The organism is Streptomyces sp. NPDC101132 (assembly GCF_044759225.1).
GTDB lineage: Bacteria > Actinomycetota > Actinomycetes > Streptomycetales > Streptomycetaceae > Streptomyces.
In genome coordinates, this window is sequence record NZ_JBIVYX010000001.1 from 532,649 (window position 1) to 589,949 (window position 57,301).

The following is a 57,301-nucleotide window of genomic DNA, read 5'->3' on the forward strand; positions in this document are numbered from 1 at the left end:
GCCGGGTGGAGTCGGTCGCCCTGCCGTACGACGCGTCCCCGTCGGCGAAGCAGGTCACCCGGCTCGTCGGCGACGAGGTCGACGGCGTCGACCTGAGCGGGCACGAGCCGCCGCGGGAGGTGCGGGGCCTGGCGGACACCTGGTGGCGGGGGCCCGACTCGCTGGTGGCCCTGTACACGGGAGAGGCCACGGCGATGGCCTCCTCCCGAGGCCGCGTGGCGCCGGTCCACTCCGGCCTCGACGACCGGCGGCCGCGGGGGAACGGGGACGCCGATGCCTGAGGCCGCGGAGCCGTCGGTCTTCGAGTCGGTCCGCTACTCCGGCGAGTGCCGGGAGTGCGGGGCGGCGGGGCTGGAGTGCTGGGGCGTGCAGGCGCTGGTGGACGGCCGGTTGCGGTGGGACGTCGAGTCCCGGTGTGCGGCCTGCGGGGACGCCGTGGCCGCCTGCGGCGGGGAGGTGCCGGCCGAACGGCGGGAGCAGCTGCTCGCCGAACACGGACCGGCAAGGCTGCGGGTCGACACCCGGGGGGCGGCGGCGCGCGTCACCGTCATGCGGGTCCTGCGCGCTGAACTGGGCCTGGACCTCCCGTCCGCGAAGGCTGCCCTGCACGACGTCCTGGCAGGCGCCCCCACCGGCACCCTCCCGGAAACGGAGCGCCTGGCCCGCGCCCTGAGAACCGCCGGCGTCCCGGCCACCGCCGTCCGCCCCTGAGCTTGTTCTTCATGGTCTGGCCTGGTTGCGTTCGATGATGGTCTCGGGCCGTCTGGAGCGCGGAGGTTCCGAAACCCCCGCCGGACGCGGGCTGAGGCGAGCCGGCCGGGCTCAGCGCACTTCTCCCGCGGACGGCGGAGGCCCTCGGCCAGCGGACGGGCCAGACGAAGCAGGGCGTGCGCGGTGACGATCAATCAGGTTCAGCGGTCCGCTGCGCCGGGGGCGCGGAGCTTCGGACGGGCCCAGCTGAGGGTCTGTGATCATCCGGAAGGTATGTTCCAGATCGAATCTCCTCAGGAATCCTGCCAGACACCTCAGGGCCTTGACTCGTCAAGTCGCCTGGGCGTGGCCCCTGTGTAGCCTGTCGATCTGTTCGAACGAGCAAGGGGGACGCCGGGTGGACACCGACGGCGCGCATGCTGCGATCCAGCTCCCTGAAGGGAACTGGTGGGACTGGGACGTGATCGCCTGGGACGGCGGGCAGCTCAGGCTTGCTGCCGGCTGCGACCTGGCATACCACCATGGCCTGGAACTGGTCTTCGGCGATCCGTTCTTCGTCTGCTGCCCAGCGGCGTTTCACGATCCGATCTTCCGTGCACCGACCACGGACGAGGTCCTCAGAGTCACGCGTCAGGTCGGCGAAAGGCCACCCGTCGTGGTCGCCTTTGAGGCCGACGCGGGCGGGCAGGAGCCGGTCTCTTGCCTGATCGCAGCCGAGCGGTTCGAGGTCGTCCAGGAATCCGTCCTGCGGTACTGGCGCGAGGATGTGGGCCCAGATCAGCGCTTCGCCTCCTGGGTGCGGTCCCCGGACCAGCAAGCTGCCTCTGGCTAGGCGGCCGCTGCCACGCGGCGGACCTGTACGGCGGTGACTTCGGCGACATCGTCCTCGGGCCGAACCGGAGAGCGTCCAACAGTCGGCACCGTGACGTGCGCCCCGACTCAAGCGCGGCAGCGAACAATGGCCGGCCGGGAATCATCAGGAGCTGGTCCCGGCCTCGGACGGCCTTGGTTGTGGTTCGGTGGAGGTCGCACCGAGGCTGTGGATGGGCGGCCATCAGTGGACCGACGCTCTTGGCGGTGCGGTGCGGGCGTACGGTTCTGGTCCGCTGCAACGCCGGCTACAACCGTTCCGACCTGGTGAGAGCGCATACCCTCATCGAGCTGGGTCAGACCGCAATGACGGCGATCCAGCTCATCCGGGCAAAGCGGTCGCCCTGGTCCTTGAATAATCAGATCTTCGTGGAGTACCTGACCACAGGCCTCGATGTTGCCTCTCTCCTGGTCGGCCTGGACACACCACTACCGTGAGATGCCATCTGCTTGGGGCGGGCCGTGCTGGCGTGTGAGGATCCGCCTGTGGAGTGTGATGTGTGCGGACAGGCGTTGTGGCGGTGGCCGGTGCCGCCGACGGCATGGGATGAAGAGATCTGGTCCTGTTCGTGGTGTCATGCGGCCACTCATGTGGGCGGCGAGTGGTTCGAGATCTCGCGGCCGCCCTATCTACCCATGGAGATGCGTTGGGAGAGGGCTGTCGCGGATGGCCTTCCCGCCGGTGTCTCCCACGCGTTCGGCGTCTTCGACAGGACACTGTGCGGGATTCAGGAAACCGGCATGTCGCCGTCCGACCACTGGTGGCTGCCGGAAGGGGAAAACGCCTGTGGAGCCTGCCGGGCAGCGGCGGATGTCATCGATGACCGCTGGCCGCAGGCGATGAGAGGCGAAGACGCGCGGGTCAGTGTGGCCCGCCGGCTATGAGTCCTTCCAGTTCGGAGTCGCCTCTCGGGTGAGCCGGCGGCTCATCAGGTCGATCATCGCAAGGCGGATCATCGCTTCGGAACGGTGCGGATGAGTTTCGTAGTCACGAGCCAGTCGGCGGTGGTTCATCAGCCAGCCGAAGGTCCGCTCGACCACCCAACGCCGCGGGATGACCTTGAATCCCTTCTCACCCGGGTCGCGTCGGGCGATCTCAACATCGATGCCCAGAGCGGCACCGTGGTCGATGACCTTGGTCCGGTAGCCGGTGTCGGCCCAGGCCTGGGTGACGCGGGGGTGAGCCTCACCCCAACGGTCCCACGATTGCAGGGCGCAAACAGGGTGAGCTGGGGCGCCTTGGGATCAGACAGGAACGAAGGGACCCAAACGGACCTGCGTCCGCCGTCCCCCGCCACAGGAGCCGCAGCAGCAGACGGAAAGCCCAGACGCCCCCGCAAGACGGGCATCCGTTCTGCCGCCAAACAACCCCGGTGGGACAGAACGCTCTTCGAGTAGGGGTGTCGATACGTCCCGTCAGGGCGTGGACGGAGTGACCGGGGGGAGGTGGCGTGTGGAGGCGCGCGGTGCGGACCGGGCCCTGCACCGCGCGGTGCCCCTCAGCCCTGGCACCCGGCACGCCACTCGTACGTCATGGCAGCCGTCTCCACGACTTCGCTGGGCCAGGTCTCCCGAACCTGATCGAGTCGCCCTTGGTGCTCACGGATCCAGGTATCCGGCGGATCGATCTCCAGCATGAGGCTCAGGCGGTCGGGGTCCTGGAGCGTGAGCGACAGCGTGCGGTCTTCATGCATGTAGAGGCCGAGACTCAGGCCCCGGTCGCCACCGACGGACGCAGACCCGCCCGGCGCGAGCCGGGTCAAGTCGGCCTGCCAGGTGTCGAGGTCCTGCTGGAACAGGTAGACCTCCAGCCTGGCGTCCACGAAGCTCGCGGAGACCAGGACGTCGGCCTGCAGGATGTCGTGACCGGTCAGCACCCCGGGCTGATACCGGCCGGTCACGCGGACGACGCAGCGATTGCCGGCGGCGTCTGCCAGGTCGATCAGGTGCACCGGGGCCGGATCTGTCACCGCAGGGCTCGCTCTCTCGTCGGGGGCCGGGCCTGCATCCTCTCGCTTCCTCGAGCGGGCTTGCCGGTCGGGGCGGCCTGCTCGCGCATTCCGGCCACGGTGCCTTCCGCGGGCGTTCGTCCGCGGCAGGTCTCAGGGGGTGGGGGTGGTCAGGTCGGAGGGGTCCGTGTTGGCGCCGCAGAGGATGACGGCCGTGGGGGTGGGGGTCGGGGGGAGGGCGGGGAGGGCGGCGTACGCGGTGGCCGCGGCGTGTTCCACGGCCAGGCGGTGGTCCTCCCAGAGCCGGTGCCGGGCGCGGACGATGGCCTCGTCGGTGACCAGTACCGAGTCGACGTCGGGGCTCTGGGCCGCGTGGAGGGCGTCGAGCGAGACCCGCCGGGCACCCAGCGCGTCCGCAGCCACCGAGGCCACCGGCACGTCGACCGGGCGGCCGGCCTCCACGGCGGCGTTCAGGGCGCGGCAGTTCTCGGGCTCGACGACCACCACGCGTACGCCGTGCTCCCGGGCGGCCGTGGCGATGCCGGCGAAGAGGCCGCCGCCGCCCGCGGACACGACGACGGTGCCGAGCCCCGGCAGCGCCTGCCGGATCTCGTCGAGGAGGGTGCCGGCTCCGGCGGCGACCAGCGGGTTGTCGTACGCGTGGCTGACCAGCGCGCCGCTCAGGGCGGCGAACTCCTGGCAGGCGAGGGCGGCTTCGCCGTACTCGGAGCCCTCCAGCCGGACGTCGGCGCCGTAGGAGCGCAGCTTGTCGACCTTGACACGGGGTGCGGTCTTCGGGAGGAAGACCGTGGCGCGTACGCCGGCCCCGCGGGCCGCCCAGGCGCAGGCGAGGCCCGCGTTGCCGCCGGAGGCGATGGTGACGCCCGCGTCGGGGAGGCTGCCGGCCTCGCGGTGGGCGGAGATGAAGTTGTGGGCGCCGCGGGCCTTGAACGAGCCGGTGTGCTGGAGGTGTTCGAGGGCGAACCAGAGGTCCGGGCCGGCGGGGGCCAGGGCGACGGGCCGGACGTGGCCCGCGATGCGGTCGGCGGCGGAGCGGATCTCGGCGTACGACAGGGCGGTCATCGAAGGTCCTCCTGGTCGGGGGCGGCCTCCCGGCCGGGGGCGGCGGGGTCGGGGGCCGGGCCCGTGGGGCGGGCCGCGGCGATGAGCTGGCGCAGGGCGCCGTAGTACACCTCGTGGTCGGTCAGGGCGGGCAGCATCTCGGCCGCGTGACCGGACAGGGCGGGGAACTCGGCGGGGTCGAGGGCGGCCAGGGCCGCGCGGGAGGCGTCGGTGGCGGCCCGGGGGTCGCGGTGGTCGACGAAGGCGGCGCTGCCGAGGGTCAGCAGGTACATCCGGCGGTACGCGGTCATGGCCTCCGGCGCGGTCATGCCGGCGGCGAGGCTGTCGGCGATGGCCGGCTCGACCAGCCGGGCGAGGAGGTTGCGGCCGAGCCAGGGCCGGGCGCCGCGCAGGACCAGGAGTCCCGGGTGGGCGGTGAGGAGGGCGTACAGGCCGGTGAACCGGAGCTCCGCGGCCTCGGCCCAGGGGGTGCCGGGCGGCACGTCGGGGAGGCGGGCGGCCAGGTGGTCGGTGCAGAGGTCGAGGAGGCCGGCGAGGTCGGTGCAGCGGCGCTGCACGGTGGCGTGCGAGACCTCCAGCCGGTCCGCGAGGGAGCGGAAGCTGAGTGCGGCGGGGCCGTCTTCGTCGAGGATCCGCAGGGCGGCCTCGGCGATGGCCCCGGGGGTGGCGCGGTCAAGGGCGTCGGAACGGCGCGGCATGAGATACACCGTAACATACGGCGTATCAGGCGGTCGGTCTCCGTGCGGCGGCCGACGGGCCGGGCGTGGGGGGCCGCGCGCCGGCCGCCGGCCCGGCGGGGGCGGGCGGAGCCGGTCAGTGGGGGCGCCGCGCGCGCCGGGACCGCCCGGGAGGGGCCGGTCCGTGCGCCCCACGCCGGCCCGGTGTGGGGGGGGCCGTGCGCCGGCCGCCGGCCCGGCGCGGGGGCCGGAGCCGGTCAGTGGGGACGCCGCGCGCGCCGGGACCGCCCGGGAGGGGCCGGTCCGTGCGCCGAACGGGCGAAGCCGGGGTCGGCGGAGGTCAGGCGAGGGGCTCGCCGGGGCAGGTAAGTGCACGGTCGGGTGTGGGCCTGAGGGCCGGCCGCCCTCGGCACGGGCCCCGCGGGTGCGGGTCGGCGCCGCGGGCCGGGGCCACGGACCCCCACGGCGAGGGCAGGTGCACGGGCCGACGCGCCGGGGCCCGGGCGACGGCCGTACGCACGGCGAGGGCAGGTGCACGGGCCCACACGCAAACGGCGGGGCCACGAGGTCCCGCCGCCGGACGGATGGGCCGCGCAGGCTGTCCCGGACGGCTGGGCCGCGCAGCGCCGTCCCGGAGGGGCGGGGCACTGGGGTCGGGTCGGAGGGGCGGGGCGGGTGGGGCCGCCGGGACACGAGGCGAGGGGACGAGTGGTGGACTGGCTGCGGGAGCACGTTTTCGCCCCCTACCCCGAGCTGTTGATCTTCCTCACCGTCGCCGTCGGCTTCCTGATCGGCCGCGTCCGCTACAAGACCTTCGCGGTCGGCGCCGTGACGGGCTGTCTGGTCGCCGGCCTGCTGATCGGCTCGCAGGTGCGGGTGCCGATCGAGGGGCCCATCCGGTCGGTCTTCTTCCTGATGTTCCTCTTCGCGCTCGGCTACGACGTCGGGCCCAAGTTCTTCCGCTCGCTGCGCCGCGACGCCCTCCCCCAGGTCCTGCTGACCCTCGTCGTCTGCGTCGGCGGGCTGCTCTGCTGCTGGCTGCTGGCCGAGCTGCTCGGGTACGGGCCCGGGCTCGCCGCCGGCCTGCTCGGCGGTGCCCTCACCCAGTCCTCCGTCATCGGCGTCGCCGCCGACACCCTCGCGAACCTGCCCGGCCTGACCCCGGCCCAGGCCCAGGACGAGGCGCACCTCGTGGCCATCGCGTACGCGGTGACGTACCCCCTCGGCACCGTGCTGCCCGCGATCCTGCTGCCCACCCTGCTGCCCCGGCTGCTCCGTCGGGACCTCGCGGCCGACTGCGCGGTGCTCGCCGCGGACCTCGACGAGGCGGCCGACCCCGACCTCGACGCCGGGCGGGGCTACTACGAGCACGTGCTGCGCGCGTACGACGTGGACGTGGACGGGTTCGCGGGCCGCAGCATCGGCGAGTTCGAGGAGGAGCAGCGGGAGCTGGACCGGCGGATCTACATCACCCGGGTGCGCCGGAAGGGGACCATCATCGACCACGACGCGGACACCCGGCTGCGGCTGGGCGACACCGTGGCCGTCAGCGCCATGCGCGGCGACCTGGTCGCCTTCGACGCCCGCACCCACATCGGCTTCGAGTCCGACGACATGGAGCTGCTCGGCTACCGCACCGCCACCCTGCACATCGTGCTCACCGGGCACGGGCTGGACGGGGTCACCGTGCGGACGCTGCGGCACGAGCCGTTCATGAAGGGGGTGTTCATCGTCAGCCAGCTGCGCGCCGACTCCGAGCTGCCGCTCGGCCGCGACAACGCGCTCCGGCGGGGCGACACCCTGGTGCTCACCGGCCCCGAGCCCCTGGTGGAGTCCGCGGCGGAGCGGCTGGGCAAGGCGGTGCCGACCACCGCCGCGACCGACATGGTGTGGATCGCGACCGGGCTGTTCCTCGGCGGCTGCATCGGCATCCCGGCCCTGCACGCGGCCGGCGCGCCGGTGTCGCTGTCCACCTCCACCGGCGCGCTGCTCGCGGGCCTGGTCTTCGGGTACGTACGCGCCCGGCGCCCCACCTACGGCAACCTCCCCTCGGCCGCCCAGTGGCTGCTGGGCACCCTGGGGCTGTGCATGTTCGTCACCGTCGTGGGGCTCAACGCCGGGCCGACGTTCGCCTCCGGCCTGTCCGAGGCCGGCTGGCCGCTGCTGCTGGCGGGCGCGGTCGGGGCCACGCTGCCGCTGTTCCTCGGCTTCCTCTTCGGGCACTACGTGCAGCGGATGCCGCTGCCGATCCTGCTGGGGGCGCTGTCCGGGGCGCAGACCACCACGGCCGCGATCGGCGCCCTGAGCGAGCGCGCCCGCAGCCAGATCCCCGGCCTGGGCTGCACCGTCCCGTACGCCCTGGGCAACGTGCTGCTGACCCTGTGGGGCTCGGCGATCGTCCTCCTCACGGGGTGACCGAGGGGACATCCACCCGTTGGGACCCTTTCCCCAGCTCATAGGGTTGTATTTCATGATGAAAGTTGACACTTCATTACATGCGCCGCTGGACTGAGGGCACGACGGAACGTCAGCACGCCCCCACTCCAAGGAGTCATCCGTGCCGCACCGCCTGCGCGCGCTGTCCGGCGGCCTCACCGCCGCGGCCCTGCTCACCCTTCCCCTCGCCGCCACCCCCGCCACGGCGGACGCCCCGGCCCCGGCCGACGCCCCGGCGCCCGTCACCACGATGGCCGGGAAACCCCCCATGGGCTGGAACAACTGGGCGCACTACATGTGCGACATCGACGAGGCGAAGGTCGTCGCGAACGCCGACGCGCTGGTCGCCTCAGGGCTGGCGGACAAGGGCTACGACACGGTCACCGTGGACGACTGCTGGATGGAGAAGTCCCGGGGCCCGGCCGGCGAGCTGGTGGCCGACCCGGTCAAGTTCCCCCACGGCATGGCCTGGCTGGGCGAGTACCTGCACGCCAAGGGGCTGAAGTTCGGCATCTACGAGGACACCGGCTCCCTCACCTGCGAGCGCTACCCCGGCTCCGGCCGGCCCGCGGGCGGCGGCCCGGACCACTTCACCCAGGACATGGCGCTGTTCGCCTCCTGGAAGGTGGACTACATCAAGATGGACGGCTGCAACGTGTGGGTGGCCCCCGGCCAGACCAAGGAGGCCGCCTACCGCGAGGCGTACGAGGCGGTGGCCGAGGCCATCCGCGCCACCGGCCGGCCGATGGTCCTGTCGGCCTCGGCGCCGGCGTACTTCCAGAACGGCGAATGGGGCAGCCCGGCCTGGTTCTCGGTGCTCGGCTGGGTCGGCGGCACCGGCCAGCTGTGGCGCGAGGGCCGCGACATCCAGGTGTACAAGCCGAGCGCACCGGCCACCTCGCGCTGGAAGTCCGTGCTCGGCAACTACGGCTACAACCGCTGGCTGGCCCGCTACGCGGAGCCCGGCAACTGGAACGACCCCGACTTCCTGATCGCGGGCGCCCCCGGCCTCACCGACGAGGAGGGGCGCAGCCAGGTCGCCCTGTGGGCCATGATGGCCGCGCCGTTCATCCTCTCCTCCGAGGTCTCCCAGCTGACCCCGGCCGGCCTCGCGGCCCTGGGCAACGAGGACCTGATCGACCTGGACCAGGACCCGCTGGGCCGGCAGGCGGGCATCGTCTCCACCGACGGCGCCACGGACGTGCTCGCCCGGCCGCTGGCGGGCGGCGCCCGTGCCGTGGCCGTCCTCAACCGCACCGAGTCGGCCCGCCCGGTCACGGTGAACCTCGCCGACATCGGCCTCCCGTCCTGCCGGGTCACCGCCCGTGACCTGTGGACCGGCGCCACCTCCACCGCCCGCACCCGGCTGACCGCCACCGTGCCCGCCCACGGCACCGCCGTCTGGCGGCTCACCCCCCGCGGCTGCGACCCCGCCGTCCCGACCGGCCAGATCACCGGCAACGCCATGGCCTGCGCCGACGGCGACCACACCACGGGCGCCGGCACCGTCGCCCTCGTCCCCTGTACGGGCGGTGCCGACCAGCGCTGGGCCGTGCACCCCGACGGCACCCTGCGCCTCGGCGACCGCTGCCTGACCGCCGCCGACGGCACCACCGTGGCCCTGGCCGCCTGCGCCCCCGGCTCCACCCCGGGCCAGCGGTGGCAGGCGCGCCCCGACGGCACCGTCACGGACGGCGCCTCCGGCGCCTGCCTGGACGCCCCCACCGGCACCGAGACCGGCCCGCTGCGCCTGCGCCCCTGCGGCCACCACCTCGTCAACCAGGCATGGGCCCTGCCCGTCTGACCCGGAGGAAGCCCCATGAGGCTGACGCGCACCACCCTGGCCGCGGCCCTGCTCTGCCTGCTCGGCAGCGCCGCGGCACCCGCGACGGGCGCCCCCGCCGCCCCCGCCGCCCCAGCACCCCTCCCGGCCGCGCTGCCCGCCGTACCGGGCGCCGCGCCGCGGGCCGTAGCGGACGCCGCGCGGCACGGCCCACCGGACGCCGTACGGCCCGCCGCACCCGGCGCCGCCGCGGCCGCCGCCCGGGCCCGGGCGGCCTTCTTCGACGACACCGCGGCCGAGGAGGCCCTGCTGCGGCTGCTCCCCGAACACGCGGGCCAGATCACCCTGTTCCCGGCCGCCCGCAGCGCCGACGGCAAGGACAGCTTCACCGTGTCCGGCAAGGCCGGCCGCATCACGGTCCGGGCCACCAGCCCGGCCACCATGCTCACCGGCGTCGGCTGGTACCTCCAGCACGTCGCCAAGGTGGACATCGGCTGGCCGGGCGACAGCCTCGGCCGGCTCCCGAAGCGGCTGCCGGCCGTCCCGGCCGCCGTCACCCGGACCGCCCTGGTGCCGCACCGCTACGCCCTCAACGACACCGACGACGGGTACTCGGGCGCGTACCGCACCTTCGCCGACCACGAGCGCCAGATCGACCTGCTCGCCCTGCACGGCATCAACGAGGTCTTCGTGCAGGCCGGCGCCGAGTACCCGTACTACAAGGCGCTCCAGCGGTACGGGTACACCGCCGAGGAGCTGCGCGCCTGGATCCCCGGGCCCGCGCACCAGGGGTGGTGGCTGCTGCAGAACCTGAGCGCCTTCGGCGGCCCGGTCACCGAGCGGCTGCTGGCCGAGCGGGCCGAACTCGGCCGCCGGATCACCGACCGGCTCCGCTCCCTGGGCATGACCCCGGTGCTGCCGGGCTACTTCGGGACGGTCCCGCCCGGCTTCGCCGCCCGCAACCCCGGCGCCAAGGTGGTCCCGCAGGGCGACTGGTCCGGCTTCGACCGGCCGGACTGGCTCGACCCGGCCGGCCCGGTCTTCGCCGAACTGGCCACCGACTACTACGCCGAGCAGCGTGCCGCGTTCGGTGACTCCACGATGTACCGGATGAGCCCCCTGCACGAGGGCGGCTCCGTCGGCGGCTCCGTCGGCGGCGTCGACGTCAAGGCCGGCGCCGCGGCCGTGCAGGCCGCCCTGCACGCCGCGCACCCGGGCGCCCTCTGGGCGGTGCTGGGCTGGCAGGACGACCCCACCAAGGACCTGCTGTCCGGGGTCGACACGTCCCGGCTGCTGATCATCGACGGGCTGTCCGACCGCTACAACAAGCTGGACCGCGAGACCCGCTGGGAGAACACCCCCTACGCGTTCGGCACGATCCCGAACTTCGGCGGGCACACCACCGTCGGCGCCAACACCGGCGTCTGGCTGACCCGTTTCCAGGAGTGGCGGGAGAAGGCGGGGAGCCGGCTGAGCGGCATCGCCTACCTCCCCGAGGCCACCGGAACCGACCCGGCGGCGTACGACCTCTTCACCGACCTGGCCTGGGAGCCCGGGCCGCTGGACCACGCGCGGTGGTTCGCGGACTACGCCCGGCGCCGGTACGGCGGGGAGGACGCGCAGGCCGCGGCCGCCTGGGAGGCCCTGCGCAAGGGCCCGTACGACATGGCCTCGGGCTACTGGTCGGAGCCCCAGGACAGCCTGTTCACCGCCCGGCCGAGCCTGACGGTGAGCAGTTCCGGCTGGGGCAGCCCGCGGGCCATGCGCTATCCCGCCGCCTCCGTTGAGACCGCGCTCAGGGCGCTGCTGGCGGTGGACCCGAAGCTGCGCGGCTCCTCCGCGTACCACTACGACCTGGTGGACGTGGCGCGGCAGGCGCTGGCCAACCGGTCCCGCGTGCTGCTGCCGCGGATCAAGGCGGCGTACGAGGCGAAGGACCCGGCCCGGTTCCGCGAACTGGTCGGCCAGTGGCAGGAGCACGAGCGGATGCTGGCCGCGGTGACCGGCTCCGACCGCAACTTCCTGCTGGGCCCGCGGCTGGCGGCGGCCCGCTCGTGGGGGACGGACCAGGCCGAGAAGGACCGGTACGAGTACGACGTCCGCTCCCTGCTCACCACCTGGGGCACCCACGCGACCAGCGAGTCGGGCTTCCTGCACGACTACGCGAACCGCGAGTGGGCGGGCATGCTGGAGGAGTTCTACGCGGCCCGCTGGAAGGCGTACTTCGCGTCGCTGGAGGAGGCACTGGTGTCGGGAGAAGCGCCGAAGGCCATCGACTGGTTCGCCTTCGAGGACGCGTGGGCGCGCCGGACGACGACGCACCCCACCGAGCCGAGCGGTGACGCGCACGCCCTGGCCACCGCGGTCGCGGAAGCGCTGAACTGAGCCGTGACGGAACACGGAACCGGGGGTGCCGGGGCGGGCGGCGGACGCGGCCGGCCCGGCCTCCCTGCGTCGGCCGGGCTGCTGGGCGCGGCGGCCGGGCTGGTCGCCGGGGTGTCGGCGCTGGCCGCGGCGGAACTGGTCTCGGCGTGGGTGCGCCCGCAGTCGGGGCCGGTGACGGCGGTCGGCGGCGCGGTGGTCGACCTGGTGCCCCCGCCCGTCAGGGAGTGGGCCATCCAGGTCTTCGGGACCTCGGACAAGCTGGTGCTGCGGCTCGGCATCCTGCTCCTGCTCGCGCTGTTCGCCGCCGGGGCGGGCGTGGTGGGGGTCCGCGCCGGGCCGCTCTACGGTGCCGTGCTGGCGCTGGCCTTCGGGCTGGTGGGCGCGATCGCCGCGGCGGGCCGGCCGGACGCCTCGGCACCGGACGCGCTGCCCTCGGCGGTGGCGGGGGTCGTCGCGGCCGCGGTGCTGTACCTGCTGGCGTCCGCGGTGCGCCGGCCGGGGCCGCCGGGCGGGCGCGGGTACGACCGGCGCCGTTTCCTGACGGTGGTCCTGGCGTCCGCGGGCGGTTCCGCGGTCGCGTACGTCGCGGGGCGCCTGTCCGGTGCCTCGGGTGCCGCGGACGCCGCCGCGGACCGTGCGGCCCTGGAGCTGCCGGCGCCGGCCTCCCCCGCGCGGCCGCTGCCGCCCGGTGCCGGGCTGCCGGTGCCGGGGCTCGGCCCCTTCCTCACGCCGAACGCCTCCTTCTACCGGATCGACACGGCACTGGTGGTGCCCCGGCTCAGCGCGGAGCGCTGGACGCTGCGCATCCACGGCGAGGGGGTGACGCGTCCGCTCACCCTGCGGTACGCCGACCTGCTCGCCCGGGAGCTGGTCGAGCGGGACGTCACCCTGGCGTGCGTGTCCAACGAGGTGGGCGGCGACCTGGTGGGCAACGCCCGCTGGCTCGGCGTGCGGCTGGCGGACGTGCTGCGGGAGGCCGGGGTGCGGGCGCCGTCGCGGGGCGGCCCGGCGGACCAGCTGGTGGCCCGCTCGGTGGACGGCATGACCATCGGGACGCCGGTCGAGACGGTGCTGGACGGCCGGGACGCACTGCTGGCGATCGGCATGAACGGCGAACCGCTGCCGTTCGCCCACGGGTTCCCGGTGCGGATGGTCGTACCGGGGCTCTACGGGTACGTGTCGGCCTGCAAGTGGCTGGCGGAGCTGCGGCTGACCACCTTCGCCGCGTACGACGCCTACTGGGTGCGCCGTGCCTGGGCCGCGCAGGCGCCCGTGAAGACCCAGTCCCGGATCGACGTGCCCCGCGGGAACGCCGCGCTGCGCGCCGGCACCGTGGCGGTGGCCGGGGTGGCCTGGGCCCAGCACCGGGGCATCTCGGCCGTACAGGTGCGGGTGGACGGCGGTCCCTGGCAGCAGGCGGTGCTGGCCGCCGAGGACACCGTGGACACCTGGCGGCAGTGGGTGTGGCGGTGGCCCGCCACGCCGGGCCGGCACGTGCTGGAGGTGCGGGCCGTGGACGGCACCGGAGCGGTGCAGACCGGCGAGCAGCGGGGCGTACTGCCGGACGGGGCCACCGGGTGGCACCGGGTGCGGGTGGAGGTGGCGGGGCAGGCGCCCGGGTAGGGGGCGGGGGCGGGATGAGCGGGGTCGGGATGAGCGGGGGAAGCGGCGGGGCGTGGGCCGGGCGGGGAACGGGGCGGCGGGGGCCGGCCGGGCGGCCTGCGCATCACCCGGCCGATCCGGGGTAGGCGCGGTGCCTTGTCGAGAATCGAAGGATTCCCATGACCAGGACCACGACCAGGACCAGGACGCCCACCGGGACCGCACGGCGCACCGGGGCCGCCCCGCGCACGGGTACCGCGCCGGGGACCGGCACCGCACCGGGGACCGGCAGCGCTGCGCCCGCCGGGACCGCCCCGCGCTCCGGCGCCGCCCCGCGGGCCTCGGCCGCGGGTCCGCCCGCCGGTCCGCCCGAGCTGCCGCCGCTGCCGGAGATGCCCGATCCGCGGACCGTCGGCTGCGCCGAGGCGCGGACCCTGTCCGCGCTGCTCTTCGCCCGCATGCGGCGGGCCGAGGAGGGGACCGCCGAGTACTCCCGGCTCCGCAACACCCTGGTGGAGCTGAACCTCAGCCTCGTCAAGCACGCCGCGCAGCGCTTCCGCAACGCCCGCGAGCCGCTGGACGACATCATCCAGGTGGGCACCATCGGCCTGATCAAGGCCATCAACCGCTTCGACCCGGACCGGGGCGTGGAGTTCGCCTCGTTCGCCATGCCGACGATCATCGGTGAGATAAAACGGTTCTTCCGGGACACCAGTTGGTCCGTACGGGTCCCCCGGCGCCTCCAGGAGCTGCGCCTCGACCTCGCGAAGACGGGCGACGACCTGGTGCAGGAGCTGGACCGCGAGCCGACCGTGACGGACCTGGCCGGGGCGCTCGGGATCAGCGAGGAGGAGGTCGTGGAGGGGCAGGGCGCCTCGAACGGCTTCACCGCCCGCTCGCTCGACATCGCCTTCGACGACGCCGAGAACGGCAACCAGCTCACCCGCGCCCTGGGCGGCGACGACCCGCGGTTCGAGCGCATCGAGCTGCTGGAGGCGCTCAAGCCGCTGGTCGGCGAGCTGTCCGAGCGGGACCGGCTGATCCTCTCCCTGCGGTACGTTGAGGAGCTGACCCAGTCCGAGATCGGCGAGCGCGTGGGCGTGTCCCAGATGCAGGTGTCCCGGCTGCTGAGCCGGATCCTGCGGACCCTGCGCGCCGGCCTGCTGCCCGAGGCCCCGCCCCTGCGGCGCGGCGTGCGCCGCCCGGCGGCCTAGTCCCGTGGCGGCCCGGTCGCGCGGGCCCGGTCCCGTGGCGGCCCGGTCGCGCGGCTGCCCGGTCGCGGCGTGAGCCGGCCGTGGCACGTGCCGTCCCCGGCGCACCTGCCGTCCGCGGCAGGTGCGCCGGTGAGCCGTCCGTGGCAGGTGCCGCCGCCCGGGGTGCCTCAGCCGGCGACGTCCTGGTCCGCGGCCGTCAGCCGCACCGTGCTGTCCAGGAGCAGGGCGTGGACCAGGGCGCCCGGGAGGTTGCCGCGCAGTTCGCGGCGCTCGACGTCGTACTCCTGAGCGAAGAGGCCCGGGGGGCCGTACGCGGAGCGGGTGCGCTCGAACCAGCGGGCGGCAGCGGCGGGCCGGTCCTCGGCCAAACAGGCGGCGGTCATCAGGAACCCGCAGGCCAGGGAGGCTCCTTCGGGCCGTCCGGGCACGACGCCGTCGGGCCGGAAGCGGTGCACGAAGCCGTCGCGCGCCAGGTCGTGCTGGACCGCCTGCCGGGTCACCGAGAGGGCCGGCTCGGCGGGCGGCAGGCCGCCGCGGGCCAGCGGCCGCAGCAGGGCGGCGTCGACGCCCGGGTCCTGGCGGCTGCGCTGCCAGCGGCCCGACCAGTGCAGGCAGGTGCGTTCCGTCTCGTGCAGGATCGTGTCGGCCAGTTCTGACCAGGCGAAGGCCACGTTGCGGGGGGCGATGTCCCGGACCGCGGCCCGGAGTCCGCTGACGGCGGCCAGCCGGGAGTGGGTCCACCAGGCGGGGTACAGGTCCCACAGGCCGCCGTCGGGCCGCTGCCAGTTGCCCTCCAGGGCACTGACGGCGACCTCGGCGGCCCGCTCGCCGTCGTCGTCGAGGCGGTCGCGGCGGGCGGCGGCGGCGAGGAGTTCGAGGACCTCGCCGAAGGTGTCGAGCTGGAAACCGCCGTCGGACCGGCCGCCGGCCGGGGTGCCGGCCGGTCCTGTCGCGGCGTCTTCCGCGAGGGGCAGTTCGTGCTCCCGGGGCACGGGGCGGCCGTCGACGCGGTAGGCCGCGTGGAGGTCGGGACCGTACTCCAGCACCCGTGCGGTGACGACGCGGACGGCGTCGTCCAGCAGGCGGTGCGGGCCGTGGGCGGCGACGGCGGTGCCGGCGAAGCACTGGTCGCGGACCCATGCGTAGCGGTGGTCGTGGCCGCCTCCGGCGGCGGCCTGTTCGGGCAGGGGGTTGGCCGCGGCGGCCACCATCGCGCCGGTGCGCGCGGTCAGGCCGGTGAGCACGGCGTACGCGTGCCGGGCGTCGCTGCGGGCGGTGAGGTCGGTGCAGTCGGGCACGGCGGCGGCCCAGTACCGTTCCGTCTCCCGCCACAGCCGCGCGGCCTCGTCGCCCCGTCCGCTGAGCACGCTGCCGCCGCGCGCGTCGGCGATCTCCAGCACGAGGTCGCGCGTGCCCCCGGCGGGCAGGGCGATCAGCGCGGTGACGGTGTCGGGGACCCCGGGCCGGGTGGCGTCCGCGTTCTCGGGCACGCCGCGGAGCCGGAAGCTCAGGGGGCCGCTGCGGCCCACCCAGTAGCCGCGGTCCCGGTGCAGGCCGGTCATCGGGTGGGCGCCGAAGCGGGCCCGGATCGACAGCTCGACGCGGACCAGGGCCGGGCCCTGCACGGCGCGGATACGGCGCAGCAGCACCGCCCGGTGCGGGTCGCCCGGCGCGGCGAGCGCGTCCCGGCACTCGACGACGCCGGCCGCGCCGGTCCAGCGGGTGGTGCGGATCAGGGTGCCCTCCTCGTACCAGCCGCACGGCAGGGACCGCTTGCCCTCCGGCGCCACGGCGAAGTGGCCGCTGCCGCCGGTGAGCTCGGAGAAGACGGCGCCGCTGTGCCAGCGGGGCGCGCACATCCAGACGATGTCGCCGGCGGGGTCGGCCAGGGCGCCGCGCTCGCCGTCGGCGAGCAGGGCGTAGTCGCGCAGGGGGCGCGGGGTGTGGCCGTACACGGACGCACTCATGACCTGCGGCTACCCGGTGGCGGGGGGCGGAACCGGTGCGCGGGCGTTTACCTGGGGCGTCCGCGGACAGGCGCGGGAGGGTACGGGCGGTGTCGGTCCGGAGGTGAGCCATGGCGGAGGAACGGCCTGAGAAGAACGGCGGGCCGGAGCGTGACGAGACCCCGGACGAGCGGGCGGACCGGCGCTGGAACGAGACGCTCCAGGAGGTCCGGGTGGCGCAGACCGGTGCCCAGATCCTGTTCGGCTTCCTGCTGAGCGTGGTGTTCACGCCGCGCTACGCCGAGCTGGGGACCTTCGACAAGACGCTGTACGTGATCACGGTCGCCCTGGGCGCGCTGGCCACGGGCACGATGATCGCGCCGGTGGCCTACCACCGGATGCTGGCCGGCCGTCACCTCAAGCCCCATCTGGTGCGGGACGCGGGGCGGCTGGTGTCGGTGGGGATCGTGCTGCTGGCGCTGACGGTCAACCTGTCGGTGCTGCTGCTCCTGCACGTGGCGACCTCGCACTGGATCGCCTGGGTGATCACGGGGGTGGTCACGGCCTGGTTCGTCATCTGCTGGCTGCTGATGCCGGGCCTGCTGCTGGTCCGCAAGGACGGGGAGCGCACCGCGCGCCGGCGCGGGAACGGCGGGGACGGCGGGGAGAGCCGGTAGTACCGCCCGCCGGGGGGCGACGGTGCGGTTTTCCATCTATGCATGACCTGTCACATGTGAAATATTACCTGCGCTCGGGTCGGCCCACGGGCCGGCCCGTTCCCCGTCTCCGGGACCAACTCCCGAAAGGACCCCTTACGTTGCGCAGACTGATCGCGGCAGGGGCGGCGATATCCCTGGCGCTGCTCGCCACACCCGCGCTCGCCGCACCCGCGTCGACCGCCCCGCCGCCGGCCGCCCCGCTCCCGGCCACCGGCACTCCCCCGGCCGAGGGCCCGGGCCGCGCCGACGCCCCGCCGCCCGCCCCGCTGGAGCTCCAGCGGCAGGCCCTGCGCCGGCAGGCGCTGGAGCGGGTGGCGGCCGGGTCCCTGAAGGCCGGCACCGACGGACGCCTCCCCCAGACGGTCAAGGTCGGCAAGCGCTACGTCGAACTGGCGCAGCAGCGCAAGGACAAGGTCTTCGTGATCCTGGCCGAGTTCGGCGACCAGGTGGACACCACCACCGAGTTCGAGGGCAAGCCGCGGTTCGGCGGCGAGCCCGGCCCCCGGCACAACACGATCGAGAAGCCGTCGAAGGCCGACAACCACACCGTGTGGCGCAAGGACTTCGACCGGGCCTACTACCAGCGGCAGTTCTTCTCGGCCGAGCCGGGCGCGGTGAGCCTGCGCAGCTTCTACCGGCTCCAGTCCTCCGGCCGCTACGACATGGACGGCCACGTCACCGACTGGGTCCGGCTGCCGTGGAACGAGGCCCGCTACGGCACCGACAACTGCTCCGAGCCCGGCCAGTGCCGCACCAACTGGGACATGATCCGGGACGCGACGAACGCCTGGTACCACTCCGAGCGGGCCAAGGGCCGCACCCCCGCCGAGATCAAGGCCGAACTGGCCCCGTACGACGTGTGGGACCGCTACGACGCCGACCGGGACGGGAACTTCGACGAGCCCGACGGCTACCTCGACCACCTGGTCGTCGTCCACGCGGGCAAGGACCAGACCTGGGGCGGCGGCCGGCAGGGCAAGGACGCCGTGTGGGCGCACCGCTGGTTCGCGTACTGGAACCAGGCCGGCCAGGCCGGGCCCGAGGGCAACAAGGCCGGCGGCACGCCGGTCGGCGACTCGGGGCTCTGGGCGGGCGACTACCTCACCGGCGGCGAGAACAGCGGAGTGGGCCTGTTCGCCCACGAGTTCGGCCACGACCTGGGCCTGCCGGACCTGTACAGCTCCGACGGCGACAACAGCGTGAACTACTGGTCGCTGATGTCCGCGGGCTCCTACCTCGGGCGCGGGCGCAACACCACCGGTGACGTCCCGGGCGACCTGGACGCCTGGAGCAAGCTCCAGCTGGGCTGGCTGGACTACACGGAGGCCGACGCCGGCCGCCGGACGCGCGCCGTGCTCGGCGTCTCGGGCTACAACACCGAGGACCCGCAGGCCCTGCTGGTGCACCTTCCGCCGTCGGTGACCAGGACCGACCTGACCGACCCGTTCGAGGGCGGCAGCGCGTGGTGGAGCGGCACCGGCGACTTCATGGACAACACCCTCACCCGGGGCCTCGCCGTCCCCGCCGAGGGCGCCCGGCTCGACGCCCGGGTCTGGTACGACATCGAGCAGGACTTCGACTTCCTGACCGTCGAGGCCTCCACGGACGGCGGCGGCACCTGGTCCGCGCTGCCCGGCACGGTCGGCGGCGCGCCCGTACCGGCCCGCGGGATCTCCGGCACCTCCGGCGGCTGGGCCGAACTGTCCGTACCGCTCGACCGGTTCGCGGGAACGGCCGTGCAGCTGCGGCTGCGGGTGACCTCCGACAGCAACACCCACGGCAAGGGCGTCGCCCTCGACGCGGTCACCGTCACCTCCGCCGGCCGCGAGCTGCTGCGCGACGGGGCCGAGCAGGGCGCGAACGGCTGGACCGCGGTCAAGTGGTCGCGTACGCAGGGCCGTACGGGCATCGCCGAGCACCCGCGCGCGTACGTCGTGGAGAACCGCCGGTACACCGGGTACGGCGCGTACCTGAAGACCGGCCCGTACAACTTCGGCTGGGGCTCCGACCCGGTCCGCAAGGACACGGTGGAGTTCTACCCGTACCAGCCGGGCGTGCTGATCTGGCTGTGGGACACCGCGTACAGCGACAACACCACGAAGGCGCACCCGGGTTCGGGCCTGATCCTGCCGGTCGACGCCCGGCCGGAGGCACTGCGGTACACGGACGGCACGCCGCTGAACGCGCGGGCGCAGACCTTCGACGCGCCGTTCTCGCTGCGGCCCAGCGCGGAGCTGGTGCTGCACCGCAACGGCGTGCCGGTGATCGTCCCCGAGCGTGCGGGCGTCCCGGTCTTCGACGACCGGACGGGCGTGTACTGGAGCCCGGACCTGCCGCAGGTCGGCGTGAAGGTCCCGGACACCGGCACCCGCATCACGGTCCTCAAGGAGGCGCAGAACGGCTTCCGGACCACGGTCCAGGTCAGCCCGTCCCCTTGATCCGGACCCCCCGGGCCCGTCCGTCCTCCTGACGGGACGGACGGACCCCGCCCGGCTCCGAGGAGGGGGCCGGGCGGGGTTTCCGGGGCTCGGGCTCAGGTGCGCAGCAGCCGGTCGAAGAAGGACCGGTACTGCCGCAGGGCCAGCCGGAGGTCTTCGGTGGCGACCTCGTCGCCGGCCTGCCACTGGCCTTCGAGCTGCTGCTTGCGGTCGGCGAAGGTGCCGGCGAGGCCCTGCATCACCGTGGCGACGAGGGTGTCCGCCTCGCGCACGGAGGCGCGGGGGTCGTCGACGAAGCCGCCCTGGATCCTGGTCCACTCCGCGCGCCACCGGACGGCCTGGCCCGCCTCCAGCAGCGGCTCGCCGTCGGGCTCCCGGCCCGCCGCGCCGTCCGCGCCCTGGTCCGCCGCGCCGTCTCCGGAGCTCTGGCCCGCCGCGCTGCCGCTGCCGGCCCCCGAGACGTGATCCGCCGCGGTGCCGCTGCCGGCTCCGGCCGCGGTGTCGCCCTCGCCCTCGGCCCCCGTGGCTCCCGCAGATCCCTCGGAGCCGCCGAGCGCGGAGTCGCCGAGCGCGGAGTCGCCGGGGTCCGCCAGGTCGTTCTCCTGCCGTTCGGCGAGGCTCCGGCCGCCGGGGGGTCCGGCGCCCTCGGTGGCCTCGCCCGGGTAGAGGGGCTGCCGCCCGCCGCCGCCGGGGTCCTGCGCCGCGTCCCGCCCCTCCCCCGCGTCCCGCTGCCGGTCCCGGCCCGGGCCGAGGAGGTCCTCCGTGGCCGGGGTCCGGCCCGTCTCTTCCTGTGCCATGTCATTCACCTCGCCGTGCACCGCCGCCCGCGGTGCCGCTGTCCAGCAGGTCGTCGAAGAGGGCCCGGTAGTGGACCATCGCGCCGCGCAGTTCCTCGGTGGTGACGCGGCCGTCACCGTTGCGTTCGTTCACCTCGTGGGCGCGCCGGTAGTGCTCCAGGGTGCTGCCGTGTTCGACCGACAGGTCCTGGAGCTGCTGCCGGTAGCCGTCGGTGGGGTAGCCGCGTTCGGTCATCAGACGGATCACCAGCGTGTCGGCCTGGGCCACCGCGCTCTCGGGGTGGTCGACGAAGCGCTGCTGCACGCCGCTCCACTCGTCGGCGTACCTGCGCCGCACCTCGGTGGGGAGTTCGCGCAGCTCCAGGTCGTCATGGCGCTTCTCGCGCCCGCGCAGTTCCTTCTCGGCGGCGATCCTGCCGCCCTGCTCCTCGACGGCGCGGTCGTACTCCGGGCCGAAGTCGCGCCGGAGCCGGCGCCGGCGGGAGAACATCCAGACCGCGACCAGCACGATGACCAGGACGACGGCGCAGGCGACGATGATGGCGATGAGTGAGCCGGTCGACATCGGTGCCTCCAGGGGCGTCGGGTCCGCTGTGCAGGCGCTGCTGCCCGGCGGCCCGGCCCCCAAACCCGTGCGTCACGTGCCCGGGCGCAGCCGCACCGGCAGGGCCCGGACGCTGTTGCCGACGAAGCTGGCGTGGCGCGTCAGCCGCTCCTCGGGGACGGCGAGGTCGAGGTCGGGGAAGCGGGTGAACAGCGCCCTCAGGGCGGTCACGGCCTCCATCCGGGCCAGGGGCGCGCCCAGGCAGTAGTGCGGGCCGTGGCCGAGCGAGAGGTGCCGGGCTTCGGTGGTGCGGGTGACGTCGAAGCGGTCGGCGTCGGGGCCGTGGGCGGACCGGTCGCGTCCGGCGGCCGAGTACCCGGCCAGGACGGGGGTGCCGCGGGGGATCACGGTGCCGCCGACGGCGAGGTCCCGTACCGGGTAGCGGAAGGGGAAGTAGCTGACCGGGCTGTCCCAGCGCAGCGTCTCCTCGACGACGTCGGCCCAGCCGGCCTTGCCCTCCTGGACGAGGGCGAGCTGGTCGCGGTGGGCGCAGAGGGCGCGGACGGCGTTGGTGATCAGGTTGAGGGTGGTCTCGTGCCCGGCGATGATCATCAGCAGCAGGGTGCCGATCAGTTCGTGGGCGCCGAGCCGGTCCCCGTCCTCCTCCCGGGCCAGGATCAGGGCGCTGGTGAGGTCCTCGCCGGGGTCCTCGGTACGCGCCTGGGCGACGGCGCCGAGGAGCGCGACCAGCTCCCGGTTGGCGGCGAGGACGTCGGCGGGGGCGATGTCGGTCGAGACGATCCGGTCGGAGAGGTGGTGCAGCCGGTCGTGGTGCTCGGCGTCGACGCCGAGCAGGTCGCCGATGACGCCCATGGGCAGCGGCATGGCGAAGTGGCGGCGCAGGTCGGCGGTGCCGTCGGCGTCGGCCGCGGCGCGGTCGAGTCCGTCGAGCAGCCGGCCGGTGAGCTCCTCGACGCGGGGGCGCAGCTCCTCGACGCGGCGGGCGGTGAAGGCCTTGCTGACCAGGGAGCGCAGCCGCCGGTGGTCGGCGTCGTCGGCGGTGGTCATGCCCTGCACGGTGGCGAAGGTCTTCAGCGGCCAGCCGTCGGGGATCTCCCCGGCCTGGAGGGCGGCGAAGTGCCGGGCGTTCTTCGCGACGTCGGGGTGGGCCAGGAACTCCTTGAGCGCCTCGTGCCCGAGCACCGCCATCCCCTCGACACCGCCGGGCAGCAGGACGGGGGCGACCGGCCCGGCGGCGAGCAGCCGCGCGTTGTCCGCGTGCGGACAGCCGCCGGCGGGATCCATGCGATGCGGAGTGCTCAACGGGGCTCCTCGGGTGCGGGGTTCCGGCCGGGCGGGGAGGCTCAACTGTCTTCGGGGACAGGCTAATTGATCCGGGGCCTGCCGGCCGGTCGCCGGACGGCGCCGGACGCGGGTGGCGGCGGGTCGCGCACGCCCCCTTGAGGCATCCGCACCGTGTCGATCACAATCACGCGGCATGCCGCACAGCCAGTGGATGCGTTACTTCTCGCCTACGGTTCAGCACCGGCGGCTCGGGCTGGTGTGTCTCGGGGTGGGGTTGCAGAGCGGGGAGCTGCCGACCGTGGGGCCGCGGCGGCTGGACCATCACGTGGCCGTGGTCGTCACGCGGGGGCGGGGGTGGTTCAGTCATGGCGGGCGGCCTCCGCAGGCCGTCAGCGCGCCGGTGCTGCTGTGGCTGGTGCCGGGGGTGGAGCACCACTACGCGCCGGACCCCGGTACCGGGTGGGACGAGTGCTTCGTGGACTTCACGGGGCCCGGCGTGGAGGCGTACGCGGACCTGGGGTACGTCACACCGCAGTGTCCCGTGGTACCGCTCCGCGAGACCGCCGAGGTGCAGCACATCGTGGACGGCATCGTGCGGGCCGCCCGCCGGGACAGCCCCCTGCTGCACGTGGAGGCCGCGGCCGCGGTGCACGCGCTGCTGGTGGCGCTGCGGTACGCACGGCTGGAGGTGACCCGGCAGGGCGAGGCGGTGATGGAGGCCCTCGCGCGGGACGCGCTGCTGCCGATCTCCGTGGCCGAGCACGCGGCCCGGCTCGGCATGCCGCTGGCCGAACTGCGGGGCGCGGTGCGGCGGATCACCGGGGAGGGCGTGAAGGAGTACCTCCTCGGGATACGGCTGGACCGGGCCAAGGAGCTGCTGGTCCGTACCGACCTGCCGGTCGCCGGGGTCGCCCGGCGGGTCGGGTACGAGGACGCCTCCTACTTCAGCCGGCTGTTCAGCCGACGGGTGGGGGTGGCGCCGGTCCGGTTCCGGGACCAGCGCCAGGGCCGCTAGCGGTCACGGGCGGTGGCCGACGTTGAGTTCGGCGACCGAGGTCCACGGGTTGCCGCCGACCTCCCGGGTGGCCCTGAGCCGTACGTAGCGGGCCGTGCGCGGCGTGAGGGTGACGGTCTGCTGCGCGGTGGTGTCCGGGAAGGTGCCGGCGGCGGCCGCGGCGCCCCAGGTGACGCCGTCCGTGGAGGTGAAGACCTGGTAGTCGGCGATCCGGCCGTTGCTCTGGCTCTGCCGGGGCAGGCAGTACAGGGCCGTGACGTCGTAGGCGGCGCCGAGGTCGAGGGTGATCTCGTGCGGCATCGGCGCGGTGGACTGGTACCACTGGGTGTGCCAGATGGTGGCCGGGTCGCCGTCCAGGACGTTCGCGGCGCGGCCGTTCTCGCCGGCGGTCTCCTCGCTGTCCACGGCCGTGACCCTCATCTGCGCCTGCGGGACGAGGCGTTCGCCGCCCCCGCCGGTGCCGAGGTCGTCCACGGTGAGGTCGTCGAGGATCAGGTCGGCCTCGTTGTGGGAGCCCTCGCCGGTGACCTTTCGTACGCCGATCCAGGCGCCGGCCCCCGCGGTGAACGTGGTGCTGAACGCCGTCGGCGTGCGGGCCTGGCCGAGTGCGGTGGCGGTCTCGGTGCTCCCCGCGCCGGTGATGAACTGGTAGTCGCCGGCGAAGCCGTTCTCGTACAGGAAGTTCACCCGGTACGTGTGGCCCTCGGTGAGCGGCAGGGTCTGCGGGAGGGTGCGGTAGACGAGGCCCTGGCGCTCCTCGTGGGACTTGAGGGAGTTCTGCCCGTTGATGACGTCGTCGACGAGCTTGCCGCTCCATCCGGCCTGCGTGTACGGCGCGTTGCGCTGGGCGATGTGGGTGCGGGGGTCGGTGGCGGTGCCGCCGGCGCCGCCGAAGACGAAGGGGCCCCAGCCGGCGTCGGTGTTCTCGAAGTCCTCGGCGTAGGTGTGGCCGCCGAGCGGGGTGCGGGCGGAGGGGACCACCCGTACGTCGTCCAGGTACACGGTGCCGGTGGCGGCGGTGGCGGTGAGCTGGAGGGTGGCGGTGGACTGGCCGGCCGGCACGTCGAAGAGGACCTTCATGCGCTGCATCTTCGTGCCGTTCTTCTCGCTGCCGCCGAGGGTGTTCGTCAGCGGGGAGGAGTCGGCGGAGACGGCGGCGGGGGTGCCGCCGGCCGGGGTGACGGTGAGGGTGGTGGTGCGCCCGGCGGGGGTGGAGACCCAGACGGAGGCGGCGTGGGTGCCGGGGGTGAGGCCGGTCAGGGTCTGGGAGACCTTGGGCGAGGTGCCGGGGGCGAGGACGAGTTCGTGCTGGCCGAGGGCGTTGCGGGCCACGGAGGCGCCGGTGCCGGTGACGGTCCAGGCGGTGAGGTCGCCGGCGTGGAAGCCGGGGTCCTTGAGGGGGGTGCCCTCGCCCCACCGGGGGTCGGCCGGGGCGGGGGCGGCCCCGTCGTAGAGGACGTACGCGGTCTTCGCGGTGGCGTTGAGGGTGATCTGGCCCTGGCTGACGGGCGGGTCGGAGACGTACTGCCGGCCGGTGTCGGTGAGCCGGTAGAGCCTGGGTGCGGTCCAGCCGGCGGGGAGGGTCCAGGTGGTGGTGCCGCCCTTGGCGTTCCAGTGGTAGAGCTTGCCGTCGCGCGGCAGCAGGTAGCTGTCGCCGTTGAGGACGAGCCGGCCGCCGGTGGTGATCCTGCGGGTGTTGCCCGAGGTGGTGACCTTGGTGCCGTCGGCGAGGGTGACCGTGCCGCCCGACCATCCGGTGACCGGGGAGCCCTGGAGGTACTTGGTGGGGAGGTTGACGCCGAAGGTGGTGTTGAGGAAGGCGGTGAAGTCCTTCTTGCCCTGCCAGCCCTCGTACGCGGTGACCTCGGCGCCGCCGAGGAGCGGGTGGCCGGCGATCCAGTCGTCCTTGACGTGGTTGCCGATGAAGCGGGCGATCGTGGAGTTGATGCCCTTGAGGTCGGTGCCGCCGTAGCCCACGTCGGCGGCCCAGTGGTGCCAGAGGGACTGCTCGGTCAGGGTGTTGGGGAACTCGGTGGCCAGCTGGAGGCCCAGGCCGCCGATCTCGCGCTGGAGCCTGCGGGAGACGTAGCCGTCGCCGTACCAGACGTCGACGTAGAGGAAGTCGAGGCCGGGCACGGCGTTCTTGAGGTCGGCGAGCCGTTGGAGGCGCTGTCCGGACTGGCCGTCGCGGCGGGTGTCGACGTAGTAGGACTGGTCGAGCCAGTCCCAGCCGAGTCCGCCGGAGTGGCGGGCGGGGTCGAAGGTGGCGGAGACCGGGTACTCCTCGGTGGCGTTGACGTGCACGCCGAAGTCCGCGTTCCAGGCGTGTCCGGCGGTGGTCAGGGCCCGCAGTCCGGCGGCTCCGCCGAGCTTGGCGCCGACGTTCTTGTAGTCCATGTGGGCGGAGTCGTGGCCCTCGGAGGCGTAGCCCTTGAGCAGGACGAACTGGCCGAGGCCGTCGGTGGCGAGGGCGACCCGTTTGGTCTCGTCGAGGGTCTGGGCGAAGGGGTGGGTGGCCTGGGAGGCGAAGTTGAAGGGGATGCGCTGCACGACGCGGTCGGCGGTGTGCTGCCAGCCGGTGGGCGGGGTCCAGATGTCGCGGTGGGCGACGGCCGCGTCCTGCCAGTCGACGGCGGAGTCGCCGTTGCGGTCCGCGGTGATGGCGACCCGGGCGTACGGGAGAGGCTCGGTGTCGGTGTCGGCGGCGCCTTCGGCGCGGTAGAGCCAGTCGCCGCTCCAGAGGCCGGCCCGCCGGTGGGTGCCCTTGTCGACGACGCGTTTGGCGATCCGGCCGTTGTCGCGGGCGGTGCCGCCGGAGGGCTTGTCGTAGAGGGAGTTGGAGTCGATCGCCGCGGCCAGTCCCGCGGTGTTGAGCAGCCCGTACATGACGGTGGTGGGGGCGGCGTCGACGGGGGTGTTGGCGGTGACGGAGGTGAAGGTGTCGCCGCTGCCGGTGGTGGCGGTGTGCATCCGGGCGGTGGCCAGGGCGGCGCCGGGCTGGTCGCTGCGGACGCTGACGAGGGTGTGGTCGGGGACGGCGAAGGTGCGGACCCGCAGGGCGGGGGTGTCCTCGATGGCGGTGACCTTGAACTCGACGACGGAGCCGGTCACCTGGATGCGGGAGCGGATGGTGACGCCGGAGAAGGTCATCGTGTAGTCGACGGCGGCGGCGGACACGGCGGAGGTCACGGCGGGGGTGTGGGCGGTGCCGTTGACCTGGATGGTGGTGAGGGGGTCCGGGTTGCCGTCGAGGGTCTGGCCGGTGGCGCGGTGGGTGTAGCCGATGACGCGGGGGAAGTCGGCGTCGACGCGGACCGTGAGGTCCGCGGAGCCGATCGTCACGGGGGTGGCGGCCTGGGCGGGGAGGACCGCGAGCAGGGCGGCCACCAGGCCGCCCGCGGCGGCGGCCGCCGCGGTGCGCAGGGGGGTTCGCATCGGTCCAGCTTGCGGACGGCGGGGCGGGGGGCCCATGGACAAACCCGGGGGTGATGTTGGACTTCCGGAGGCGGGGCGGGGGGCGGTGCGGGCCCCGTACTGGCCCTCCGCGGCTACTTCGTGGCGCGGGTCAGGCCCTGGGCGGCCGCGCCGCGGGAGAGGACGGCTTCGGTGACCCCGGCGTCGACGCGTGCGTACTCGGCGCGCTTGCGCGCGGCGCGGGAGCCGGGCGCGGGGTCGCAGGAGGCGCACTCCACCCGGAAGGGCGGCTCCGTGTCGGAGAACTGGGTGAGGTATTCGGCCCTGGTGACGTCGAAGCGGCCGGGGTGGGCGGCGGAGGGGGTGAAGGTGAAGCGGGGTACGGAGGACCAGTTGCCGCGCTTCATCTCCGGCGGGGCGAAGCTGGCGACCTGGTCGCCCATGCCGTAGACCACCCAGGTTCCGTTGACCTTCTCGTAGGGCTGCGGCACGTGGTTGTGCGTGCCGAGGACCAGGTCGACGTCGGGGAGGCCGCCGGTGCGGGCGGCGGTCAGGGCGCGGGCGAGGTCGCGCTGCTGCGCGTCGGGGGCGGTCTGCCATTCGGTGCCCCAGTGGACGCTGAGGACGACCACGGCGGCGCCGGCCCGCCGGGCGGCGCGGGCGTCGGCGATGATCCGGTCGCGGTCGAGGAGGTTCACGGCCCAGGGCCGGCCCTCGGGGAGCGGTATGCCGTTGGTGCCGTACGTGTACGAGAGGTGGGCCACGGTCGCGCCGCCGGCGGTGAGCAGGGCCGGGGTGCGGGACTCGGCCTCGGTGCGGGCGGAGCCGGTGTGCCGGATGCCGGCCCGGTCGAGGTGGTCGAGGGTGCGGGCGAGGCCGGCGTACCCGGCGTCCAGGGTGTGGTTGGAGGCGGTGGAGCAGCCGTCGTACCCGGTGTCCCGGAGGGCGTCGGCGAGCTGGTGGGGCGCCTTGAAGAGCGGGTAGCCGGTGTAGGGGCCGCCGGGCTCTCCGTACGGTATCTCGTGGTGGCAGAGGGCGAGGTCGGCGGCGGAGACCACCGGTTTGATGCCGGCGAGTATCGCGCGGAAGTCGTGGCCGTCGCCGCGGGCGTCCGCCCGCGCCCGCTGGATGATCGAGGGGTACGGGATGATGTCGCCGGTGGCGACGAGGGTGAAGGGGCGGTGCCCGGCGCCGGGGGCGGGCGCGGGGGCGTCGGTGGCGCTGGGCGACGCGGGCGCGCCGGGTCCCAGGCGCTGGCCGGTGGGGTCGGGTGCGGCGGGCAGTCCGCCGAGCAGGCGGGTCGCGAGGAACGTACCGCCGGCGGCGAGCGCGAGCCCGGCCACCACCCCCGCGAGCAGCCGCGGCCGTCCGCCGCGCCCGCGCTCCGGCCCCTCTGTCATCCGTCGGCCCCTTCCCGCTCCCCCGTGGTCGTGCGGACCACTGTCGCACGGGCGTTCGCCGCGCGCCGTGGGTTACGGGCGGCCGGCGGGTCAGCCGGGCATCTCGGGGAGCAGGCCGAGCTGGTCGAGGAACTCCAACTGGTCGAAGTAGAGGCGGTAGTTGACGATCCTCCCGTCGGCGGCGGTGGCGAAGTCGGCGCCCCTGATGCGTACCTCCTTGTGGGTGGCGGGCAGCAGCTCGCCGGAGGGCAGTTCCAGCGGCCCGGTGTTCCGGCCGCGGTAGAAGCCCTCGTCGGCGGCGGTGTCGCCGGCCTCGTGCGAATACAGGTACTCGAAGGTCCCGTCCGGCATGGCGTCCATCATCTGCCGGAAGTACTCGACGATCTCGTCGCGGCCGCGCAGCTCCCCCATGTCAGGGGTGACGGCGACCGCGTCCTCCGCGAAGCATTCGGCGAGGGCCTTGATGTCCCGCGTCGTCGTGAACGCCTCGGTGAGCCGGTCCATGAGTTCCCGCGCCTCTCCCATGATCCACCTCCTGCGAGCACCACGGGTGACCTCCTCATTTTCCCACCGTCCGGTCCGCCGCGCGGGTCGGCCGGCGGCGGGGGATCCTGGAGCTGCGGGGGTTCCTGCCGACGCCCCCCGGGAGGCGCCCATGGATCCGGTGGCCGCGCTGCGGCGGATCGCGTTCCTGCTGGAGCGCGCCCAGGCGCCCACGTACCGGGTACGGGCCTTCCGCACCGCCGCCGACCAGGTGGCCGCCCTGCCCGCGGGCGAGGCGGAGCGGCGGGCCGCGGACGGCACGCTGGAGCAGGTGAAGGGCATCGGCCCGAAGACGGCCGGGGTGGTCCGCGAGGCGCTGGGCGGCGAGGTGCCGGCGTACCTGCGGAAGCTGGAGGCGGAGACCGAGGAGCGGCTGGCCGGCGAGGCCGCCGGGCGGGGGCTGGGGAACGGCGGCGAGGGGGCGCTGGCGCTGCGCCGGGCCCTGCGCGGCGACTGCCACCTGCACTCGGACTGGTCGGACGGCGGGTCCCCGATCGAGGAGATGGGGCGTACGGCCGCGGCGCTCGGGCACGAGTGGGCGGTGCTGACGGACCACTCGCCGCGCCTGACGGTGGCGCGCGGGCTGTCGCCGGAGCGGCTGCGGGAGCAACTGGACGTGGTGGCCGGGCTGAACGCGCAGTGGGCGCCGTTCCGGCTGCTGACCGGCATCGAGTGCGACATCCTCGACGACGGGTCCCTGGACCAGGAGCCCGAGCTGTTGGAACGGCTCGACGTGGTGGTGGTGTCGGTGCACTCGAAGCTGCGGATGGAGAAGCGGGCGATGACACGGCGGATGGTGGCGGCGGTGCGGAACCCGCACGCGGACGTGCTGGGGCACTGCACCGGGCGGCTGGTCACGGGCCGGGGGCGGCCCGAGTCGGAGTTCGACGCGGCCGAGGTGTTCGCCGCCTGCGCCGCGGCCGGTACGGCGGTGGAGGTCAACTCCCGGCCGGAGCGCCTGGACCCGCCGCGGCGGCTGCTGCGGCAGGCCGTGGACGCGGGGGTGCTGTTCGCGGTCGACACCGACGCGCACGCGCCCGGGCAGCTGGACTGGCAGATCTACGGGTGCGAGCGGGCCGTGGAGTGCGGGGTGCCGGAGGAGCGGGTGGTCAACACCTGGCCGGCGGACCGGCTGCTGGCGTGGACGCGGGGGGAGGAGTCGTGAAGGACGTGCCGGTGGGAGCACAGGGTGCGGGCCGGGGTGGCGGGCGGGAGCCCGGGGGGCCGCCGGCGGGGTCCGGGGAGGGCATCGACTGGTCGGGCACCCGGGGTGCCCGGGCCTTCGCCGCAGTGGAGGCGGCCACGGACTGGCTGCTGGGATACCCCTTCGTCTTCCGGGCGCTGGCCCCGCGGGTGGGCGGGGAGCGGCTGCTCGTCGACTACGGCTGCGGTCCCGGCCGGGTGGCCGACCTCGCGGCCCGCGCCCTGGGGGCCCGGGTCGTGGGCGTGGACACCTCCCCGGAGATGCTGGCGCTGGCCAGGGAAGGGGCGCCGGCCGTGGCGGAGTTCCTGCCGGTCGAGGACGGGCGGGTGACGGGGCTGCCGGACGGCTGCGCCGAGGCGGTGATGTGCAACCACGTCCTGGCCTCGCTGCCCACCGAGGAGGCGGTGCTGGCGGTGTTCCGGGAGATCCGGCGGCTGCTGCGGCGGGGCGCGCCGCTGGTGCTGCTGTCGACGGACCCGGCGTGCGCGGGGATCGAGTACGCCTCGTTGCAGGTCGGCCGGCCGGGTGCCGCGTACGGGCCGGGCGACCCGATGCCCCTGTGGCTGCGGCTCGGCGACGGGTCCTGGCAGGAGGTGCGCAACCACGCCTGGCCGCCGGGGGCCGTGGCCGGGCTGCTGGAACGGGCCGGGTTCGCGGCGGTGGCGCAGCACCGCCCGACGGTGGCGGAGGCCCTGACGGTGGCGGACCCCGCGCACGTGCGGAGCCGCGACTGGGCGGCCGAGCGCTCCCGCCCGCCGCTGGTGGTCACCACGGCCCCGGCAGTCTGAGACCGGGCGGCCGCGCGGGCCGTCGGGGCGGTCCGGGCCGGGTGGGGGGGTGGTCAACCCCCCTCTTCAGGCGGGGCGTCGGGCGCTGGTGCGCGCTCCCGGCGGGTTCCTATGCTGCCGGGGCGCCGCCGATCCGGCGCCCCGAGAGCTCCTTCCGTGCCCGTCACCCCGGAGGTTCCGTTGGCCGTCCCGTCCCGCCGTGTCCCGCGCACGGCCGCCCTGATCGTCGCCCTGGCCGCCGCGTCGGCCGTGGTCACCGGTCCCGCCGCGGTCGCCGCCCCGGCCGCCGGCCCCGCCGCGGCGGTCACGGCCGCCACGGCCGTCGTCGTCGGCAACCCCGGCACCCAGACGACCCTCCAGTACGACTACGTCAGCCTGCAGATGACGGTGGGCGGCGGCACCCCCGGCTACCGCTGGTCGGCCACGAGCCTGCCCACGGGCCTGACCATCAACGCGTCGACCGGGCTCATCACGGGCGTGGCCCGCGGCGCCGGCACGCGGACGGTCACGGTCACCGCCACCGACGCGGCCGGCGCGACCGGCAGCGCGACCTTCACCTGGCGGGTCATCAGGGACGCCTGCCCGCGCTGCTGAGCGGGGGCGGGACGACGGCAGGGGCGGGGCCGCGCGCAGGGGCGCGGTCCCGCCCCTCCGGCGTTCCCGGGGCACCGGGACGGCCGCTCCGCCGTCCGCCCCCGGCCCGCGCCGTCATCCGTGGCCGTCCTGCCCCTCCTCGTCGGGAGAGGGCAGGAATCCGATGCACTCGACGTCGATCTGGTCGGCGATCTCGCACAGGGCACCGGCCAAGGCCAGGACCGTACCCGGTTCGAGGTCCGTCTCGTCCTCCCCGACCGTCTCCACCCAGCCGGCGCCGAGGCGGCGGAGCAGGGCGGTGACCTCGCCGGCGGGGATGAGGAGTCCCCCGTCGGGCTCGGAGACCAGCGGCACGGATGCGTTGTCCATACGCACCGGCTACCCGGCCCGGCCGTACGTACACGCACCCCCCGGCCCGCCGGCCGGGCTGCCGCGCCCCGCCCGCCGGGGCTATGATCACCGCGCCCGGCGGGCCGGGCGATCGCGGACCGGGGGGAACCATGGGGCGGACGAGCGGGGAGCCGGCGCGGGGCGGGCGGCGCGGGCCCGGGCGGCGCGCGTTCCTCGGGCTGGCCGGCGGGCTGGTGGCGGCGGGGCTGCCGGGGCCGGCCGGCTGCGCGGCGGAGCCGACCGCGGACCACCTCCGGGTGCGCACCGACACCGGGCCGCTGCGGGAGCGCTTCGCGCTGCTGGGCGAGCTGTCCGACGCGCACTGGCTGGGGTACGACGTCGACGCCGCCGGCCGGCGGGAGACCGTACCCGGTCCCGACGCGCGGATCCGGATGGTCGGGGTGGCCCGGCCGGCCGCGGACACGCTGCGGGCCGCCCTGGATTCGCGGCCGGACGGCGAGCGGTTCCGGGAGGCGCCCCCGCTCGGCGCCGTCCCGGCCCCGCTGGCCCCGTACCTGCCCGAGCGGACCGGCTGGCGGCAGAACACGGGGTACGACCTGCTGGTCCTCGGCGGGGGCGAGGGCGGGGCGGTCAACGACCGGGCCGACGGGCGGTTCCTGCTGCACGAGGGGCGCGGCCTGGTGTGGTTCGACGCGGTGTTCCTGCACGCCTGACGCCCTCCGGGCCGGCCCAGGACGGTGAGGGCTGCTCCGATGACCCCGCTGCTCCGGTGCCGCGGCCCGGGCGTGCCCGGTAAAGACACGGCCTAGAGCCGCTGGTACGTGCCCACGAGGGTGCCGGACGCCAGGGTCTGGTCGCGGACGGCGGCCAGTACGTCGGCCACGCCGGGCCGGCCGGGCAGCCGCACCGGCTGCGCGAGGGCGTAGAGGCGGAAGAAGTAGCGGTGCGGGCCGTGTCCCGCGGGCGGCATGGGGCCGCCCCAGCCCTCCCGGCCGAAGCCGTTGGGCCAGGGCCGGCCGCCGTGCGGCCCGGCGCCCTCCTCCACCCCGCCGGTCCACGGGTCGATGCCCGTGACCAGCCAGTGCAGGAAGGAGCCGCCCGGGGCGTCCGGGTCCTCGCAGAGCAGGAGCAGCTCCGCGGTGCCCTTGGGGGCCGCCGTCCAGGTCAGGGGCGGTGAGACGTCCTCGCCCTCGCCGGTGTACCGGCGGGGGATCTCCGCGTGGTCGGCGAAGACGGGACTGGTCAGCTGGATTCCGGTCACGGCCGCCGCCCTACCCGCCCGCGCCCCTCCCCGTACCGCTCCCGGCCCGCGATCCACCCGGCCGGCCGCCGAACCACCCGGCCGGCCGCGGAGGCCTCGCGGCGGACGGCCCGACGCCCGGGCCCGGCCTCCGTGCCCGCGGCCTCCGTGCGCCCCCGCGGCCGGCGACGGGCAGGGCTCGGCGCGGCGGGGCATCCTGGACTGGAGTGGTGCGCGGCGGCCGCCGCGCCCCTCGCGCCTTCCTGAACCCCCTGGGGGACGTCATGGAACTCGGCTTTCTGAAACCCCTCTTCTCGCGGCAGGGGCCCTGGGCCTCGGTGTACGTGGAGACCCGCCGCTCGACGGAGGACGCCCAGCAGATCCAGGCGCTGCGCGAGCGCGCCGTGGCGGCGCAGCTGATCGACGCGGGCGCCGACGCGTACACGGTGCGGGCGGTGGCCAACCAGCTGATGGCGGAACCGGTGCGCGGCGCCCCGCCCGGGCGGGCCCTGTTCGCCGCGGGCGCCGAGGTGGTGCTGGACGTCCCGCTCGGCCGGGCGCCGGCCGCCACCGAGGCGACCTGGTCGTTCCTGCCGCACATCGCGCCGCTGGCGGACCTGCGCGGCGACGGGCCGGTCTGCCTGGTCGCGTCGGTCGACCGGACCGGGGCCGACCTGGAGCTGCGCGACGGCCTGCGCCGGGAGCCCCTGGGCCAGGTCCAGGGCACCGAGTGGCAGGGCCGCGGGCACCGGAGCATGCCGGACGACCGGCACGAGTGGCACTACCGGAACAAGGTGGAGAACGCCTGGAACGAGACCGCCGGCACCATCGCCGCCGAGGTCGCCCGCCAGGCCCGGGAGTGCGGCGCGGAACTGGTCGTGCTGGCCGGCGACCAGCGCGAGCGGCGGGCGGTGCTGAACCGGCTGCCGGACCAGGTGCGGGCGGCGGCCGTCGAGACGGCCGTGGGCGGCCGGTCCCCCGGCGCGTCCGCGGAGGCGCTGGACCGGGAGGTCGCGCTGGCCTGCGAGAGGTTCGCCCAGGAGCGGGTCACGAACGCGCTGGAGCGGTTCCGGATCGGCCGCGGCAGGCCGGGCGAGCACCGCGAGGCCGGCGTGGACACCGGCCCCGGTGAGGCGGCCGAGGGGGTGCCGGCCGTCGTGGACGCCGTACGCACCCACCAGGTGGCCACCCTGCTGCTCGCTCCGGAGGGCGCGGACGCGGGGCGCTCGGTGTGGATCGGGCCCGGTGTGGACGACGTGGCCGTGCAGCGCGGCCAGGCGAAGGCGATCGGTGTGGACAAGCCGGTTCCGGCGCGGGCGGACGACGCCCTGCTCCGGTCCGCGGCCGCGGCGGGCAGCGAGGTCCTGGTGGTCCCGGCGGGCATGCCGGGCCCGGCGGGCGGCCTGGGCGCGGTCCTGCGCTGGAGCACCTGAGACCGGCGCCGGAGCACCTGGGGGCCCGGCGGCCGGAGCACCCGCGGCCCGGCCGGCCGGCACGTCACCGGGGCCCCGCCCACCCGCCCCCGACCGGGGGGCGGTGCGGGTCGGGGCCCCGGTGTGACCCCGTACGGCGTCACACGTTCTTCATGCCCCGTGCATGGTCCTCGGGCGGCGGCGCGTTCATGATCGGCAGGGTCGTGCCCGGCACCGTCCACCCGAGGAGCAGTCCCGCATGTCCAGCCGTCGTACGTTCCTGGCCGGTTCGACCGGCGTGCTCGGGCTCGCCGCCGCCCCCGCCGCACTCGGCGCCCCCGCGGCGCACGCGGGTGCCGTACCGGCAGCGGCACCCGCACCGGCGGCCGCCGCGGACGCGGCGGAGGCTGCCGCGAGCCGGCCGCCGAACCTCGTCGTGGTCCTCGCGGACGACCTCGGCTACGGCGAGCTCGGCGCGTACGGGCAGAAGGCGATCACCACGCCCCGCCTCGACCGGCTCGCGGCGGAGGGACTGCGCTTCACCGACGCCTACGCCACCGCCGCCGTCTGCGCCCCGTCCCGGTGCTCCCTGCTGACCGGCCTGCACACCGGGCACGCGACGGTCCGCGCCAACCCCTCCTCGGGCGGCCAGGGTTCGCTGACCGCCGGCGACACCACCTTCGCCCAGGTGCTGCGGGCCCGCGGCTACCGCACGGCTGTGGTCGGCAAGTGGGGCTTCGGCCCCGAGGCGGCCGGCCAGGAGAGCCACCCGGCCGCCCGCGGGTTCGAGGAGTTCTACGGGTACCTCACCCACAGCCACGCGCACGAGTACTACCCCCAGTACCTGTGGCGCAACGACGCCAAGGAGCCCATCCCGGCCAACGCCGGCGGCGCGAAGGCGGTGTACGCCCCGGACCTCCTGGAGCGGCGTGCCCTGGAGTTCATCGACGCGCACGCGGACGAACCGTTCCTCCTGCTGCTCACCCCGAACCTGCCGCACGCCCCCAGCGACGCACCCGACACGAGCGCGTACGCCGGCCGCGGCTGGACCGTCGCGAACCAGGGCCACGCGGCCCAGGTCAGCCTGTTCGACGCGCTGGTGGGCAAGGTGGTCGACCGGCTCCGCGCCCACGGTCTGGAGCAGGACACCGTCGTCCTCGTCACCAGCGACAACGGCCCGCACGAGGAGGGCGGGGTGAACCCGGACCTGTTCGACGCGAACGGCCCGCTGCGGGGCTACAAGCGCAACCTCTACGAGGGCGGCGTCCGCGTGCCCCTGATCGCCTGGGGCCCCGGCCGGGTCCGGCAGGGCACCAGCGACCGCCCCACCCCGCTCACCGACGTGCTGCCCACCCTCGCGGAGCTCGGGGGCGCCCCCGCCCCCACCGACGTGGACGGGCTGTCCGCCGCTCCCCTGCTGGCCGGCGGCACCGACGCGGCGCGCCACGACCACCTGTACTGGTTCCGCGACGAGTGGGGCGTCACCGCCCGGGCCAACGCCGAGGACGCCAAGCGCGCGACCTGGCTCGCCGAGGCGCTGCGCCGCGACGACTGGAAGGCCGTGCGCTTCGCGCCCGAGCGGAACCGCGCCCTGCCCGACGACAAGTGGCAGGTGGAGCTGTACGACCTGGCCACCGACCTCGGCGAGACCCGCAACGTGGCCGACAAGTACCCCTCCAAGGCGGCCGAGCTGGTGGCGCTGATGCGCTCGTCCTGGCAGGACGCGTACCCGCGCCGGCCGTTCGGCACCCGGCTGGCGCTGCCCGGCCTCGCGGTCCCCGGCCAGGCGTTCACGGTCACCGCCACCCTCGACAACGGCTCCGCGCGCGCCTGGACCTCCGCCGCGCTCACCCTGGACGCGCCCGCCGGCTGGGCCGTTTCCGCCACCACCGCCATGACCGCCGGCCAGCTCGCCCCGGGCGTCCGGCTCACCGTGTCCTGGCAGGTCACCCCGCCCGCCGGCGCCGCGCCCGCGACCTCGTGGGCGTTCACCGCGCAGGGCACCGCGCTGACGCCGGCCGGCCCGGTGCGGTACCCGGCGACGGGCAGCGTGCCGACCCCGCCGCCCGCCCCCACCCGCGACTCCTACCTCTCCGACCTCACCTGGATCAGTGCCACCAACGGGTGGGGCCCGGTGGAGCGGGACGCCTCCAACGGCAAGAACGCGGCCGGCGACGGCCCGCCGATCTCCTTCGGCGGTACGACGTACGCCAAGGGCCTCGGCGTCCACGCGCCCAGCGAGATCGCCTACCACCTGGGCGGCGCCGCCGCGCGGTTCACCTCGCTGGTCGGCATCGACGACTTCTCCGCGAAGCAGAGTTCCGCCGGGGCCACCCGGGCCCTGGTGTACGGCGACGGCCGGCTGCTGCTCACCACACCCACCCTGACGGCGGCGGCCGGTCCGGTGCCCGTCGACCTCGACGTCCGGGGAGTGCGCGTGCTGCGGCTGGTGGTGGAGGACGCCAACGCCCGTACCTCCTTCGACCACACCTCGTGGGCCCTGGCCCGGGTGACCGTCCCCTGAGTCCTCCGAGTCCTCCGAGTCCCGCGGACCCGGCGCCACAGCGCCGGGTCCGCCGTGCCGCGGGGGCCGGCGTCAGGCCCGGGCCGGGCTCAGGAGCGGGCCGCCGTCACGCCGGGTCCGCCGCCACCCGGAAGCCGATGTTGCCCGTCGAGCTGTCCGGGGTGTTGGAGCTGCGGGCGGCGACCCGGTAGCGGTTGCAGTACGAGTCGTGGCACAGGTACGAGCCGCCGCGCATCGCGCGGGCGGTCCCCGGGCCGGGGGCGAACCGGTCCGCGCACCACTCCCACACGTTGCCGACGGTGTTGTGGAGGCCGTAGCCGTTGGGCCGGTAGGACTTCACCGGCGCGGTGCCCGCGTACCCGTCCTCCGCGGTGTCGAGGACGGGGAAGTCGCCCTGCCAGATGTTGCACATGTGCCGTCCGCCGGGCGTCAGTTCGTCGCCCCACGGGTAGCGGCGCTGCTCCAGGCCGCCGCGGGCCGCGTACTCCCACTCGGCCTCGGTGGGCAGCCGGGTGCCGGACCAGGCGCAGTAGGCCTGCGCGTCGTTCCAGGAGACGTGGACGACGGGGTGGTTCTGCCGGTCGGTGACGTGCGAGCCGGGCCCTTCGGGGTGGCGCCAGCTCGCGCCTTCCACCGCGCGCCACCAGGGGACGGCGTCGACCGGAGGGGAGACCGCGGCGACCGCGTGGGTGAGGAAGGCGCCGAACGTGAAGGAGAAGCCGAAGCGTTCGGCCTCGGTGACGTGTCCGGTGGCCTTGACGAAGGTGGCGAACTGGGCGTTGGTCACGGTGGTGGCCGCGATCCGGAAGGGCGCGACGGTCACCTCCCGCACGGGGCCCTCGGCGTCCGCGGGGAAGCCGTCCGGGTCGTCTGTGCCCATCAGGAAGCGCCCGCCGGGCAGGGCGAGCAGCTGCCGGGCCACCCGGGAGGCCGGCGGGGCGGGGGCCGGCGGCGCGAGGGTGAGGACGGGCTCCGGGGCGGGGCCCTGGGCGTGGGCGGGGGTGCAGCACTCGTGCACGGCGGCTCCATGGGGCGTTACGGGCGGCGGCCGGGCCCCGGTGCGCGGCGGCACCGGGGCCCGGCCCGGGGTGGTGCGTCGGTACGGGCCGGGGCGGGCTCCGTGCCGGACGGCGGGGGCCGCGGCGCCGGGGCCGCGGGGCGGGTCAGGCCGTGCGGTCGGCGGCCAGCCGGGCGGCCAGGGCGGGGATGCCAAGGGCCTGTTCCTCGGCCGGGGTGGCCTGGTGGAGCCTGTTGGTCAGCTGGTACGGGTCGTCCGTCAGGTCGTAGTACTCGCGGAACTTGACCTGGCCGGTGCCCGAGACGGTGCCGTCGGCGTCGGTGGTCAGGTCGTAGTACTCGGTGTACTGGCGGTCCTTGGCGACGTACGAGGACCAGGTCGGCACCCCGCCGGCGGCGGTGCCCTGCTTCCACCACTCGACCAGCAGGTGGTCGCGGGCGGCGGAGGAGAGGAGGGACGTGCCGTCCTGCGGGGCGGTGGGGGTGATGCCCGCCGCGTCGAGGACGGTGGGCGCGATGTCGATGTTGGCGACGATGCGGCTGTCCACGGTCCCCGCGCCGAGTCCGCCGGCCGGCCAGGAGAGGTAGAACGGCACCTCGTGGGCCGGGCGGTAGGGCACGGACTTGGCGGTCCAGCCGTGGTCGCCCCAGCTGAAGCCGTTGTCGCCGATGTAGATGACGAGGGTGTTGTCCAGCTGGCCGAGGGCCTGGAGCTTGTCCTTGAAGGCCTGGACGGCGTCGTCCACGGAGAGCAGGGTGCGCAGCTGCTCGGCGCGGATGGCCTTGCCGTCGGCGAGGGTGCCGGTGGCGTTCCGGACGTAGGCCGGCTTGTCGCTGCGGTCGTTCTCGGGGACGGAGGGGCGGCCGTTCCAGTCCGGCACGGAGGTTCCCGCGTACTTGGCCTCGGGGGTGCGCGGACCGTGGGAGGCGTACGGGGTGACGTAGGCGAACCACGGCCGGGGGTCGGTGGCGGCCTTGTCGAGGAAGCCGAGCGTGCGGTTCCTGATGATGCTCGTGGTGTAGCCGTTGATGGTCTGGACGGTGCCGTTGACGTTCCACTGCGCGTCGTTGTAGCCGGGCTGGAGGAGGGCGAACTCCTCGAAGTGCGGCGGGTTCTGGGCGAGCGTCCACGAGTTGAGGTACTTGCCGAACAGTCCGGTGCGGTAGCCCGCCTGCCGGAGGTACTTCTGCAGGGTGGTGCTCTGGTCGAGCGCGTACGAGGCCTTGTTGTTGCGGACGCCGTGGTTGTGGGCGTGGCGGCCGGAGAACACGCTGGAGCGCGAGGGCGAGCACAGCGGGGTGGTGACGTGCCCGTGGGTGAACTTCACGCCCTGGCCGGCGAGCCAGGCGACGGTCTTGGGCAGGGCCCACTCGGTGTGCTTCGGCTGGTCGTCGGTGACGATCAGCAGGATGTTGGGGCGGCCGGCGGCAGCGGCGGGGCCGGCTCCGGCGACCTGTGCGAGTGCGGGTACGGCGGTGGCGGCGGCCACGGCGGTGGCGGCGCCGAGGAAGCCGCGTCGGCTCACCGGGGGTCGTCCGTTGTCGCTCATGTTGTCCGTTCCTCCTGGGTGCGTGTGCGCAGGGGGGCACGGCGGACGGGCCGCCGGGCCGCGGTGCGGAAGGGGAAGGGGCAGGGGGAGGGGCGGGCGCGGTCAGCGCGCCGGGGCGACCGTACAGAGGGCGCTCGCCAGGCGTCCTTGGTCGACGTGGCGGCGCGCAGTGAGGATTCCTGCTGCCATGGCGACGAGGTTAGGTGAACCGGAACGCCGGTTCCATGTACGGCGGATGAAATGGGCAGTGCCCCGGACCGTGGTCGGTCCGGGGCACTGCCGGTGGGGCCTGGATCAGCCGTGCTTCACGTCGCCGGTGGCTCCGGACTCCAGGTAGACGGTGGTGCGGTCGCCCTGCGGGACGAGCCCGGCACCGGCACCGAACTCGCCGGCGTCGCCGGCCTCTCCTGGCAAGGCGGGTGCCTCGGCACGGCCCCGACGGAGACCCGTACGGGCGCCGTCGCGGCCCGCACGGACGACATCAGGCCGTGGATCGAGAAGACCATCGCCTCGACCTTCTTCCTGATCGGCGCCGGCTCCAACCGCGCCCTGGACGTGGCGGGCCCCGCGTGGGACGCGCCGGTCCAGATCTGGGACGCCTGGGGCGGCCCGAACCAGCAGTTCACGTACACCGACGCCAAGGAGCTCCGGGTCTTCGGCGACATGTGCGTCACCCCGTCCGGCGGCGTCGCGAAGGCCGGGGCCCGGCTCATCTCCTGGCCGTGCAACGGCGAGGCGGCCCAGAAGTGGAACGTCAACGCGGACGGCACCATCACCGACGCGGCGAACGGACTCTGCCTCAACGTCAGCGGCGAGAAGACGGAGAACGCCTCGCCGATCGGTCTGTGGTGGTGCAACGGCAGGCCCAACAACCTCTGGAAGAAGGCCTGACCGTGTCCGACTCCCGCAAGCGGTCCACCCGTACCGGCACGACGGCCGTGACGGCCACCGCCGTGGCGGCCGTCGCCGCCGGCCTGCTGGCCGGCCCGGCCTCGGCCCTGACCGGCACCCCGGCGGCCGACGGCGCGTTCACCCACACCGCCCGTCTCACCGTCGGCGAGGGCGACACCGCCCGTGCCTGCACCGGCGTCCTCGTCGCGGCCGACGCCCTGCTCACCGCGGCCGACTGCTTCGCCGCCCGGCCCGGGGAGCGGGTGGCGGCCGGCAAGCCGGCCCGGAAGTCCACCGCCGCCGTCGGCGACCAGACCGTCGAGGTGACCGCCCTCGCGCCCCGCGAGGACCGTCAGCTGGTGCTGGCGCAGCTCGCCCGGCCGGTCACCGAGGTCGCCCCGGTGCGGCTCGCCACCGCGGCTCCGGCCGCCGGCACCGCCGTCACGGCGGCCGGCTTCGGCCGGACCAGGACCGACTGGGTGCCCGGGAAGGCGCACTCCGGCGCCTTCGACACCGTCACCGCGGACGCCACCACGCTGCGGCTCAAGGGCAGGTCCGGGGCCGGCGTGTGCAAGGGCGACGCGGGCGGCCCCGTACTCGCCGCGGACGGCACCCTCGTCGCGGTGAGCAGCCGCTCCTGGGGTGCGGGCTGCCTCGGCACGGACCCGGCGGAGACCCGTACGGACGCGGTCGCGGTACGCGCCGACGGCCTGGCCGACTGGATCACGCAGACCCGCGCGCTGGCCCCGGGCTGGAAGACGGAGGCCCTCGTGCAGAGCGGCGCCGGTCTCCACCAGGCCATCCGGCTGGCCGACGGCACCTGGACCGGCTTCACCGACGTCCAGGCCGCGGCGGGCGGCGTCGGCGGCGTGCGCGCGGCCTCCGTGGCCGGCGTCAACGGCGACACGCACGTGGTCGTCCTGGCCACCGACGGGCGCCTGCACCACACCGTCCGCACGGCGGACGGCCGGTGGGGCACGTTCGGGCACATCGGCGCGGTGGCGGGCACCCTGGAGAACGTCACCCAGGTGTCCACCGTGTCGGTCGGCGCCGACCTGCACGTCGTCGCCGTGGCGGGCGGCCGGGTGTTCCACACGGTGCGGAACGCCACCGGCCACTGGACCCCGTTCGGCGACGTCGAGGCGGCCACCGGCCCGATCGGCGACGTCAGCCAGGTGGCCACGGCCAGTGCGGGCGGCGCGCTCCAGGTGATCGCCGTCAGCGGCGGCAGGGCCCTGCACACGCTGCGCGCCACGACCGGGCACTGGACGGCGTGGGGGAACGTCGCGCAGGCGGCCGGCCCGACCGGTCCGGTCACCTCGGTGGCGATGGCCGGCACCGGCGGCGACGCGCACGTGGTCGTCGCGACCGACGGCGGCACCCGCCAGTACCACGCCATCCGCAGGGCCGACGGCCGCTGGGACTCCTTCGGGGACCTGGCGGGCGTCCTCGGGAACGTCACCGCGGGGTCCGTCGCCGCGGCCGGTGTGGACGGCGAGCTCCAGGTGGCGGTCACCACGGCCGACGGCCGCGTCCTGCACACCGTGCGGCACACCGACCGCACGTGGGCGAAGACCGTTCCGGTGACCGCTCCGGGTCTGCCGGGCACCCCGGGGGCGGTCGACCTCGCCGGCACCCTCTGACGGCCTCCGGGCCGCCCACGGCCGAGGGGCCGTTCCGGATCGCTCCGGAACGGCCCCTCGCCGCGTTCGGTCGGACGGCCTCCGTCAGACCGGTTCGGGCTGCGGCTCGCGGCGCTGTTCCGGCACGCGTACCGCCGCCGGCTGCCGGTCCCAGTGCCGGGTGGTGCGTACGTAGCCGTACACCACCGAGCCGGTCGCCAGGATGAGCAGCGGTCCGTACAGCCAGGGCAGGCCGGCCATCTCCTCCGGCAGGTAGCGGTACGAGGCGAGCAGCGCGGCGAAGACCACGGTGCCGTGGCCGACGAGCAGGGTGGCGCGCCGGTCCCAGCCCCGGTCGAGCGCGCGCAGGGCGGCCTCGATGGTGAGGGTGAACACCACGCCGGCGATGATGTCGGCGCCGTAGTGGTAGCCGAAGCCCAGCGTGGCGCCGAGGGTGGTGACCAGCCAGAAGACGCCCAGCAGCCGCAGGGCCAACGGCCCCTTGCGGGAGTGGATGAAGATCGCCGTGGCCCAGGCGGTGTGCAGGCTGGGCATGCAGTTGCGCGGGGTGACCTCGTCGAAGGGCATCGGCTGCGGGGTGGTGAGGGCGGGCGGCGTGTGCGGCCACAGGTCGGCCACCGCCCAGTGTCCGCCGTCGGCGCCGTACGCGAAGATCGGTCCGACCACCGGGTAGATCATGTAGATGCCGGGGCCGAGCAGGCCGATGACCAGGAACGTGCGCACCAGGTGGTGACCGGGGAAGCGGCCGTCGGCCGCCACGTTGCGCAGCTGGTGGACGGCGACGACGATCGCGGCGACGGCGAGCTGGATGTAGACCCAGTCGAGGACGTGGGCGCCGACGGAGCCGGTGGCCTCGACGATCCGGCCGACCACCCAGGAGGGGTTGCCGAGTGCGTGGTCGGCGGTGGCGACGTACTGGTCGAGGACCGTGGGACGGGTCTTCGACGTGATCATCAGCCAGGTGTAGCCGGTCTTGCGGCCGGCCACGAGGAGCAGGGCGAGGCCGACGCCCTTCAGCAGCAGGACGCGCTCCCGGCCGGTGCGGCGCGTGAGGGCGATGACCGCGTGGGCCAGCACCACCAGGAGGGGTCCGTTGCCGGGCATCTGCTCGGCGCCGACCGCCCAGCGCACCAGGAAGAAGACGAGGTCGATGGCGATCGCCGCGCCGGCCGCGACGAACCGCCGGCGCCAGGTGAGCACCACCATCATCAGCGCCATGCTGCCGTAGAGCAGCGGCGCGGACCGCGGCGCGAAGATCACTTCGCGCGCCTGGGTGGTGATCGGTCCGGGCACGCCGTAGTGGCGCGCCGCGATCTCCAGCGCGACGAGGAAGCCGAGGCCCACGGCGCCCGCGGCCGCCCACAGCGCGAGGCGTCTGCGCCGGCCGGCGGGGTCGTCCCCGGGGCCCCCGGGTGCGGCGGGGCCGCCGGCGGTGGAGGTGGCGTCGGCGGTCGCGTCGGCAGCGGCGTTCGCGGCGTCCCCGCGGGAAAGAGTTCGCCCTGTGTGAGATATCAATTTTCAGCCGATTTGTTTACATTTCAAAATGATCGAATGAGAAGTTCGAACATGTTAACGGAATCGGCTGCCGGAGACGATCTGCTTCAGGCCGCCGGGGTCACCCACGGCGCGAAACGCACCGCGCCGCCCGCCCGGACGGCCTCGACCGCGCTCTGGTGAACCGACCGGCTCACCCGCGGATCGGGACAGGCGACCGGGCTGCCCGCCAGGGCGTACCACTCCCCGCCGTCCTGGTACTGGACGGCCACTCTTGCGCGGCCCTGCTCCCACTCGGTGTGCACGGTGAGTTCCCCGGTCAGGGTCCCGCCGCCCTCGGTGAGGACGCCGCCCGGCCCGGCGAACACCCCGGGTGTGGTCCACGATGCCGATTCCGATTCCATGCGTGCTCACCTCGTCGCGGCGCGGTCCTCTGCGTGCCCCTACGGGCCCGCCACGTGAGGACGGAAAGAGTCCGCCCACTTCTCGCGGGTCCTGATTGTGCGGTGCACGGCCGCCGGCCGCTCCTCCGCATCCTCACTCCGGCTCTTTCCGCCACTCTCATGACACCACGCCCACGGGTCCCCCGCCAGGGCCGACCGGTACCCCGGTGCGTGCCCGGGCGGCCCTCCCCCGGTGCCCCGGAGGCCCACCGCGTCAGAGACGCGTCAAGGGATCCCCGCACGCCGTATGGAGGGCGTCAAGGCCATCCGGCACCGCCCCCGGCGTGCGGTCTGATCGGTCCAGGCCAGTGAGGCCGGAAAGCACTTCATCACTTCGTCCACAGGAGCTCGCGATGGCCGATCTGGCCTTCGTCCTCACCACGGTCGCGGTCTTCGCGCTGGTGGGTCTCGTCGCCAAGGGGGTGACCAAGCTGTGACCGCCGAGAACGTCGTCGGCCTGATCGTGGCCGTCGCCCTGCTGGGATACCTCGTCCTCGCCCTCGTCAAGCCGGAGAGGTTCTGAGCACGCCCATGAGTTCCCAGACGGCTGGCCTGCTCCAGCTCCTCGCCCTCATCGCCGCGCTGGCCCTGTCCCACCGCCCGCTCGGCGACCACATGGCCAGGGTCTACTCCTCCGGGAAGCACTACGCGCCGGAGCGCTGGATCTACCGGGCCATCGGCGCCGACCCGGACAGCGGGATGCGCTGGCCCGCGTACCTGCGCGGCGTCCTCGCGTTCTCCGCGGTGGGCGTCCTCTTCCTGTACGCCCTCCAGCGGGACCAGGGCGTCCTGCCCGGCTCGCTCGGCTTCCGGGCCATCGACCCGGACCAGGCCTTCAACACCGCCGCCTCCTTCGTGGCCAACACCAACTGGCAGTCGTACGCCGGTGAGCAGGCCATGGGCCACGTCGTGCAGACCGGTGGCCTCGCGGTGCAGAACTTCGTGTCCGCCGCGGTCGGCATGGCCGTCGCCGTGGCCCTCGTACGGGGCTTCGCGCGGTCCCGCACCGGCGAACTCGGCAACTTCTGGGCCGACCTGGTGCGCGGCACCGTCCGGATCCTGCTGCCGCTGTCGGTGATCGGGGCGGTCGTCCTGGTGGCGTGCGGCGCGATCCAGAACTTCGCCGGGATCCACGAGGTCGGACAGTTCACGGGCGGCACGCAGCAGTGGAACGGCGGCGCGGTCGCGTCGCAGGAGGTCATCAAGGAGCTGGGCACCAACGGCGGCGGCTACTTCAACGCCAACTCCGCCCACCCCTTCGAGAACCCGACCCCGTTCTCCAACCTCTTCGAGGTCTTCCTGATCCTGGTCATCCCCTTCGCCCTGACCCGCACCTTCGGCCGGATGGTCGGCAGCCTGAGGCAGGGCTACGCGATCCTCGCCACGATGGCCACGATCTGGCTCGGCTTCACCGCCCTGATGATGTGGACGGAGTTCGCGCACCACGGGCCCGCGCTCCAGGCGGCGGGCGGCGCGCTGGAGGGCAAGGAGACCCGGTTCGGCGTCGGCGCCTCGGCGCTCTTCTCGGTCGCGACGACGCTGACGTCCACCGGCGCGGTCAACTCCTTCCACTCCTCGTACACCGGCTTCGGCGGCGGCATCCAGCTGCTCGGCATGCAGCTGGGCGAGATCGCGCCCGGCGGCGTGGGCTCCGGCCTGTACGGGATGCTGGTCATGGCGGTCATCGCGGTGTTCATCGCCGGCCTGATGGTCGGCCGCACGCCGGAGTACCTGGGCAAGAAGATCGGCACCCGCGAGATCAAGTTCGCCGCCTGCTACATCCTGATCACCCCGGCCCTGGTGCTGTGCTTCACCGCCGCCGCGATGGCCCTGCCCACCCCGCCGCACTCGATGCTCAACTCCGGTGCGCACGGCTTCTCCGAGGTCCTGTACGCGTACACCTCGGGCGCCAACAACAACGGCTCCGCCTTCGGCGGCCTCAACGCCGACACCCAGTGGTACAACACCACGCTCGGCCTGGCGATGCTCCTGGGCCGCTTCCTCCCCATGGTCTTCGTCCTCGCGCTCGCCGGCTCGCTCGCCGAGCAGCGCCCCGTCCCCGCGACAGCGGGCACGCTGCGCACGGAGAAGCCGCTGTTCACCGGCCTGCTGGTCGGCTCCATCATGATCATCACCGGTCTGACCTACTTCCCGGCGCTGGCGCTGGGCCCGCTCGCCGAAGGGCTGGCGTCATGACCACGAACACGAAGAAGCAGGACGCCATGCCCCTGGCCCAGGACACCGCCATCGGCGCGGCCACCACCACCAGCGCCCCGCACCAGGACGTGCCGGCCGGCCCCCGGCCGGGCCAAGGGCGCGTGGGCGGCGGGCTCTTCGACCCCGCGCAGCTGCTCAGGTCCTTCCCGGAGGCGGTGCGCAAGCTCGACCCGCGCGTCATGGTCAAGTCGCCGGTCATGTTCGTCGTCGAGATCGGTTCGGTGCTCACCACCGTCCTGGCCCTCACCGACCCGGGCGACTGGTTCGGCTGGGCCATCGCCGCCTGGCTGTGGCTGACCTCGATCTTCGCGAACCTGGCCGAGGCGGTGGCCGAGGGGCGCGGGAAGGCCCAGGCCGACACCCTGCGGAAGGCCAAGACCGACACCGTCGCCCGCCGCCTGACGTCCGCCGGCCAGGAGGAGTCCGTACCCGGCACCGGGCTGCGCGTCGGCGACCTGGTCGTCTGCGAGGCGGGCGACGTCATACCCGGCGACGGAGACGTCGTCGAGGGCGTCGCCTCCGTCGACGAGTCCGCGATCACCGGCGAGTCGGCACCCGTCATCCGCGAGTCCGGCGGCGACCGCAGCGCGGTCACCGGCGGCACGAAGGTGCTGTCCGACCGGATCGTCATCAAGATCACGACGAAGCCCGGCGAGACGTTCATCGACCGGATGATCAGCCTCGTCGAGGGCGCGGCGCGGCAGAAGACCCCCAACGAGATCGCCCTCAACATCCTGCTGGCGTCCCTCACCGTCGTCTTCCTGCTGGCCGTGGTCACGCTCCAGCCCTTCGCCGTCTACGCGGGGGCAGAGCAGTCGATGATCGTGCTGGCCGCGCTGCTGGTCTGCCTGATCCCGACCACCATCGGCGCCCTGCTCTCCGCGATCGGCATCGCCGGCATGGACCGGCTGGTCCAGCGCAACGTGCTGGCCATGTCCGGCCGCGCCGTCGAGGCGGCCGGCGACGTGTCCACGCTGCTGCTCGACAAGACCGGAACCATCACCCTCGGAAACCGGCAGGCCGCCGAGTTCGTCCCGGTGCGGGGCACCACCCGGGCCGAGGTCGCCGAGGCCGCCCGGCTCTCCTCGCTGGCCGACGAGACCCCCGAGGGCCGCTCGGTCGTGGTCCTCGCGCAGGAGGCGTACGGGCTGCGCGAGCGCCACCGGGGCGAGCTCGCCCACGCGGAGTGGATCGGGTTCACCGCCCAGACCCGGATGTCCGGCGTCGACGTCGAGGGCCGGAGGATCCGCAAGGGCGCGGCCGGTTCGGTCATCGCCTGGGTGCGGGAGCGCGGCGGCACCGTCGCGGACGACGCCCGAACCCTCGCCGACACCGTCGCCGCGGCCGGCGGCACCCCGCTCCTGGTGGCGGTCGAGGACGACCGGGGCGCCCGGGTCCTGGGCGTCATCCACCTCAAGGACGTGGTCAAGCCCGGCATGCGGGAGCGGTTCGCGGAGCTGCGCCGGATGGGCATCAGGACGGTCATGATCACGGGCGACAACCCGCTGACCGCGAAGGCCATCGCCGAGGAGGCGGGGGTCGACGACTTCCTCGCCGAGGCCACCCCCGAGGACAAGATGGCGCTCATCAAGCGCGAGCAGGCCGGCGGCAAGCTGGTCGCGATGACCGGCGACGGCACGAACGACGCCCCGGCGCTCGCCCAGGCGGACGTCGGCGTGGCGATGAACACCGGCACCTCGGCCGCCAAGGAGGCCGGGAACATGGTGGACCTGGACTCCGACCCCACCAAGCTGATCGAGATCGTCGAGATCGGCAAGCAGCTCCTGATCACCCGCGGCGCGCTGACCACCTTCTCCATCGCCAACGACGTGGCGAAGTACTTCGCGATCATCCCCGCGATGTTCGCGGTGGTCCACCCGGGCCTGGACAGGCTCAACATCATGGGCCTGGCCTCCCCCCAGTCCGCGATCCTCTCCGCCGTCGTCTTCAACGCGCTGATCATCGTCGCGCTGGTGCCGCTGGCCCTCCGGGGCGTGCAGTACCGGCCCACCAGCGCCGACCGGATGCTCCGCCGCAACCTCGGCCTCTACGGACTCGGCGGCCTGATCGCCCCGTTCGTCGGCATCAAGCTCATCGACATGGCTCTCTCCCTCATCCCCGGAATCGGCTGATCTGCTGTGAACAACTCCGTCTCCGGCGCGGCGCGGCTGCTCGGCGCCGGCCTGCGCGCCCTCCTCGTCCTGACCGTGCTCTGCGGCGTCCTCTACCCGCTCGCCGTGACCGGCATCGCCCAGGCCCTCTTCCGTGACCGGGCCAACGGCTCCGAGATCACCGGCAGGGACGGCGAGGTCGTCGGCTCGGCGCTGATCGGCCAGCGCTACGACCTGCCGAAGAAGGACCCGGACGACGCGGACGAGGCCGCCCGGCCGGACCTCAGGTGGTTCCAGCCGCGCCCGTCCGCCGGTCTGGGCTCCAACAGCGTCAACACGCAGTACGCGCTCCTCGTGTCCGGCGCCACCAACAAGGCCGCCGACAACCCCGACCTCGTGAAGGCCGTCGAGGATGCGAAGGCGGCGGTGGTCGCCGACAACACCACGGCGACGTACGCGGTGAAGCCGTCCGACGTGCCGGCCGACGCCGTGACCTCGTCCGGCTCCGGACTCGACCCGCACATCTCCCCCGCCTACGCCGAACTCCAGGTGCACCGCGTCGCGGAGCGGAACGGCCTGCCGGTGGACCGGGTGGAGCGCCTCGTCGCGGACCACACGGAAGGCCGCACCCTCGGCTTCCTGGGCGAGCCGCGCGTCAACGTCCTCCGGCTGAACGTCGCTCTCAAGTCCCTGACGGCCGGCGGCTGATCGGGCCGCGCGTCCCTGCGGAACGCTCGGCGGGGTTCCCCGCCGAGCGTTCCGCAGGGGCGGCGGTCCAGCGCGGCGCCGGCCTGCCCCCGGCCCGTTCCCGGGCCTTGCCCGGAGGCGGAGAGGGTTGGCCGGACCGGTGTCCGGCGGGCTTCCGCGGGATATCGTGCCACCAGACGGTATGAGGAGAGCAGGTCATGATCGACGAGGCACAGGAGTCGTCCGCGGACACGGTCGCGGAAGGCTCGCCCGACGCGGCGGTGGCGCTGCTCGCCCGGCGGATCGAGTACCTGTTCGCGTACGTGCAGCCCCTGGGGCGGCGCTACACCCTCCAGGAGGTCGTGGACGGCATCAAGGAGGCCGCGGGGCCCGGCGATCCGAAGCTGTCGGTGGGCCGGCTGTGGGCCCTGGCCAAGGGCAAGGCGGACAACCCGACGGTGGGGACGCTCCGCGTGCTCGGCGAGTTCTTCGGGGTGCCGCTCGCCTACTTCATCGACGACGAGGTCGAGGCCCGCGTCTCCGCGCAGCTCGCGCTGATCGCCGCGATGCGGGCCAACGACGTGCGCTCGGTCGCGCTGCGCGCGGCGGCGGTGGCGACCATGTCGACCCAGGGCATCGAGGCCGTACGGTCCCTCATCGAGCAGGGCGACGCCCGGCCCGGGGGGCCGGTGGCGGAAGGGCCGGTGGCGGAAGGGCCGGTGGCGGAGGGGCCGGTGGCGGAGGGGCCGGCGCCTTCGGCGCGCTGATCCGGCGGTCGGGGGCAGGGCCGGCTCCGCCCGCGTCCGGGCCGCCGCACGCCGTCCCGGGGGCCCGGCCGCGTAACGCCGGGGCCGCGGAGGCGGTGGTTCCGGGGTGTCCCGGGGTGCCCCGTCGGACGGTCCGGGACGTCCCGCATCCTGGCCCGACTTGTCCAGGACGCGTGTGGATCTCTAGCGTGCACCCCGGGGAAGTCTGACCGGGCACGGCTGTGCCCGGGAGCTGTATCGGGGGGCACGGAACACTATGACCAGCGCGGTGCACGACGGGCGCGAGCTGCGGACGAGGTGCCGGAGGATCGTCCAGCGCTTCGATCTGCCCCATCCGTTCGAGGTGGAACACCTCTGCGAGGCCGTCGCCGCGGAGCGCGGCCGGCCGCTGCGGCTCCTCCCGATGCCCGCCGCGATGCCGGCGGCCACGGGGGCGTGCGGCATGTGGGTGGCCTTCGGAACGGCCGACCACGTCTACTACAACGTGGTGACCAGCCGGCCCCACCAGACGCACATCATCCTGCACGAGCTCGCGCACATCCTGCTCGACCACCGGGAGCAGACGGCGCCGGAGCCGGCGATGCTCGCGCAGCTCTTCCCGGACCTCGACCCCGCGATGGCCGCCCGGCTGCTGGGCCGGACCCGGACGAAGTCCACGACGCGGCAGGAGCAGGAGGCCGAACTCCTGGCCTCGCTCATGTGGCAGCACTTCGACGCGGCGCCCGCCGCCCTGCCCACGGCCGGCCGCGACGCCGCCGACGCCCTGCGGCGCGTGCTGCGCGCGTTCTCGCCCCGGACCACGCCGAGGTTCCGGTGAGGGTCTTCGAGTGGTGTGTGCTGCCGCCGCTGTGGCTGCTGGTCCTCTGCAAGGCGCCGAGCCTGCGGGCGGCGCCGCGGCAGCACCGTGTCATGTGGGTCATGTGGGCCGTGTTCGCCCTCGCGTTCACCATCGGCTCGCCCGCCCTGCGCCGCCACATCGACCACGCGGTCGGCGTGGAGAGCTTCACGAACCTGCCGGTCCACATGCTGTCGCTGGCCGCGTTGGGAGTGCTCGGCGCGTTCATCCGGGAGCTCTCCGGGGTGCGCGGGCGGCGCCGGGTGCGCGGCCCGTGGATCCTGTTGGGCCTCGCGGAGGCCGGTCTGGTCGTGGCGTTCGCCGCGACGCCCCTGCCGGACGGCGAGGCACACCTGCTCGCGGTCCGGTCGCCCTCGATGACCGCGTACTGGACGATCTTCCTCGGGTACGTCCTGCACGCCGTCGTGAACGGGATGCTGCTGTGCCGCCGGTACGGGCGGCACGCCTCGCCCGGCCCGTCCCGGACCTCCATCCGGCTGCTCGGCCTGGCCTGCACGTGCGGCCTCCTCTACGTACTGCACCGGCTGGTCCACCTCCTGGCGGGTGCGGCCGGGTGGCCGGGCCTCGGCACCACCGGAGTGGTCGTCACCACGCAGGCCCTGCTGTCCTGCACGATGCTGCTGCTCGTGGCCGGTGTGCTGTGGCCCTCGCTTGCGGAGACCGCGCGGCGGGCCCGGCTGCGCCGGCAGGTGCGGGCGATCCGCCCGCTGTGGCGGCTGCTCACGGAGGCCACGCCGGAGGTCGTCCTGCCGCTGGCCGGCGGGCTGGGCAGGGACGTCGAGCTGATCCGGTACCGCTACGTGATCGAAGTCCGCGACAGTGCCCTGGCGTTGTCCGGCCACGTCTCGCCCGGGCAGCGCGAGGCGGTACGCCGTGCCGTGGCCGGCCACGGCGCCGTCGCCCCGGCGGAGCGCGAGGCGACCGCGGAGGCGGTCGTCCTGCTGCTCGCCGCACGGGCCGAACGCGCCGGTGCGCGGCCCCGGTTCCCGGAGCACGCCCTGGTGCAGGAGGGCGCCGACCTGGAGACCGAGGCCGAGTGGCTGGGCAGGGTGGCCGCCGCCGTCCGCGCCCCGGCGGCGGCCGAGCTGGCCGGCCGCCTGTGGGCGGGGGCGGGTACGGAGGCGGGGCGGGAAACGGGAGCCGAGCGGGAAACGGGAGCGCGGCGGGACACCGGAGCGGGTCCGGGTCCCGGTCCGGGCCCGGGTCCCGGTCCCGGAGGCGGTCACCGCCCGGGTGCGGGGGACGCCGTGCCGGCCGCCCCCCGCACCGCGGGCTGATGCCGCGCCCCGTCCTACAGGGTGCCCGCGAGCGCGATGCCGCCGAGGGTGCCCGTCAGTCCGTCGAGCGCGACCGGCGCGGTCGTGGCCCACGTGCCGTCGGCGCGCCGGGTGGTGTGCAGCACCTTGCCGTCGGCGGTGGTGGCGGCGAGCTGGAGCTCACCGTCGACGGAGCCGGCGCCGAAGGACTTGACGGTGATCTGGCCCAGGTACGGGGTCAGGCTGCCGAACGGCGTCCAGGTCCCGTCGCCCTTGCGCAGGGAGTGGTACTGGCGGGTGCCGTTGTCGGTGGCGACCACGATCTGCGCGTCGCTGCCGGTGCCGGCCATGGCGACCGCGGTGACCGGTCCGGTGGCGCCGGCCGCGCCGGCGACGTCGCCCCACTTGGCCCACGTACCGTTCGCAGCGCGGAGCGTGTGGTACGCCTTGCCGCCGCTGACGGCGATGACCTGGAGCTGGCCGGCGGTGTGGGCGGTGGCCACGGCGGTCACGGTGCCGATCGGGCCGGCGGCGCCGGTGACGTCACCGAAGACGGTCCACGTGCCGTCCTGGCGGCGGACGGTGTGGTGGGGCCGCCCGTTGGCGACGGCCAGGACGTGCAGTTCGTGGCCGATGGAGACCGCGGACAGCTGGCTGACGTTCGACAGCGGGCTCGCGGCCTGGTTCACGTCACCGAAGGCGCCCCAGGTGCCGTCGGCCTTGCGGACGGTGTGGTGCACCTTCCCGTCGCCGCCGAGGGCGACGACGTGGGTGTCGCCGTTGATGCCGGCGACGGCGGAGGCGCGGACGCCGCCGATGCCGCCCGCCTTCGCCTCGACGTCCGCGGCGTCGGTCCAGGTGCCGTCGGCCAGGCGGATCGCCTGGTACAGCTTGGTGCCGCCCTGGACCACGGCCTCGGTCTTCCAGCCGGTGGTGAGCGCGCGGGTCTGCTGGATCCAGTCGCGGATGTCGTCCACCCGGGCGTCGAAACCGCCGGTACGGGTCTCGTCGGCGGGGCCGTCGAGGCAGCCGGCGTGCCAGGTGAGGCTGGTGACGCCGACCAGGGCGGGCTTGCCGTTCTCGGTACGGACGGCCGGTCCGCCGGCGTCGCCCTTGCACAGGGTGGTGTCGGCGGCCTTGGGCGTGAGGTCGAAGCCGGTCGCGGAGGCGGTGCCGGCGGTGAACTCGGCGGTGTGGAGCTCCTGCGGCGCCCATTCCGACGCGGTGCGGCCGTACCCGCCGACCTTCAGGGTCTCCCCGGCCGCGGGAGCCGTGCGGGACAGCGCCAGCGGGGCGATGCCGGCGGCGGGCCTTTCCAGCTGGGCCATGACCAGGTCGCGGTCGGCACGGGTGACCAGCTTGGTGATCTTCGACGTGTGGCCGCCGAGGACGGGGAGCAGCTTCCGGCCGACGGTGACGGTGGTGTCGTCCTTGGGCGCGCCGTCGGTGACGGTGTTGCTCTCCGCCGGCTTGTCGGCGAAGCAGCTCTTGGCCGCGATCACCCAGCTGGGGTCGACGAGCGCGGCGGAGCAGAACCGCTTGCCGGCGCCGATGTTCAGCTGCGCGTGGTAGGCGATCTCGGCGGTGCCGAGGGGCTGCCCCGCGCCGACCGGGGCGGAGGAGCCGGTGACGTTCAGCTGGAGCAGCACGGCCCGCTTGGGGTCGGCCGGGTCGGCCTCGCCGAAGCCCTTGGTGGTGTCGCGGGGGACGGTGAGGTTCGAGGTCTGCCCGTCGATGGAGATGTCGGCCTTGAGGTCGCGTCCGACGGTCTCGATGCGGTAGGCCCGCGGGATGCTCACCGTCAGGGAGCCGGTCCGGCCGGCCCGGAAGCAGATCCTGGAGTCGCTGGTCAGCAGGTTCCGCGCCCAGACCATGATCTGGTAGGGGCCGGAGCAGGAGGTGTGGGTGATGTTGCCGTCACCCGCGATGAGGTCGGCGCCGGTGGCGGCGAGGACCGCCGAGCGGTAGGGGTACGCGCCGTCCTCGACCGCGAAGGCGGCACCGGCGTTGGCCGGCGGCACGGTCTCGGCGGAGGCGGTCTGCGCGGGTGCCCCCAGGACGACCGCGGCGGTGGCGGTGGCGGCGGCCAGCCATCTGTGTGTGCGCACTGAGATTTCACTTTCCTGAAAGTCGCCGCCGCGTCGGGTGCGGGGCGAGGTGAAGTCCGAAGAGAGCCTGAGCAGCTGAAAACTGGGCACATCCGCACCGTTGGGGGTGCGGTGTTGGCCTGGGGATGCCCCGAGCATAGCCGGTGTTTTCACTAAAGTGGATCCGGATCGGGGGCGACAACTGCTCCGGCATGTGCCACTCTTGGGCCTCGCCCGGTGTGGACCGAAAGCAACGCCGGGCACCTGGGGGCCTGTTCACTCGCGAACTTCCGGCCCGCCGCCGCCCTGCCTGGGGAGAGGTCAGGGGCGGCCGGCGGGCCCCGCAGTCCTGCCGCACGGAACGGAACGCCGCCACGCCGGTCACGGCGCGGCCGGCGGCCGCTGCCCGCTGCCCGCACGACTGCGCCGTCACCGACCAAGGGAATTGTCCATCGTGCGTCAGAGAAGAAGCCCACGCGGCGCGCTGAGGGGGAGGGCGTTCGGCACGGCCGGCACGGCCGCTCGCGTCCTGTTGCCCCTCTCGCTGCTCGCCGGACTGGTCTCCGCGGCCCCCGCCGTCGCGGAGGAGTCGACACCCCAGCTGACGCCTCGTCAGCAGGTTTTGCAGGCGTGGAAGTCGGGCGGTCCGGCGGTGAAGACGGCCGCCGGAGCGGCGCTCGCCGGCAAGGACGAGCAGGTGACCGAGTACCTGCGTACGGGTCAGAAGGTCGCCGAGGACCTCGACCTGCGGGAGGCCGCGCTCAAGCTGGTCACCGACGCGGGTCCGGGTCTGCGGGAGGCGGCCCAGCAGGCGCTGGCCGGGACGCCGGAGGATCTGGCCGCCTTCATGAAGGACGGCTGGAAGGCGCCGCTGGCGCAGGACGAACAGGTCGAGGCGGCCCGGATCACCGAGGGCGGTGGCGCGGGTCTGCGCGAGGCCGGTGACAAGGCGATGCGCGGCACGACGGAGGACATCCGCGCGTTCCTCGCCGAGGGCCAGTTCCGCCAGCGCGACGACGACGCCCGGGTGCGCGTCGCGCAGCTGGAGGCGGCCGGGGGCCCGGCGACCAAGCGGGCCGCCGCGTCCGCGCTGAAGGGCACGATCGAGGACGTCCGCGACTTCCTGGCGTACGGGCAGTACATCACCCGGGCGCAGGACCAGGAGCACGCCACCATCACCGAGCTCGCCAGGCAGACCGCGGACGCGGGCGTGGCGGCGGAGAAGGCCAAGAAGAGCGCGCAGGAGCAGGCCGAGAAGGCCAAGAACGCCGCGCGTCTGGCCAAGGAGGAGACCGCCAAGGCGGCCGAGGAGATGCGGGCCGCGGAGAAGGACTCCGTCCGGGCGAAGAACGCCGCACGCAGGGCGGCCGAGTCCGCCCGGCGCGCCGCGTCGGCCGCCCGGTCCGCCATCGCCTCGGCCCGGGCCGCGAACGCGGCCGCGGAGACCGCGGCGATCGCCGCGCACAACGCCTCGACGGCCGCCCTGTACGCGTCCGAGGCCGCGGGCCGCGCGTGGAGCGCGGCGGCTTCCGGCAAGGTCAACGAGAAGGTCGCCGCCGACGCGGACGCCGCGGCGCTCCAGGCGTCGAAGATCGCCGACTCCGCCGAGGCGCTGCAGAAGACGCTGACCGAGGCGAACGCGGCGCTGCAGGCCGCACTGGGCGCCGTCGCCGACATGACCGACGCCGCCCTCAACGCCGAGACGACCGGTGAGTGGGCGCAGAAGGCCGGGCTGAGCGCCCAGGAGGCCAAGGCGGCCGCGGACTCCGCGCGCCGGCACGCCGCCGAGGCCCGGCGCTCCTCCCAGGTGGCGCAGCAGAACGCGGCGGCCGCGGCGACGCAGGCCCGCGAGGCCGTGAGCGCGGCCCGGTCGGCCGCCGCGCACGCCCGCAACGCCGCCACCGCCGCCCGCAACGCCGCGCAGTACGCCAACGACGCGCAGAAGGCGGCGACGCAGGCGAAGTTGAACGCCGAGGAGGCCATGAAGGCGGCCCAGGCCGCCAGCGCCGCGGTCAAGAAGGCCGGGGAGGTCCAGGCCGCGGCCCGCGCCACGGAGGCCGAGGAGGTCGCCGCGCGCACGAAGACGCAGGTCAACCACGCCCGGGACGCCAAGGCGAAGTACGACGCGGGGAAGGCCGAGGCTGCCCGGATCCAGCAGGAGACGGCGAAGCTCGACGCCCAGTTCAAGACCCTGGCCGAGCAGGCCGCCCAGCCGGGCGCCGGCACGGAGCAGATCGTGGAGACCGGCCGGAGGCTGGCGCTGACCGCGCTGGAGATCCGCGGTCCGTGGGGCCGCTCCGCCGCCGAGACCGCCCTGGCGGGCGACGACGCGGCCGTGGTCGCGTACGCGGCGACCGGCTGGAGGAAGGCCGACGAGCAGGACGACCGCGAGACGGCCTTCCAGCTCTCCGTCAACTCCCCCCTCGAGGACGTCCGCACCGCCGCGACCACCGCGCTGGCGGGCGACGCGGCGACGGTCCACGCCTTCGTGACCACCGGCCAGTACCAGGCGGCGGCCGCGGACAACCGGATCGAGGTCGCTCGCATCTCCGAGGCCGGCGGCACCGGCGTCAAGGAGGCCGCCAAGGCCGCCCTGGACAGCGCCGACCCCAAGGCCCTGGCCGCGTTCCTGCTCTCCGGCCAGCACCAGGCCCGCATCGAGGACGACCGCGTCAAGGCCGCCAGCCTGGCCGAGGGCGGCACCCCGGAGGTCAAGGCAGCCGCCGAGACCGCACTGGCCAGCCCCGACACCGAGCTGCGCACGTTCATCGTCTCGGGCCAGTTCCGGGCCAAGCGGCGCGACGAGCTCAACGCGGCCCACGTCGCGCAGATCCAGGGCATCATCGCCGACGCCGCCAAGATCGAGGCCAAGGCCTACGAGGACGCCTACGTGGCCGCCCAGGCCGCCTCCAACGCCCAGGGCTACGCCGACGAGGCCAGGGGCCACGCCCAGACCGCCGCCGGCTACGCCGACAAGGCCGCGGGCTTCGCCAAGGACGCCCAGGCCGCCGCCGACCGCGCCTCCGCCTCCGCCTCGGCGGCGGCGGCGTCCGCGGCCAAGGCCCGCACGGCCGAGTCCGACGCGGCCCGCAGCGCCCAGCGCGCCACGAACTCCGCGGCGTCCGCGCAGGCCTCCGCCGAGACCGCTGCCGAGTACGCGGTGAGCGCGTACCAGGCCGCCCAGCAGGCCTACGACTCGGCCCGCAACGCGGGCATGAGCGCCCACGAGGCACGCGGCGCCTACGAGTCGACGGTCAAGCGCTACATGCACGACCAGTACGTCAAGGCCGAGCAGGAGCGCCAGCGCGCCGAGGCCGCGAAGAAGAAGCAGAAGTGGC

46 protein-coding genes and 2 pseudogenes (2 of these 48 cut by a window edge) are annotated in these 57,301 nt (G+C 74.6%); 29 read left to right on the top strand and 19 right to left on the bottom strand.

The window, feature by feature from the left end; genetic code table 11:
- Both ACIQUR_RS02455 and ACIQUR_RS02460 read left to right on the top strand, forming a co-directional pair.
- Positions 1-281, top strand: partial view of a hypothetical protein gene (locus ACIQUR_RS02455; RefSeq protein WP_403656974.1) — the 3' portion only. Its footprint begins 214 nt before the window's first position; only the last 281 of its 495 coding nucleotides appear in the window; its start codon lies off the left edge, out of view; its stop codon occupies positions 279-281.
- Positions 274-711, top strand: coding sequence for a hypothetical protein (locus ACIQUR_RS02460; protein WP_403656977.1), 438 nt, complete (start codon positions 274-276; stop codon positions 709-711). Before ACIQUR_RS02455 ends, ACIQUR_RS02460 begins: the two co-directional genes overlap by 8 nt.
- Before the next feature lie 56 nt (positions 712-767).
- Here the strand turns inward: ACIQUR_RS02460 and ACIQUR_RS02465 are convergent.
- Positions 768-1,014, bottom strand: a pseudogene (locus ACIQUR_RS02465) (transposase); the annotation flags it as partial.
- Between the two features lie 94 nt (positions 1,015-1,108).
- Here ACIQUR_RS02465 and ACIQUR_RS02470 point away from each other — a divergent pair.
- Together ACIQUR_RS02470 and ACIQUR_RS02475 are read left to right on the top strand one after the other, a co-directional pair.
- Positions 1,109-1,543, top strand: coding sequence for a hypothetical protein (locus ACIQUR_RS02470; RefSeq protein ID WP_403656980.1), 435 nt, complete (start codon positions 1,109-1,111; stop codon positions 1,541-1,543).
- Positions 1,544-2,079: 536 nt separating this feature from the next.
- Entirely contained in the window at positions 2,080-2,466 is a 387-nt protein-coding gene (locus ACIQUR_RS02475) for a hypothetical protein (protein ID WP_403656983.1), read from the top strand.
- On the opposite strand, the pseudogene ACIQUR_RS02480 reads toward ACIQUR_RS02475, so the two are convergent.
- The 4 genes and pseudogenes from ACIQUR_RS02480 to ACIQUR_RS02495 form a co-directional block, all read right to left on the bottom strand.
- A pseudogene (locus ACIQUR_RS02480) lies at positions 2,461-2,763 on the bottom strand (transposase); the annotation flags it as partial. The gene ACIQUR_RS02475 and the pseudogene ACIQUR_RS02480 overlap by 6 nt on opposite strands.
- Positions 2,764-3,080: 317 nt before the next feature.
- Positions 3,081-3,533, bottom strand: coding sequence for a DUF5959 family protein (locus tag ACIQUR_RS02485; RefSeq protein WP_403656986.1), 453 nt, complete (start codon positions 3,531-3,533; stop codon positions 3,081-3,083).
- Between the two features lie 150 nt (positions 3,534-3,683).
- Complete coding sequence (locus ACIQUR_RS02490; RefSeq protein ID WP_403656989.1) at positions 3,684-4,613, bottom strand: serine/threonine dehydratase; 930 nt, start codon at positions 4,611-4,613, stop codon at positions 3,684-3,686.
- On the bottom strand, positions 4,610-5,311 hold the full coding sequence (locus tag ACIQUR_RS02495; RefSeq protein WP_403656991.1) for a TetR/AcrR family transcriptional regulator: 702 nt from the start codon (positions 5,309-5,311) through the stop codon (positions 4,610-4,612). Before ACIQUR_RS02495 ends, ACIQUR_RS02490 begins: the two co-directional genes overlap by 4 nt.
- 687 nt (positions 5,312-5,998) lie before the next feature.
- Between ACIQUR_RS02495 and ACIQUR_RS02500 the strand changes: the two genes are divergently transcribed.
- The 5 genes from ACIQUR_RS02500 to ACIQUR_RS02520 all read left to right on the top strand — a co-directional run bounded on the left by ACIQUR_RS02500 (position 5,999) and on the right by ACIQUR_RS02520 (position 14,710).
- Positions 5,999-7,705, top strand: a complete 1,707-nt coding sequence (locus ACIQUR_RS02500) for an aspartate:alanine exchanger family transporter (protein WP_403656994.1) — start codon at positions 5,999-6,001, stop codon at positions 7,703-7,705.
- Positions 7,706-7,847: 142 nt separating this feature from the next.
- On the top strand, positions 7,848-9,530 hold the full coding sequence (locus ACIQUR_RS02505) for a ricin-type beta-trefoil lectin domain protein (RefSeq protein WP_403656997.1): 1,683 nt from the start codon (positions 7,848-7,850) through the stop codon (positions 9,528-9,530).
- Positions 9,531-9,545: 15 nt separating this feature from the next.
- On the top strand, positions 9,546-11,894 hold the full coding sequence (locus tag ACIQUR_RS02510) for an alpha-N-acetylglucosaminidase (protein ID WP_403657001.1): 2,349 nt from the start codon (positions 9,546-9,548) through the stop codon (positions 11,892-11,894).
- A 78-nt stretch (positions 11,895-11,972) separates the two neighbouring features.
- Positions 11,973-13,517, top strand: a complete 1,545-nt coding sequence (locus ACIQUR_RS02515) for a molybdopterin-dependent oxidoreductase (protein WP_403657970.1) — start codon at positions 11,973-11,975, stop codon at positions 13,515-13,517.
- Positions 13,518-13,675: 158 nt separating this feature from the next.
- A complete protein-coding gene (locus tag ACIQUR_RS02520; RefSeq protein ID WP_403657004.1) occupies positions 13,676-14,710 on the top strand; it encodes a SigB/SigF/SigG family RNA polymerase sigma factor in 1,035 nt (344 codons plus the stop codon).
- Between the two features lie 167 nt (positions 14,711-14,877).
- Here the strand turns inward: ACIQUR_RS02520 and ACIQUR_RS02525 are convergent, their stop codons facing one another.
- Positions 14,878-16,677 carry a glycoside hydrolase family 15 protein gene (locus ACIQUR_RS02525; RefSeq protein WP_403657007.1) on the bottom strand — a complete coding sequence of 600 codons (1,800 nt, stop codon included), beginning with the start codon at positions 16,675-16,677 and terminating at the stop codon, positions 14,878-14,880.
- A gap of 110 nt (positions 16,678-16,787) precedes the next feature.
- Here ACIQUR_RS02525 and ACIQUR_RS02530 point away from each other — a divergent pair, with 110 nt between their 5' ends.
- Positions 16,788-17,333, top strand: coding sequence for a DUF6328 family protein (locus ACIQUR_RS02530; protein WP_403657010.1), 546 nt, complete (start codon positions 16,788-16,790; stop codon positions 17,331-17,333).
- A gap of 140 nt (positions 17,334-17,473) precedes the next feature.
- Positions 17,474-19,813: an immune inhibitor A domain-containing protein gene (locus tag ACIQUR_RS02535; protein ID WP_403657013.1), complete on the top strand. Its 2,340-nt coding sequence runs from the start codon at positions 17,474-17,476 to the stop codon at positions 19,811-19,813.
- Positions 19,814-19,908: 95 nt separating this feature from the next.
- Here ACIQUR_RS02535 and ACIQUR_RS02540 read toward each other — a convergent pair whose 3' ends face one another.
- From ACIQUR_RS02540 to ACIQUR_RS02550, 3 genes are all read right to left on the bottom strand, one after another.
- On the bottom strand, positions 19,909-20,610 hold the full coding sequence (locus ACIQUR_RS02540) for a hypothetical protein (protein ID WP_403657016.1): 702 nt from the start codon (positions 20,608-20,610) through the stop codon (positions 19,909-19,911).
- Between the two features lies 1 nt (position 20,611).
- Complete coding sequence (locus tag ACIQUR_RS02545) at positions 20,612-21,175, bottom strand: hypothetical protein (RefSeq protein WP_403657019.1); 564 nt, start codon at positions 21,173-21,175, stop codon at positions 20,612-20,614.
- Between the two features lie 72 nt (positions 21,176-21,247).
- A complete protein-coding gene (locus tag ACIQUR_RS02550; protein ID WP_403657973.1) occupies positions 21,248-22,459 on the bottom strand; it encodes a cytochrome P450 in 1,212 nt (403 codons plus the stop codon).
- A gap of 193 nt (positions 22,460-22,652) precedes the next feature.
- On the opposite strand from ACIQUR_RS02550, the gene ACIQUR_RS02555 reads away from it, so the two are divergent.
- Positions 22,653-23,474 (top strand): helix-turn-helix domain-containing protein, encoded by an 822-nt coding sequence (locus tag ACIQUR_RS02555; protein ID WP_403657022.1) that lies wholly within the window; start codon positions 22,653-22,655, stop codon positions 23,472-23,474.
- Between the two features lie 3 nt (positions 23,475-23,477).
- On the opposite strand, the gene ACIQUR_RS02560 is transcribed toward ACIQUR_RS02555, so the two are convergent.
- The 3 genes from ACIQUR_RS02560 to ACIQUR_RS02570 form a co-directional block, all read right to left on the bottom strand.
- On the bottom strand, positions 23,478-26,909 hold the full coding sequence (locus tag ACIQUR_RS02560) for an endo-alpha-N-acetylgalactosaminidase family protein (RefSeq protein WP_403657025.1): 3,432 nt from the start codon (positions 26,907-26,909) through the stop codon (positions 23,478-23,480).
- 113 nt (positions 26,910-27,022) lie between these two features.
- Positions 27,023-28,288, bottom strand: coding sequence for a CapA family protein (locus tag ACIQUR_RS02565; protein WP_403657028.1), 1,266 nt, complete (start codon positions 28,286-28,288; stop codon positions 27,023-27,025).
- A 90-nt stretch (positions 28,289-28,378) separates the two neighbouring features.
- Positions 28,379-28,813 (bottom strand): ester cyclase, encoded by a 435-nt coding sequence (locus ACIQUR_RS02570; protein WP_403657031.1) that lies wholly within the window; start codon positions 28,811-28,813, stop codon positions 28,379-28,381.
- Between the two features lie 130 nt (positions 28,814-28,943).
- On the opposite strand from ACIQUR_RS02570, the gene ACIQUR_RS02575 reads away from it, so the two are divergent.
- From ACIQUR_RS02575 to ACIQUR_RS02585, 3 genes are all read left to right on the top strand, one after another.
- A complete protein-coding gene (locus ACIQUR_RS02575; protein WP_403657034.1) occupies positions 28,944-29,996 on the top strand; it encodes a PHP domain-containing protein in 1,053 nt (350 codons plus the stop codon).
- An 11-nt stretch (positions 29,997-30,007) separates the two neighbouring features.
- Positions 30,008-30,823, top strand: a complete 816-nt coding sequence (locus tag ACIQUR_RS02580) for a class I SAM-dependent methyltransferase (RefSeq protein WP_403657037.1) — start codon at positions 30,008-30,010, stop codon at positions 30,821-30,823.
- Positions 30,824-31,003: 180 nt separating this feature from the next.
- A complete protein-coding gene (locus ACIQUR_RS02585; RefSeq protein ID WP_403657040.1) occupies positions 31,004-31,417 on the top strand; it encodes an Ig domain-containing protein in 414 nt (137 codons plus the stop codon).
- 114 nt (positions 31,418-31,531) lie between these two features.
- Here ACIQUR_RS02585 and ACIQUR_RS02590 read toward each other — a convergent pair whose 3' ends face one another.
- The gene (locus ACIQUR_RS02590) at positions 31,532-31,786 is read right to left on the bottom strand and encodes a DUF6213 family protein (RefSeq protein ID WP_403657043.1); all 255 of its coding nucleotides are present in this window, start codon (positions 31,784-31,786) and stop codon (positions 31,532-31,534) included.
- Positions 31,787-31,917: 131 nt separating this feature from the next.
- Between ACIQUR_RS02590 and ACIQUR_RS02595 the strand changes: the two genes are divergently transcribed.
- The gene (locus ACIQUR_RS02595) at positions 31,918-32,481 is read left to right on the top strand and encodes a hypothetical protein (protein WP_403657045.1); all 564 of its coding nucleotides are present in this window, start codon (positions 31,918-31,920) and stop codon (positions 32,479-32,481) included.
- Positions 32,482-32,573: 92 nt separating this feature from the next.
- On the opposite strand, the gene ACIQUR_RS02600 is transcribed toward ACIQUR_RS02595, so the two are convergent.
- Positions 32,574-33,029 (bottom strand): YbhB/YbcL family Raf kinase inhibitor-like protein, encoded by a 456-nt coding sequence (locus ACIQUR_RS02600; protein ID WP_403657048.1) that lies wholly within the window; start codon positions 33,027-33,029, stop codon positions 32,574-32,576.
- Between the two features lie 263 nt (positions 33,030-33,292).
- Here ACIQUR_RS02600 and ACIQUR_RS02605 point away from each other — a divergent pair, with 263 nt between their 5' ends.
- Positions 33,293-34,441 (top strand): hypothetical protein, encoded by a 1,149-nt coding sequence (locus tag ACIQUR_RS02605; RefSeq protein ID WP_403657051.1) that lies wholly within the window; start codon positions 33,293-33,295, stop codon positions 34,439-34,441.
- Between the two features lie 238 nt (positions 34,442-34,679).
- A complete protein-coding gene (locus ACIQUR_RS02610) occupies positions 34,680-36,944 on the top strand; it encodes a sulfatase-like hydrolase/transferase (protein ID WP_403657054.1) in 2,265 nt (754 codons plus the stop codon).
- A gap of 106 nt (positions 36,945-37,050) precedes the next feature.
- On the opposite strand, the gene ACIQUR_RS02615 is transcribed toward ACIQUR_RS02610, so the two are convergent.
- Positions 37,051-37,962: a formylglycine-generating enzyme family protein gene (locus ACIQUR_RS02615; protein WP_403657057.1), complete on the bottom strand. Its 912-nt coding sequence runs from the start codon at positions 37,960-37,962 to the stop codon at positions 37,051-37,053.
- Between the two features lie 145 nt (positions 37,963-38,107).
- Positions 38,108-39,511 (bottom strand): sulfatase, encoded by a 1,404-nt coding sequence (locus ACIQUR_RS02620; RefSeq protein ID WP_403657060.1) that lies wholly within the window; start codon positions 39,509-39,511, stop codon positions 38,108-38,110.
- A gap of 300 nt (positions 39,512-39,811) precedes the next feature.
- On the opposite strand from ACIQUR_RS02620, the gene ACIQUR_RS02625 reads away from it, so the two are divergent.
- Positions 39,812-40,402: an RICIN domain-containing protein gene (locus ACIQUR_RS02625; RefSeq protein WP_403657063.1), complete on the top strand. Its 591-nt coding sequence runs from the start codon at positions 39,812-39,814 to the stop codon at positions 40,400-40,402.
- A 2-nt stretch (positions 40,403-40,404) separates the two neighbouring features.
- On the top strand, positions 40,405-42,045 hold the full coding sequence (locus ACIQUR_RS02630) for a trypsin-like serine protease (protein WP_403657066.1): 1,641 nt from the start codon (positions 40,405-40,407) through the stop codon (positions 42,043-42,045).
- Positions 42,046-42,129: 84 nt separating this feature from the next.
- Here the strand turns inward: ACIQUR_RS02630 and ACIQUR_RS02635 are convergent, their stop codons facing one another.
- Positions 42,130-43,410: a phosphatase PAP2 family protein gene (locus tag ACIQUR_RS02635; RefSeq protein WP_403657976.1), complete on the bottom strand. Its 1,281-nt coding sequence runs from the start codon at positions 43,408-43,410 to the stop codon at positions 42,130-42,132.
- A 236-nt stretch (positions 43,411-43,646) separates the two neighbouring features.
- Entirely contained in the window at positions 43,647-43,943 is a 297-nt protein-coding gene (locus ACIQUR_RS02640; RefSeq protein ID WP_403657069.1) for a hypothetical protein, read from the bottom strand.
- Positions 43,944-44,290: 347 nt separating this feature from the next.
- Between ACIQUR_RS02640 and ACIQUR_RS02645 the strand changes: the two genes are divergently transcribed.
- From ACIQUR_RS02645 to ACIQUR_RS02680, 8 genes are all read left to right on the top strand, one after another.
- Entirely contained in the window at positions 44,291-44,419 is a 129-nt protein-coding gene (locus ACIQUR_RS02645; protein WP_403657072.1) for a hypothetical protein, read from the top strand.
- Entirely contained in the window at positions 44,416-44,505 is a 90-nt protein-coding gene (gene kdpF, locus ACIQUR_RS02650) for a K(+)-transporting ATPase subunit F (RefSeq protein ID WP_361431180.1), read from the top strand. Before ACIQUR_RS02645 ends, kdpF begins: the two co-directional genes overlap by 4 nt.
- An 8-nt stretch (positions 44,506-44,513) precedes the next feature.
- Positions 44,514-46,178, top strand: coding sequence for a potassium-transporting ATPase subunit KdpA (gene kdpA / locus ACIQUR_RS02655; RefSeq protein WP_403657075.1), 1,665 nt, complete (start codon positions 44,514-44,516; stop codon positions 46,176-46,178).
- 26 nt (positions 46,179-46,204) lie between these two features.
- Positions 46,205-48,331 (top strand): potassium-transporting ATPase subunit KdpB, encoded by a 2,127-nt coding sequence (gene kdpB / locus ACIQUR_RS02660; protein WP_403657979.1) that lies wholly within the window; start codon positions 46,205-46,207, stop codon positions 48,329-48,331.
- Positions 48,332-48,337: 6 nt separating this feature from the next.
- Positions 48,338-49,018: a potassium-transporting ATPase subunit C gene (locus ACIQUR_RS02665; RefSeq protein WP_403657078.1), complete on the top strand. Its 681-nt coding sequence runs from the start codon at positions 48,338-48,340 to the stop codon at positions 49,016-49,018.
- A 197-nt stretch (positions 49,019-49,215) separates the two neighbouring features.
- The gene (locus ACIQUR_RS02670; protein ID WP_403657081.1) at positions 49,216-49,764 is read left to right on the top strand and encodes a hypothetical protein; all 549 of its coding nucleotides are present in this window, start codon (positions 49,216-49,218) and stop codon (positions 49,762-49,764) included.
- A gap of 256 nt (positions 49,765-50,020) precedes the next feature.
- The gene (locus tag ACIQUR_RS02675; protein ID WP_403657084.1) at positions 50,021-50,581 is read left to right on the top strand and encodes a hypothetical protein; all 561 of its coding nucleotides are present in this window, start codon (positions 50,021-50,023) and stop codon (positions 50,579-50,581) included.
- Positions 50,578-51,897: an MAB_1171c family putative transporter gene (locus ACIQUR_RS02680; protein WP_403657087.1), complete on the top strand. Its 1,320-nt coding sequence runs from the start codon at positions 50,578-50,580 to the stop codon at positions 51,895-51,897. Before ACIQUR_RS02675 ends, ACIQUR_RS02680 begins: the two co-directional genes overlap by 4 nt.
- Positions 51,898-51,911: 14 nt before the next feature.
- On the opposite strand, the gene ACIQUR_RS02685 is transcribed toward ACIQUR_RS02680, so the two are convergent.
- Complete coding sequence (locus ACIQUR_RS02685) at positions 51,912-53,984, bottom strand: trypsin-like serine protease (RefSeq protein WP_403657090.1); 2,073 nt, start codon at positions 53,982-53,984, stop codon at positions 51,912-51,914.
- 433 nt (positions 53,985-54,417) lie between these two features.
- On the opposite strand from ACIQUR_RS02685, the gene ACIQUR_RS02690 reads away from it, so the two are divergent.
- Positions 54,418-57,301, top strand: the 5' portion of a protein-coding gene (locus ACIQUR_RS02690; protein WP_403657093.1) for a polymorphic toxin-type HINT domain-containing protein. Its footprint extends 1,157 nt past the window's final position; 2,884 of the gene's 4,041 nt are visible here — the first part of the coding sequence; the start codon lies at positions 54,418-54,420; its stop codon lies beyond the right edge, outside the window.

Coding starts and splice junctions, on each gene's coding strand:
- ACIQUR_RS02460 (WP_403656977.1), top strand. CDS start 274: ATGCCTGAGGCCGCGGAGCCGTCGGTCTTCGAGTCGGTCCGCTACTCC.
- ACIQUR_RS02490 (WP_403656989.1), bottom strand. CDS start 4,613: ATGACCGCCCTGTCGTACGCCGAGATCCGCTCCGCCGCCGACCGCATC.
- ACIQUR_RS02495 (WP_403656991.1), bottom strand. CDS start 5,311: ATGCCGCGCCGTTCCGACGCCCTTGACCGCGCCACCCCCGGGGCCATC.
- ACIQUR_RS02510 (WP_403657001.1), top strand. CDS start 9,546: ATGAGGCTGACGCGCACCACCCTGGCCGCGGCCCTGCTCTGCCTGCTC.
- ACIQUR_RS02520 (WP_403657004.1), top strand. CDS start 13,676: ATGACCAGGACCACGACCAGGACCAGGACGCCCACCGGGACCGCACGG.
- ACIQUR_RS02525 (WP_403657007.1), bottom strand. CDS start 16,677: ATGAGTGCGTCCGTGTACGGCCACACCCCGCGCCCCCTGCGCGACTAC.
- ACIQUR_RS02530 (WP_403657010.1), top strand. CDS start 16,788: ATGGCGGAGGAACGGCCTGAGAAGAACGGCGGGCCGGAGCGTGACGAG.
- ACIQUR_RS02540 (WP_403657016.1), bottom strand. CDS start 20,610: ATGGCACAGGAAGAGACGGGCCGGACCCCGGCCACGGAGGACCTCCTC.
- ACIQUR_RS02545 (WP_403657019.1), bottom strand. CDS start 21,175: ATGTCGACCGGCTCACTCATCGCCATCATCGTCGCCTGCGCCGTCGTC.
- ACIQUR_RS02550 (WP_403657973.1), bottom strand. CDS start 22,459: ATGGATCCCGCCGGCGGCTGTCCGCACGCGGACAACGCGCGGCTGCTC.
- ACIQUR_RS02555 (WP_403657022.1), top strand. CDS start 22,653: ATGCCGCACAGCCAGTGGATGCGTTACTTCTCGCCTACGGTTCAGCAC.
- ACIQUR_RS02560 (WP_403657025.1), bottom strand. CDS start 26,909: ATGCGAACCCCCCTGCGCACCGCGGCGGCCGCCGCCGCGGGCGGCCTG.
- ACIQUR_RS02565 (WP_403657028.1), bottom strand. CDS start 28,288: ATGACAGAGGGGCCGGAGCGCGGGCGCGGCGGACGGCCGCGGCTGCTC.
- ACIQUR_RS02570 (WP_403657031.1), bottom strand. CDS start 28,813: ATGGGAGAGGCGCGGGAACTCATGGACCGGCTCACCGAGGCGTTCACG.
- ACIQUR_RS02575 (WP_403657034.1), top strand. CDS start 28,944: ATGGATCCGGTGGCCGCGCTGCGGCGGATCGCGTTCCTGCTGGAGCGC.
- ACIQUR_RS02590 (WP_403657043.1), bottom strand. CDS start 31,786: ATGGACAACGCATCCGTGCCGCTGGTCTCCGAGCCCGACGGGGGACTC.
- ACIQUR_RS02595 (WP_403657045.1), top strand. CDS start 31,918: ATGGGGCGGACGAGCGGGGAGCCGGCGCGGGGCGGGCGGCGCGGGCCC.
- ACIQUR_RS02605 (WP_403657051.1), top strand. CDS start 33,293: ATGGAACTCGGCTTTCTGAAACCCCTCTTCTCGCGGCAGGGGCCCTGG.
- ACIQUR_RS02610 (WP_403657054.1), top strand. CDS start 34,680: ATGTCCAGCCGTCGTACGTTCCTGGCCGGTTCGACCGGCGTGCTCGGG.
- ACIQUR_RS02620 (WP_403657060.1), bottom strand. CDS start 39,511: ATGAGCGACAACGGACGACCCCCGGTGAGCCGACGCGGCTTCCTCGGC.
- ACIQUR_RS02640 (WP_403657069.1), bottom strand. CDS start 43,943: ATGGAATCGGAATCGGCATCGTGGACCACACCCGGGGTGTTCGCCGGG.
- kdpA (WP_403657075.1), top strand. CDS start 44,514: ATGAGTTCCCAGACGGCTGGCCTGCTCCAGCTCCTCGCCCTCATCGCC.
- kdpB (WP_403657979.1), top strand. CDS start 46,205: ATGCCCCTGGCCCAGGACACCGCCATCGGCGCGGCCACCACCACCAGC.
- ACIQUR_RS02670 (WP_403657081.1), top strand. CDS start 49,216: ATGATCGACGAGGCACAGGAGTCGTCCGCGGACACGGTCGCGGAAGGC.
- ACIQUR_RS02675 (WP_403657084.1), top strand. CDS start 50,021: ATGACCAGCGCGGTGCACGACGGGCGCGAGCTGCGGACGAGGTGCCGG.